Origin of the sequence: Daejeonella sp., from assembly GCF_036405355.1 — a bacterium.
Taxonomy (GTDB): Bacteria; Bacteroidota; Bacteroidia; order Sphingobacteriales; family Sphingobacteriaceae; genus Daejeonella.
Window position 1 is genome coordinate 1 of the sequence record NZ_DASWXT010000100.1, and the last position, 56092, is coordinate 56092.

At 39.2% G+C, this 56092-nt stretch carries 49 protein-coding genes; 29 read left to right on the plus strand and 20 right to left on the minus strand.

The features are described from left to right. A partial coding sequence (locus VGE44_RS12145) for a S4 domain-containing protein (RefSeq protein ID WP_331079395.1) occupies window positions 1-338 on the minus strand: 338 nt, incomplete at its 3' end. A 154-nt stretch (window positions 339-492) separates the two neighbouring features. Here VGE44_RS12145 and VGE44_RS12150 point away from each other — a divergent pair. The 3 genes from VGE44_RS12150 to lat all read left to right on the plus strand — a co-directional run bounded on the left by VGE44_RS12150 (window position 493) and on the right by lat (window position 3998). Continuing rightward, the gene (locus VGE44_RS12150; RefSeq protein ID WP_331079398.1) at window positions 493-1572 is read left to right on the plus strand and encodes a DUF6588 family protein; all 1080 of its coding nucleotides are present in this window, start codon (window positions 493-495) and stop codon (window positions 1570-1572) included. Window positions 1573-1587: 15 nt separating this feature from the next. Continuing rightward, on the plus strand, window positions 1588-2475 hold the full coding sequence (locus VGE44_RS12155; RefSeq protein ID WP_331079401.1) for a 1-aminocyclopropane-1-carboxylate deaminase/D-cysteine desulfhydrase: 888 nt from the start codon (window positions 1588-1590) through the stop codon (window positions 2473-2475). Window positions 2476-2666: 191 nt separating this feature from the next. After that, window positions 2667-3998, plus strand: coding sequence for an L-lysine 6-transaminase (gene lat, locus VGE44_RS12160; protein ID WP_331079403.1), 1332 nt, complete (start codon window positions 2667-2669; stop codon window positions 3996-3998). Between the two features lie 61 nt (window positions 3999-4059). Here lat and bshB1 read toward each other — a convergent pair whose 3' ends face one another. From bshB1 to VGE44_RS12175, 3 genes are read right to left on the minus strand one after another with little or no spacing between them, the layout of a single operon-like run. After that, a complete protein-coding gene (gene bshB1, locus VGE44_RS12165) occupies window positions 4060-4776 on the minus strand; it encodes a bacillithiol biosynthesis deacetylase BshB1 (RefSeq protein ID WP_331079405.1) in 717 nt (238 codons plus the stop codon). Further along, entirely contained in the window at window positions 4773-5279 is a 507-nt protein-coding gene (locus VGE44_RS12170) for a glutathione peroxidase (RefSeq protein ID WP_331079407.1), read from the minus strand. Before VGE44_RS12170 ends, bshB1 begins: the two co-directional genes overlap by 4 nt. Continuing rightward, window positions 5276-5896, minus strand: a complete 621-nt coding sequence (locus VGE44_RS12175; protein WP_331079409.1) for a DUF4294 domain-containing protein — start codon at window positions 5894-5896, stop codon at window positions 5276-5278. The genes VGE44_RS12170 and VGE44_RS12175 overlap by 4 nt, the downstream gene beginning before the upstream one ends. 115 nt (window positions 5897-6011) lie before the next feature. Here VGE44_RS12175 and VGE44_RS12180 point away from each other — a divergent pair, with 115 nt between their 5' ends. From VGE44_RS12180 to VGE44_RS12195, 4 genes are read left to right on the plus strand one after another with little or no spacing between them, the layout of a single operon-like run. After that, window positions 6012-8243 (plus strand): bifunctional (p)ppGpp synthetase/guanosine-3',5'-bis(diphosphate) 3'-pyrophosphohydrolase, encoded by a 2232-nt coding sequence (locus VGE44_RS12180; protein WP_331079410.1) that lies wholly within the window; start codon window positions 6012-6014, stop codon window positions 8241-8243. Between the two features lie 57 nt (window positions 8244-8300). Next, window positions 8301-8777 carry a transcriptional repressor gene (locus VGE44_RS12185; RefSeq protein WP_331079412.1) on the plus strand — a complete coding sequence of 159 codons (477 nt, stop codon included), beginning with the start codon at window positions 8301-8303 and terminating at the stop codon, window positions 8775-8777. A gap of 34 nt (window positions 8778-8811) precedes the next feature. Further along, window positions 8812-10086, plus strand: a complete 1275-nt coding sequence (locus VGE44_RS12190) for an adenylosuccinate synthase (RefSeq protein ID WP_331079414.1) — start codon at window positions 8812-8814, stop codon at window positions 10084-10086. Window positions 10087-10134: 48 nt separating this feature from the next. Beyond that, a complete protein-coding gene (locus tag VGE44_RS12195; RefSeq protein WP_331079416.1) occupies window positions 10135-11415 on the plus strand; it encodes an anthranilate synthase component I family protein in 1281 nt (426 codons plus the stop codon). 12 nt (window positions 11416-11427) lie between these two features. On the opposite strand, the gene VGE44_RS12200 is transcribed toward VGE44_RS12195, so the two are convergent. The 4 genes from VGE44_RS12200 to VGE44_RS12215 are packed head-to-tail and all read right to left on the minus strand — an operon-like array spanning window position 11428 to window position 14262. Continuing rightward, window positions 11428-12243, minus strand: a complete 816-nt coding sequence (locus tag VGE44_RS12200) for a M48 family metallopeptidase (RefSeq protein WP_331079418.1) — start codon at window positions 12241-12243, stop codon at window positions 11428-11430. A 22-nt stretch (window positions 12244-12265) separates the two neighbouring features. Beyond that, complete coding sequence (gene plsY / locus VGE44_RS12205) at window positions 12266-12913, minus strand: glycerol-3-phosphate 1-O-acyltransferase PlsY (protein WP_331079420.1); 648 nt, start codon at window positions 12911-12913, stop codon at window positions 12266-12268. 53 nt (window positions 12914-12966) lie between these two features. Continuing rightward, window positions 12967-13821, minus strand: a complete 855-nt coding sequence (nadC, locus tag VGE44_RS12210) for a carboxylating nicotinate-nucleotide diphosphorylase (RefSeq protein WP_331079422.1) — start codon at window positions 13819-13821, stop codon at window positions 12967-12969. Between the two features lie 33 nt (window positions 13822-13854). Then, entirely contained in the window at window positions 13855-14262 is a 408-nt protein-coding gene (locus VGE44_RS12215; protein ID WP_331079424.1) for a DUF4783 domain-containing protein, read from the minus strand. A 78-nt stretch (window positions 14263-14340) separates the two neighbouring features. Here VGE44_RS12215 and gpmI point away from each other — a divergent pair, with 78 nt between their 5' ends. Together gpmI and VGE44_RS12225 are read left to right on the plus strand one after the other, a co-directional pair. After that, window positions 14341-15864 (plus strand): 2,3-bisphosphoglycerate-independent phosphoglycerate mutase, encoded by a 1524-nt coding sequence (gene gpmI / locus VGE44_RS12220; RefSeq protein WP_331079426.1) that lies wholly within the window; start codon window positions 14341-14343, stop codon window positions 15862-15864. Window positions 15865-15926: 62 nt separating this feature from the next. Continuing rightward, window positions 15927-16391 (plus strand): hypothetical protein, encoded by a 465-nt coding sequence (locus VGE44_RS12225; protein WP_331079428.1) that lies wholly within the window; start codon window positions 15927-15929, stop codon window positions 16389-16391. 21 nt (window positions 16392-16412) lie between these two features. Here VGE44_RS12225 and VGE44_RS12230 read toward each other — a convergent pair whose 3' ends face one another. Both VGE44_RS12230 and VGE44_RS12235 read right to left on the minus strand, forming a co-directional pair. Then, window positions 16413-16775 (minus strand): hypothetical protein, encoded by a 363-nt coding sequence (locus tag VGE44_RS12230; RefSeq protein ID WP_331079430.1) that lies wholly within the window; start codon window positions 16773-16775, stop codon window positions 16413-16415. 92 nt (window positions 16776-16867) lie between these two features. Further along, window positions 16868-17482 carry a tetratricopeptide repeat protein gene (locus VGE44_RS12235; RefSeq protein WP_331079433.1) on the minus strand — a complete coding sequence of 205 codons (615 nt, stop codon included), beginning with the start codon at window positions 17480-17482 and terminating at the stop codon, window positions 16868-16870. A gap of 261 nt (window positions 17483-17743) precedes the next feature. Here VGE44_RS12235 and lon point away from each other — a divergent pair, with 261 nt between their 5' ends. Then, complete coding sequence (lon, locus tag VGE44_RS12240; RefSeq protein ID WP_331079435.1) at window positions 17744-20221, plus strand: endopeptidase La; 2478 nt, start codon at window positions 17744-17746, stop codon at window positions 20219-20221. Between the two features lie 98 nt (window positions 20222-20319). Beyond that, the gene (locus tag VGE44_RS12245) at window positions 20320-21291 is read left to right on the plus strand and encodes a lipid A deacylase LpxR family protein (RefSeq protein WP_331079437.1); all 972 of its coding nucleotides are present in this window, start codon (window positions 20320-20322) and stop codon (window positions 21289-21291) included. Window positions 21292-21753: 462 nt separating this feature from the next. On the opposite strand, the gene arfB is transcribed toward VGE44_RS12245, so the two are convergent. Further along, window positions 21754-22164 carry an alternative ribosome rescue aminoacyl-tRNA hydrolase ArfB gene (gene arfB, locus VGE44_RS12250; protein ID WP_331079439.1) on the minus strand — a complete coding sequence of 137 codons (411 nt, stop codon included), beginning with the start codon at window positions 22162-22164 and terminating at the stop codon, window positions 21754-21756. 102 nt (window positions 22165-22266) lie between these two features. On the opposite strand from arfB, the gene cmk reads away from it, so the two are divergent. The 12 genes from cmk (at window position 22267) to VGE44_RS12310 (ending at window position 37076) form a co-directional block, all read left to right on the plus strand. Beyond that, entirely contained in the window at window positions 22267-22956 is a 690-nt protein-coding gene (gene cmk / locus VGE44_RS12255; protein ID WP_331079493.1) for a (d)CMP kinase, read from the plus strand. A gap of 187 nt (window positions 22957-23143) precedes the next feature. Continuing rightward, entirely contained in the window at window positions 23144-25150 is a 2007-nt protein-coding gene (gene rpsA / locus VGE44_RS12260) for a 30S ribosomal protein S1 (protein WP_331079441.1), read from the plus strand. A 219-nt stretch (window positions 25151-25369) separates the two neighbouring features. Then, window positions 25370-25912, plus strand: coding sequence for a bifunctional pyr operon transcriptional regulator/uracil phosphoribosyltransferase PyrR (pyrR, locus tag VGE44_RS12265; protein ID WP_331079443.1), 543 nt, complete (start codon window positions 25370-25372; stop codon window positions 25910-25912). Further along, window positions 25912-26853, plus strand: coding sequence for an aspartate carbamoyltransferase catalytic subunit (locus VGE44_RS12270; protein WP_331079445.1), 942 nt, complete (start codon window positions 25912-25914; stop codon window positions 26851-26853). The genes pyrR and VGE44_RS12270 overlap by 1 nt, the downstream gene beginning before the upstream one ends. Before the next feature lie 156 nt (window positions 26854-27009). Further along, window positions 27010-30042: a tetratricopeptide repeat protein gene (locus tag VGE44_RS12275; RefSeq protein ID WP_331079447.1), complete on the plus strand. Its 3033-nt coding sequence runs from the start codon at window positions 27010-27012 to the stop codon at window positions 30040-30042. Beyond that, window positions 30042-31724, plus strand: coding sequence for a TonB-dependent receptor (locus tag VGE44_RS12280; RefSeq protein WP_331079449.1), 1683 nt, complete (start codon window positions 30042-30044; stop codon window positions 31722-31724). The genes VGE44_RS12275 and VGE44_RS12280 overlap by 1 nt, the downstream gene beginning before the upstream one ends. A 45-nt stretch (window positions 31725-31769) precedes the next feature. After that, window positions 31770-32840, plus strand: a complete 1071-nt coding sequence (locus tag VGE44_RS12285) for an SPOR domain-containing protein (RefSeq protein ID WP_331079451.1) — start codon at window positions 31770-31772, stop codon at window positions 32838-32840. A 2-nt stretch (window positions 32841-32842) separates the two neighbouring features. Continuing rightward, window positions 32843-33541 carry a MotA/TolQ/ExbB proton channel family protein gene (locus VGE44_RS12290; protein ID WP_331079453.1) on the plus strand — a complete coding sequence of 233 codons (699 nt, stop codon included), beginning with the start codon at window positions 32843-32845 and terminating at the stop codon, window positions 33539-33541. Beyond that, window positions 33538-33936, plus strand: a complete 399-nt coding sequence (locus tag VGE44_RS12295) for an ExbD/TolR family protein (protein ID WP_324485345.1) — start codon at window positions 33538-33540, stop codon at window positions 33934-33936. The genes VGE44_RS12290 and VGE44_RS12295 overlap by 4 nt, the downstream gene beginning before the upstream one ends. Next, window positions 33933-34754, plus strand: coding sequence for an energy transducer TonB (locus tag VGE44_RS12300; protein WP_331079457.1), 822 nt, complete (start codon window positions 33933-33935; stop codon window positions 34752-34754). The genes VGE44_RS12295 and VGE44_RS12300 overlap by 4 nt, the downstream gene beginning before the upstream one ends. Window positions 34755-34781: 27 nt before the next feature. After that, window positions 34782-36137 carry a folylpolyglutamate synthase/dihydrofolate synthase family protein gene (locus VGE44_RS12305; protein ID WP_331079459.1) on the plus strand — a complete coding sequence of 452 codons (1356 nt, stop codon included), beginning with the start codon at window positions 34782-34784 and terminating at the stop codon, window positions 36135-36137. A 99-nt stretch (window positions 36138-36236) separates the two neighbouring features. Further along, a complete protein-coding gene (locus VGE44_RS12310; RefSeq protein ID WP_331079461.1) occupies window positions 36237-37076 on the plus strand; it encodes an energy transducer TonB in 840 nt (279 codons plus the stop codon). 22 nt (window positions 37077-37098) lie between these two features. Here the strand turns inward: VGE44_RS12310 and VGE44_RS12315 are convergent, their stop codons facing one another. Continuing rightward, window positions 37099-37851 carry a glucose 1-dehydrogenase gene (locus VGE44_RS12315; protein WP_331079463.1) on the minus strand — a complete coding sequence of 251 codons (753 nt, stop codon included), beginning with the start codon at window positions 37849-37851 and terminating at the stop codon, window positions 37099-37101. 148 nt (window positions 37852-37999) lie between these two features. Continuing rightward, the gene (locus VGE44_RS12320; RefSeq protein ID WP_331079465.1) at window positions 38000-39418 is read right to left on the minus strand and encodes an APC family permease; all 1419 of its coding nucleotides are present in this window, start codon (window positions 39416-39418) and stop codon (window positions 38000-38002) included. A gap of 286 nt (window positions 39419-39704) precedes the next feature. Between VGE44_RS12320 and VGE44_RS12325 the strand changes: the two genes are divergently transcribed. The 3 genes from VGE44_RS12325 to VGE44_RS12335 all read left to right on the plus strand — a co-directional run bounded on the left by VGE44_RS12325 (window position 39705) and on the right by VGE44_RS12335 (window position 44288). Then, complete coding sequence (locus VGE44_RS12325) at window positions 39705-41939, plus strand: sodium-translocating pyrophosphatase (RefSeq protein WP_331079467.1); 2235 nt, start codon at window positions 39705-39707, stop codon at window positions 41937-41939. Between the two features lie 202 nt (window positions 41940-42141). After that, window positions 42142-43617: an amino acid permease gene (locus VGE44_RS12330; RefSeq protein WP_331079469.1), complete on the plus strand. Its 1476-nt coding sequence runs from the start codon at window positions 42142-42144 to the stop codon at window positions 43615-43617. A 95-nt stretch (window positions 43618-43712) separates the two neighbouring features. Beyond that, complete coding sequence (locus VGE44_RS12335) at window positions 43713-44288, plus strand: MarC family protein (RefSeq protein WP_331079471.1); 576 nt, start codon at window positions 43713-43715, stop codon at window positions 44286-44288. Between the two features lie 24 nt (window positions 44289-44312). On the opposite strand, the gene VGE44_RS12340 is transcribed toward VGE44_RS12335, so the two are convergent. Genes VGE44_RS12340 through guaA form a run of 3 tightly spaced genes read right to left on the minus strand, consistent with a single transcriptional unit; the run spans window position 44313 to window position 48209 of the window. Beyond that, entirely contained in the window at window positions 44313-45485 is a 1173-nt protein-coding gene (locus VGE44_RS12340) for an RsmB/NOP family class I SAM-dependent RNA methyltransferase (RefSeq protein WP_331079473.1), read from the minus strand. Further along, window positions 45482-46723, minus strand: coding sequence for an ABC transporter substrate-binding protein (locus tag VGE44_RS12345; RefSeq protein WP_331079475.1), 1242 nt, complete (start codon window positions 46721-46723; stop codon window positions 45482-45484). The genes VGE44_RS12340 and VGE44_RS12345 overlap by 4 nt, the downstream gene beginning before the upstream one ends. Then, complete coding sequence (guaA, locus tag VGE44_RS12350) at window positions 46680-48209, minus strand: glutamine-hydrolyzing GMP synthase (RefSeq protein ID WP_331079477.1); 1530 nt, start codon at window positions 48207-48209, stop codon at window positions 46680-46682. Before guaA ends, VGE44_RS12345 begins: the two co-directional genes overlap by 44 nt. Window positions 48210-48303: 94 nt before the next feature. On the opposite strand from guaA, the gene VGE44_RS12355 reads away from it, so the two are divergent. Continuing rightward, entirely contained in the window at window positions 48304-48786 is a 483-nt protein-coding gene (locus tag VGE44_RS12355) for a YdeI/OmpD-associated family protein (protein WP_331079479.1), read from the plus strand. 61 nt (window positions 48787-48847) lie between these two features. After that, a complete protein-coding gene (locus tag VGE44_RS12360) occupies window positions 48848-49438 on the plus strand; it encodes a C40 family peptidase (protein ID WP_331079481.1) in 591 nt (196 codons plus the stop codon). Window positions 49439-49453: 15 nt separating this feature from the next. Here VGE44_RS12360 and VGE44_RS12365 read toward each other — a convergent pair whose 3' ends face one another. The 3 genes from VGE44_RS12365 to VGE44_RS12375 all read right to left on the minus strand — a co-directional run bounded on the left by VGE44_RS12365 (window position 49454) and on the right by VGE44_RS12375 (window position 53447). Continuing rightward, window positions 49454-51292 (minus strand): UbiD family decarboxylase, encoded by a 1839-nt coding sequence (locus VGE44_RS12365; RefSeq protein WP_331079483.1) that lies wholly within the window; start codon window positions 51290-51292, stop codon window positions 49454-49456. A gap of 95 nt (window positions 51293-51387) precedes the next feature. Next, window positions 51388-51840: a dCMP deaminase family protein gene (locus VGE44_RS12370; RefSeq protein WP_331079485.1), complete on the minus strand. Its 453-nt coding sequence runs from the start codon at window positions 51838-51840 to the stop codon at window positions 51388-51390. After that, window positions 51840-53447, minus strand: coding sequence for an MFS transporter (locus tag VGE44_RS12375; protein WP_331079487.1), 1608 nt, complete (start codon window positions 53445-53447; stop codon window positions 51840-51842). Before VGE44_RS12375 ends, VGE44_RS12370 begins: the two co-directional genes overlap by 1 nt. A 144-nt stretch (window positions 53448-53591) precedes the next feature. Between VGE44_RS12375 and VGE44_RS12380 the strand changes: the two genes are divergently transcribed. Then, window positions 53592-54221 (plus strand): LysE family translocator, encoded by a 630-nt coding sequence (locus tag VGE44_RS12380; protein WP_331079489.1) that lies wholly within the window; start codon window positions 53592-53594, stop codon window positions 54219-54221. Between the two features lie 187 nt (window positions 54222-54408). On the opposite strand, the gene VGE44_RS12385 is transcribed toward VGE44_RS12380, so the two are convergent. Then, a partial coding sequence (locus tag VGE44_RS12385; protein ID WP_331079491.1) for an amidophosphoribosyltransferase occupies window positions 54409-56092 on the minus strand: 1684 nt, incomplete at its 5' end.

The following is a 56092-nucleotide window of genomic DNA, read 5'->3' on the forward strand; positions in this document are numbered from 1 at the left end:
ACCATTCCGGCAGCCTTATTCACCATAATGACATCATCATCTTCATAAATGATGTCTATCGGGATATTTTCAGGATAAACTTCTGTATCGCGGGGCGGATGCGGCAGCACCATTGAAATAACATCGAGAGGCTTCACCTTATAGCTAGCCTTGACGACTTTCTCATTTACTAAAACATTACCGGCGTCAATCGCATTCTGAATACGGTTGCGGGAGGTATTCTCGGTACGAATAATCAGGAATTTATCCAGTCTTAATAATGACTGACCTTTATCCACAACGATTCGCAGGTGTTCATACAGGTCCTGCTCCTCTAATTCCTGATTATCCTCTATCATGCTGCAAAATTAAATCTTTGGAGGGAAAACGCGGCATAAACCTTCATCCATATTCCCGGATATTTAATTTCCTGTTAAATCTTGAATTAACATCTATTTAAGACCAGTTTTAAACAAAAGACCTTAACTTTATATCGAATAGATAAATATCCTTATGAAAAATCATTTACACTTCCGCCTTATTGTTATAGGCTTATTCCTGGCCCTCCCAATCTTTGCATATTCTCAGAGTGATGTATCCGGCCTCATAAAATCGAGTCCTGCAGATGCTACCAAGCTCGCCCAGGCTTACTTAAAACCCCTTTTTAAAGGCTTGGGTGTAGGATTAAACTCCGGATGGAATAATACAGCACACTCAAAAAATCTGCTTAGGTTTGATCTTCGCTTCGGCATAACAGGTGCAGTAGTCCCGCAACCGGATGAGAGCTTTGACGTGACCAAAATTGGTTTATCTAATAATGTAAGACCTACGAATCCGGCACAGACAATGGCACCAACTCTTTCAGGTTCGAAAGATAATAGTACTCAATTAACCGTATATGATAATAATAATCAGGCATTAGAATCATTTACCTTACCTGGAGGTACAGGAATCGGATTAATTCCGGCTCCACAACTACAGGGTTCAATCGGACTATCCAGAGGCATTGAATTAAGCCTCAGAGCAATGCCAACTGTTAAGCTTGGCAGCGATTTCGGTTCTATCGGAATGATTGGAGGAGGCCTTAAAGTTGAACTGATCCCTTTAATTTCAGGAATGGCTGATAAAATTCTTCCATTAGACATTGCTCTGGCCGCAGGATACACACAATTCACTTATGAGGTGCCACTAAACGTACCGGCACCTGCCAATGCTATACCATCTTCAGCAACTCAACCCAGTAATTTCTCAAACCAAAGGGTTGAAGCTAAATTTTCAGGCATCAATACTGAATTAATTTTTTCAAAAAGAATCCTGCTCTTTACCCCATTTATAAGTGTGGGTCATAATTCTGCAAAGACCGATGCGGGGATGAAAGGTAATTACCCAATAATTGATGGAGTAACACTACTGGGACAGAAAACTTATACTGTGTTTACCGACCCAATAAATATTAAACAAACCGATATCAGTGGATTCAGAACAAATATTGGTTTTCAATTAAACCTTGCATTTTTCAGGATTTACGGTTCATACAGTATGGCCGAATACAACTCATTTAACGGTGGTATAGGATTTGGTTTAGGAAAATAGATTCAAAGAACCCAGATGACCGATCTTCCAATTAACAGTCCGGTTGAAGAAATATTTAATCCGCTCTTCAGCTCAAAGGGAGTTCAGTTATTCATAAAAAGGGATGACATGATCCATCCCTTTATCTCTGGAAACAAATGGCGTAAGCTTAAATATATACTTCTGGAGGCCAAAAAACTGCAGAAAAAGCATCTGGTTACCTTTGGCGGCGCTCATTCCAATCATCTGATTGCCACCGCCTGTGCAGCAGCAAAATTTGGCTTTAACAGTACAGGAATAGTACGTGGCGAAAATGTCGAAAATGAGACTCTCCTTTTATGCAGACTTTTCGGAATGCATCTGATCTTCGAAGATCGTGAAAGTTACCGCGATAAGCCTGCCTTGTTTAAAAGACAATTCGGTAATGACCCGGAGGAATTTTTTATTGATGAAGGCGGATCAGGACCTTTGGCCGCAACAGGCTGTTCAGAACTAATTGACGAACTTACTGAAACCTATGACCATCTCTTTTGCGCTGCAGGAACCGGCACTACCGCTGCCGGCATTCTTTCAGGTATAAACAGAAAATCTATAACAACAAAAATGCATGTCGTTCCTGTCCTCAAAGGAGCAGATTTCCTGAAACAAGTGATTGATAAGCTCAGTAATGGAGCTTCCTTTGAATTTCACTCACAATACCACTTTGGGGGATATGCAAAAACGAGTGATGAACTGTTGAACTTTATTAAAAATTTTACCAGTTCTACGGGAATACTAATCGACCCGGTCTATACCGGAAAGCTCGTCTTTGCAATCTATGATCTAATCTCAAAAGATTATTTTGCCAGGGGATCTCGGATACTTGCAGTACATACCGGAGGAATTACCGGGATACTGGGAATGGCAGACAGATTTAAATTCTGATTGTCCAATTTCAGGCAGAATCCTCTCCTATTTGCCTCAATTTTTTATGATCAAAACATTTCCTGAAAAAAACATTACTTGAAAAAATAGCTTTAAACGTTTTAAACCTGTTTTTCAAAAAAAACATTGCAAAACCCCTAAATTTGCTCATTTGAGCACATTTTAGTAATTTTGAGTATATCCTAACCATTATGTATAAACTATCAGTTTCGCCAGAAAAAGTTCAGGAAACACTCAGCAAACATATCCTTGCCGATGGTTACGACCTTACGTTCGACATGGAAAAAAGCAATGGTGTTTATATCTATGATGCCAAATATGATCGCACATTATTAGACTTTTTTACCTGTTTCGCATCAGTTCCTTTGGGCTACAATCATCCCAAAATGGTAAATGATGAAGAATTTAAAAAAAATCTGATGCTGGCTGCATTAACCAATCCTTCCAACTCAGATATCTATACAACCCAATACGCTCAGTTTGTTAAAACTTTCTCTAGGGTTGGTATTCCGGATTATCTGCCCCATGCTTTTTTTATCGCTGGTGGTGGACTTGCGATCGAAAATGCTCTTAAGGTGGCTATGGACTGGAAAGTTCAGAAAAATTTCCAGAAGGGTTATACCAGGGAACGCGGGTATAAGGTACTTCATTTTGAAAAGGCATTTCACGGCCGTACCGGTTATACGATGAGTTTAACCAATACCATTCCGGATAAAACTAAATGGTTTGCACATTTTGACTGGCCGCGGGTGAGTGTTCCAACAATTCATTTCCCCTTTACCGATGAGGGCTATGAAGATCTGAAAAAAAGAGAAGCACTTTCTTTGGCTCAGATCAGACAGGCTTTTATTGATAACAAAGATGATATTTGTGCCATTATCATTGAACCTATTCAATCAGAAGGTGGTGACAATCATGTTCGGCAGGAGTTTCTTGAGCAATTAAGACTGATTTCGGATGAAAACGATTGCTTTTTGATCTATGATGAAGTTCAAACAGGTGTAGGTCTCTCGGGTAAATTTTGGACTCATGAGCATTTTGGAGTAAAGGCACGTCCCGATATCCTTGCATTTGGTAAGAAAATGCAGGTTTGCGGAATTCTTGTTGGGAATAAAGTTGATGAAATTGAGAGCAATGTATTCAGAGTACCCTCCCGGATTAATTCAACCTGGGGTGGAAATCTGGTGGATATGGTCAGGTCAACGCGCATTCTTGAAATCATTGAAGAAGATAATTTACTGAGTAATGCTACCATTACAGGAAACTACCTTCAGGAACGACTGCGTAAGATCTCCGAAAAGCATGATAAAATCGCTAATGTCAGAGGCCGGGGTTTAATCACTGCATTTGATTTTCCGAATAAGGGTATGCGCGACAGGTTCATTACTGCAGGAATGAAAAAAAATGTAATGTTTCTAGGTTGCGGTGAAAAGTCAATAAGATTCAGGCCTGCATTGATTATTGAAGAGAAACATATTGATGAAGGATTAGAGATTCTGGAGAGTATTGTTCCTTCATTATAAGATACAAAAATGCCCGATGGAGACTTCCCACGGGCATTTTTTTTCAATTAAGAACAAGCTTTTATCTAAGATCGAATATATTATCAATTCCCAGAAGCTTTCTGCTTGTAAATCCCTCGGCAAACTCAGCACCAATAGCCTTACCTAATTCACGGGATCGGGCCTCGATCACTTTCAAAAAAGAAGGTGAAGATATATAGGTTTCCGTTTCATCACTATCCGGATCAAAAAACTGTGTTTTAAATGCATGGATACATTCCATTTTTGTGTCCCAGAAATCAGTCACATCCACCAAAATATCAGGCTGAATGTACCTGTCTTGTATGTACTGCAGCAATAAACGGGGTCTGAATGCATTCTGATCCTTCCCATCTATCTCTGTTTTTATTTTTGGAAGTCCGGCAAGAAAAAATGCATCATTAACCAAATCCCCTCCCTTTCCGTGATCAGGATGCCGGTCATGCAGGGCATTGCTGAATACAATTTCAGGAGTATATTTCCTGATCATCTGAATGATCTTTAGCTGATGTTCCTCATCATTTCGAAAAAACCCATCTCTCATTCCCAAGTTCTCTCTGATATGTAAGCCAAGAATCCGTGTTGATTCTGATGTTTCTGCATCACGGGTTTCAGCAGTACCGCGGGTCCCTAATTCGCCACGCGTTAAGTCGACAATGCCAACTTTTTTGCCGGCTGCTATATATTTCAGTATGGTTCCGGAACATCCGAGCTCTGCATCATCAGGATGTGCCGCAAAAACAAGCAGATCTAATTTCATAATTTCTCAGTAATCAGTAATTTGTTGATTCTCTTTTTAATTCTTGATGAATTGGGCTTAGTGAAAGGATAAAAAAAATCTACCGCTTCTCCTCTGGTATTAATAAGATATTTATGAAAATTCCATCTTGGTGAAGCACCAACATGTCCGTTAAGTTTCTTATCTGAAAGAAATTTATAAAGCGGATGAGCATACTCACCTCTAACCCGTATCTTGTCAAAAACCGGGAAGCTTACACCATAATTCTTTTCACAAAAATCACCCAGTGCAAAGCCCTCAAGAGGTTCCTGTCCACCAAAATCATTGGATGGGAAAGCCAGAATTTCAAAATCCTCACCCTCGTAATCCTTACGAAGAGTTTCAAGTTCCTTAAGCTGTGGTGTAAAGCCACATTCGGAAGCTATATTTACTACAAGCAATACCTTACCCTCATAGATACCTAAACTCATATGCTCACCATTCAGTTTTTGAACAGTGAACTGGTAAACCGACTTTTGATTCATAAATAGCTATATGAGTAATATCCTGAAGACTGAATGATGGCTTCAATATCCCTGTCTTCCTGAGGATCATAGGTATTTTTAAGGTTATTGCCAAAAATTCTTGCTATCGATTGGTAGAAAAAAGCAGTGATTCCACCTTTCATATCCTTTAACAGGTCATAGCTGCTGGTACCGGTTTCCCTGTCAATTAATTTGATCAGTATTCCACCCTGTGTAATGGTCAGATTTTTTACCTCGCGGTTAAACATATCTTTAATTTCTACTTCAAATGACTTAATCATTACCCTCTTTTCCTTCCTGCTCTTTACATTAGCAAGATTCATTTGCAATTCCTGATACTTACGCCGGGCATACATTGCATAAGGTAAAACCTTTAACACATTATACCTCAATCGGTTAAACTTAGCCTTTTCTTCAGGTGATCTGAAGAGACGGGTATCAATAACGGTAACTTCGGGTATAACGATCCAGGGGATCAATTCATTGTCCACATTTGTAATTGAAACTCTGATGGTATCTTTAGGCCCTTTTATGGTCGGGTCATTTTTATACTGGGCATATGTCATTTTTGACATCAAAACCACACAAATAATTACCGATAGCCTTAAAAATTTCATAAATTTATGATCTGCAAATTTACAGCTAAATTTTGTATATATTAATACATAAAGTTACGTAATGTAACCCGGCAAATACACTCAGAGCTTTGAAATATAGCTATTGCATGACAAAATGAAAGAAATTGTAATCGATCTGGAGGCTGAAAAGAAGGAAATACTCAAGCGGTACCGGGCTTTACTGCGTGCGTGTAAATCGACTATGCAAAAAGGCGATAAACACATGATCCGGCTTGCTTTTGACATGGCCCTTGAAAGCCATCAGAATATGCGCCGCAAATCAGGTGAGCCATACATATATCATCCTATTGCTGTTGCTCAAATTGCAGCCGAAGAAATTGGTCTTGGAACCACATCCATTGTTTGCGCGCTCCTGCATGATGTTGTAGAAGATACAGATATTACCCTGGATGATATTGAACGTGAGTTCGGAAAGAAAGTAGCCAAAATTATCGATGGATTAACCAAAATATCCGGTGTTTTTGACTACAACAGTTCTCTGCAGGCAGAAAACTTCAGAAAAATGCTCCTTACGCTGGCTGATGACGTCAGGGTAATTCTGATCAAACTCGCTGATCGCCTGCATAATATGCGGACCATGGAATTCATGCCAAGGGATAAGCAGTTAAAAATCTCTTCAGAAACAGTTTATCTCTACGCACCCCTGGCACACCGCTTAGGCCTTTATACCCTGAAATCAGAACTTGAAGATCTTTCCATGAAATACATGGAGCCTGTAACTTACAAGTTCATCGCCCAGCAGCTAAATGAGAAGAAAGCCGAAAGGGAAAACTTTATCAGAGATTTTATTAGCCCGATTAAGGAAATATTAAATGAGCAGGGGCTAGATGCGGATGTGTATGGAAGACCAAAATCAATTCATTCCATCTGGACAAAAATGCGCAAGAAGAATATTCCATTTGACGAAGTATATGATCTCTTTGCGATACGAATAATCCTGAACAGCAAACCAGAAAATGAAAAGTCTGATTGCTGGAAAGCCTATTCCATAGTTACCGACTTATATCACCCAAATCCTGACAGACTTCGCGACTGGATCTCCTCACCAAGAGCTAATGGCTACGAATCACTGCATACAACTGTTATGGGTCCCCGGGGGCAATGGGTTGAGGTTCAGATCCGTACAACACGAATGAATGAGATTGCTGAGAAGGGGTTTGCAGCACATTGGAAATACAAAGAAGAACCTAATAATGATAGCGGACTCGACCAATGGATTCATAAAGTCAGGGAACTACTGAGCAATCCGGAGGCAAACGCTCTGGACTTTCTGGATGATTTTAAAATGAACCTCTTTTCGGATGAAATTTTCATTTTTACCCCAAAAGGTTCATTAATTCAGTTGCCGGTGAATGCTACAGCTCTTGATTTTGCATTTGAGATCCATACGGATATCGGTGCAAGCTGTATTGGTGCAAAAGTGAACCACAAACTGGTACCTCTCTCTTATAAATTACAAAATGGTGATCAGGTTGAGATTATAACTTCCAGCAAACAGTCGCCAAAAGAAGACTGGTTAAACTTTGTTGTTACTGCAAAGGCTAAATCAAAGATTAAATCCTCCTTGAAAGAGGAAAAACGTAAAATCGCTGAAAATGGTAAAGAAATCCTGGAGCGAAAACTTAAATCATTAAAAGTCACTTACAATTCTGACAATCTATATAAGCTTTCTTACTTTTTTAAGCTTCCATCAACCCTGGATCTCTTTTATAATGTTGCTCAGGGCAAAATTGATGTTAAACAACTTAAAGAATTCGTTGCTTCTGAGAAAATTGTCGAAAATAAGCCTGAAAAAATAGAATTTGTCCCAAATGAACAATTTAACAAGAAAGTAAAGGGAGACGACAGCGATACTTTATTGATTGGTGAAGACCTTCAGAAACTGGATTACAAACTTTCTGCTTGTTGTAACCCGATTCCCGGGGATGATGTTTTTGGCTTTGTAACTGTGGGTGATGGAATCAAGATCCACCGTACCAACTGTCCTAATGCTGCCAAATTAATGGCAAACTACGGATACAGAATTGTCAAAGCCAAATGGAATTCGCAAAAGGAACTTGCATTTTTAACCGGACTTCATATAACCGGCATTGATGATGTCGGACTTATCAATAAGATCACAACCGTAATATCCAGTGATTTCAAAGTCAATATGAGATCGATTACAGTGGATACCGAAGATGGTATTTTTGAAGGCTCTATTATGGTATATGTAAACAACACAAAACACCTTGATAACCTCATTCTAAAACTTAAGGAAGTGGCTGGAGTAAGTTCTGTGACCCGATTTGACTCTCATGACGAAGATATGGTGAAGGCCTCCTGAATTAAATGCTGAATATTCTTATTTTTTGGATAAATTTGGGCGTCATTTAATCGCACTATGCCCGGAAAAGATACAATTGCACTTGTCATAAAAATTTTTGAGGCTTATCTGGAGAACAAAAGCCTTCGAAAGACTCCTGAGCGCTATGCAATCCTGGAGGAAATCTATTCGCGTAACGATCATTTTGATGTGGAGTCTTTGTACATCCACATGAAAAATAAGAAGTACCGTGTAAGTCGTGCCACTGTGTATAATACACTTGAGCTTTTAGTATCCTGCGATCTGGTTACCAAGCATCAGTTTGGTAAGAACATGGCTCAATTCGAAAAATCCTACGGCTACAAGCAGCATGATCATATTATTTGCATTGATTGCGGAAAAGTTGTAGAGTTTTGTGATCCAAGAATACAGCAGATTCAAAGCATGATGGGTGATATTCTTAAATTTGATATCAAACATCATTCATTAAATTTATATGGGAATTGTACTCGCCTGAAAGAAGGACATTGCGATTCATTTGTTAATAAAAGTTAATCTAAACATACCTAATACCCCCCTATTTTAAATCATGACTGTTGACGTATTGCTAGGCCTCCAATGGGGCGACGAAGGAAAAGGAAAAATTGTTGATGTCTTAAGTCCGGAATATGACTTGATCGCCCGTTTTCAGGGTGGGCCAAATGCCGGTCATACTTTGGAGTTTGACAATCAGAAATATGTACTGAATACTATTCCTTCAGGAATATTCAACGATAAAGCGATGAATCTCATTGGTAACGGTGTGGTTATCGACCCTATTATCTTAAAAAGAGAACTTGACAACCTCAAAAAAAATGGTTTTGATCCGGTTGCAAGAAAAAAAATGGTTATTGCCCGTAAAGCCCATCTGATTCTGCCAACACATCAGCTTTTAGATGCCGCATCAGAAAGCAATATGGGGGAAAGCAAAATAGGTTCAACTTTAAAAGGCATCGGGCCAACCTATATGGATAAAACCGGCAGAAATGGTTTACGTGTGGGTGATACTATGCTGACTGATTTCCGCGAACGTTATATGCGTCTGGTGAACAAACACCGCTCGATTTTATCACATTATGGCGAGATCCCTGATTATTCAGAAAAAGAAGCTGCATTCTTTGAGGCAGTTGAATTATTAAAATCAATCCCACAGGTTGATAGTGAGCATTTTGTGAATCAATACCTGAGGGATGGTAAAAAAGTACTGGCAGAAGGTGCGCAGGGTACCATGCTCGATATAGACTTTGGCTCCTATCCTTTTGTCACTTCATCCAATACTACCACCGCCGGTGCATGTACCGGCCTTGGAGTGGCCCCTAAAAATATTGGTCATGTGATTGGTATCTTTAAAGCATACTGCACACGGGTAGGAAGCGGCCCTTTTCCAACTGAACTTGAGAATGAAACAGGTGAAGAACTCCGGAAAATTGGACATGAATTTGGTGCTACCACAGGTCGTCCACGCCGTTGCGGGTGGATAGATCTTCCGGCATTAAAATATGCGATCATGTTAAATGGAGTTTCTGAGATGGTGATGACCAAAGCTGATGTATTAAGCGGATTTGAGACCATTTATGCCTGTACTCATTACAAATACAATGGAGAAGTGGTCGATTATATGCCATATGACATTAACGCAATCAAGGCAGAACCTATATTTGAAGCTATTCCGGGATGGAAAGAAGATTTAACAGGCATCCGTGAAATTGATCAGATTCCTGAAAAATTAAAAAACTATATAACCTACCTTGAAAAGCATCTGGGAGTACCTATTAAATATCTTTCAGTGGGTCCGGATCGCGTTCAAACCCTGACTCTTTGTTAATTCAGGATTCGGGGCATCTTCGTGGTATTTAATTGATTTAAAGTATCTATGTTAAAGGTTTTTCATACTGATGATCCGGAAACTTTTAAATCAAAAGCTTTGTTTTGGGCAAATTCATTTGATACAGCCTGTTATTTCGACTCAAATAATTTTTCAGATCCCTATTCGGCATTCGGGGCATATATTGCTGCGGGAAAGGCCACTGAATTAAATGATTCCGGAAAGAATCCATTTGTTGCCCTCGAAGAATTTTTGACTAAAACCAATGGCTATATTCCGGGTTATTTTTCCTATGACCTCAAGAATGAGACAGAAGATCTTCTATCCGAAAATCCGGATCACCTTTGCTTTCCGAAAATTCATTTTTTTCTTCCAAAGCACAGCATCCAGATCAAAAATAATGAGGTCAGTATCATCAGTGATTTTGCAGATGAGGTTTGGAACATTATTCATCAAACTTCTTTAAAACAGTCTGAAGAACCGGTATCGATACCGGCCATACTCAGCAGGTTTGAGCGAAACGAATACATTCAAACCGTTCAGAAAATACAGAAGCATATTCAGAGAGGAGATATTTATGAGATCAACTTTTGCCAGGAATTTTATGCAGAGAATGCGGAAATTGATCCATTAGAAGTTTTTATTGCTCTTAACAAACTATCGCCAACCCCATTTGCCAATTACTTTAAAATAAACGAGCAATATATTATTTCGGCTACACCTGAGCGCTTTTTGAGCCGCAGAGGAAACAAACTTATCAGTCAGCCTATCAAAGGGACATCTTCCCGTAATACTGATGCTAACAGAGATAAAAGGCAGAAAGAAGAACTGCTTAAAAATGAAAAAGAACGTGCAGAAAACGTCATGATTGTGGATCTGGTCAGAAATGACCTTACAAAAAGTGCTAAGCCAGGAACAGTAAGAGTGGAGGAACTATTCGGTATATATAGCTTTAAACAGGTGCATCAGATGATTTCGACAGTGGTTTGTGAAGCAGATGAAAAACTCTCGAATCCAGGGATTATTGCAAATACTTTTCCGATGGGCTCAATGACAGGTGCGCCAAAAATAAGAGCGATGCAGCTGGCAGAAAAATATGAACGGAGTAAACGTGGGGTTTATTCAGGTGCTGTAGGTTATTTCGCCCCTGATGGTGATTTTGATTTCAATGTGGTGATCCGGACAATCCTTTATAATGCAAAGCAGAAGTATCTCTCATTCCATGTTGGGAGTGCCATAACTCTGGATTCAGATCCGGAGAAAGAATATGAAGAATGTCTGTTAAAAGGAAAGGCAATCAGGGATGTTTTGAAACCCATTAATCCCTGATTGCCATTTTTTTTATTTCAATTTGGCACCGGTATAATACTGGCGTGCCTCAGGTAAAAGTTTTCTGATAGCAGCAATCCTGGTTTCATCACTTGGGTGTGAACTCAAAAATTCAGGTTGAGCACCACTGCTGCTTTTAGCAGCTGCCATACGCTCCCAGAATGTTACAGCATTATCTGGATTATATCCTGCCATTGCCATAAAAATGAGCCCTAAACGATCCGCTTCACTTTCCTGATTACGTGAATACTTCAACAATGCAAGCTGACCACCTATACCATATAACTGACCAATTACCTGTTGTGTACCTTGAGATGCTCCACCAACTGCAGCTCCGAGAATACCACCACCTGCCTGGGCAAGGGTCATCTGTGAGTATCTTTCAGCTGCATGCTGTGCAATAGCGTGTGCTATTTCATGACCCATAACTGTCGCAAGTCCTGCTTCATTCTGAGTTACAGGCAAAATACCTGAATAGATTGCTACTTTTCCACCAGGCATACACCATGCGTTAATATCCTTGCTTTCTACCAGAGTAAATTGATACTTGTAATTGTACTTATCCCCGAAACCATTAGCCTGCATGTAACGGTTTATTGCTGAGGCAAGTTTGTTCCCAACTGTACTTACCCGCTGAGCATCCGTACCCCTCGAGATCACTTTGGTAGAAGGATCAGAAAGAAATTGATTGTAGGCACTTGCAGCTTCATTTTGCAAAGCTGCATCATCCACCAGACTTAACTGGCTTCTGCCTGTAAGCGGCACCTGTGAGCAGGAAAACAGGAAGATTCCAATCGCTAATGCGATTAAAAAGTTTAATTTTTTCATAGTTAAGAATTAAATAACGTGATTAATGAGCTTTTCTTTTAAACAGATCTACTCTGGTTTCTTTTCCTTTTAGCAGTCGCTCAATATTCTTTTGATGTGTAACTAAAATCAGTACACAAATACACATTCCATAAAGCAGGACAGAACGTATTGGAGATTGAAATATGAAAATTATACTGAGGGGAAATGAAAACCCTGCCATTATGGAACTCAGTGATACATATTTGAAAATAAGCAAAAATACAACAAAGGTAAGAACGCAAAGCATCGCTGCCTCTGAGTGTACTGCCAATATCATACCAAATAATGTGGCAACACCTTTCCCTCCCCTAAAACCCGCAAAAACAGGGAATAAGTGTCCTAAAACTGCAGTTACTCCAAGAGCAAGCTGGTAATTCACAAATTGTACTGAATTTTGGGGACCGGTAACTGAAAGTCCGATGAGGTATGCAAGATTGGTTGCAGTATAACCTTTAAAAATATCGAGGAACATCACAGCAAGGCCGGCCTTTTTACCCAGGACCCTGAAGGTATTAGTCGCTCCGGCATTCCCACTGCCATATTCACGAACATCTATTCCATAAAAAGCCTGACCAATCCATACGGCTGTAGGAATTGATCCGAAAAGATATGCAAGAATCAAGGCTGAGAGCGAGTAAATCGATATCATTCTTTACAATATTACAAATTCAATCAGGTCTATAAATGAAAAAATAAATTTAATCAGGGCTTGACCGCTTTGAGGCTCATGTCCAGACTTTTAACAGAATGGGTTAATGCCCCCATAGAAACATAATCAACCCCGCAATTGGCATACTCTAAAACATTATCCTCCGTGATACCACCCGAGGCCTCAGTAATGTAAGATCCGTTCACCAGATTTACAGCTTCTTTAAGTAATGAGAAACTAAAATTATCAAGTAAGATTCTATCGATTTGACCAAACTGCATTACTTTTTTCAACTCATTCAGATTTCTCACCTCCACTTCAACAGGTATGTTGATTTCATTTTCTTTTAAATAATCCTGAGCAGATTTTATCGCATTACTTATACCACCAGCATAATCAACATGATTATCCTTAATCAGAATCATATCATATAAGCCGAATCTGTGATTGACCCCTCCACCTATCCTGACGGCCATTTTTTCAAGATAACGAAGTCCCGGGGTAGTTTTACGGGTATCCAGCACTTTAGTCCCGGTGCCTTCAAGGATTTTTACAATCCGATTGGTAGTGCTGGCTATACCACTCATTCTTTGCATAGTATTTAAAACCAAACGTTCGGCTTTCAGGATTGAATGAACACTCCCGCTCACATAAAATGCAATATCCCCAGGTTTTACAGTCTCACCATCCTGAATGAGAATATCAATCAGAAGTGTAGCATCAACCGCCTTAAATATTTCTATGGAAACATCAATACCTGCTATAATACCATTGTCTTTGATCAACAGCTTCGCTTTACCAGTCTGGCCTTTAGGGATAGTTGAAAGTGAAGTATGATCACCATCACCAATATCCTCTGCCAGAGCATTCGAAATGAATGGCTCTAAAATTGATTTGTCTAAATTCATTGTAATTGGTCAGGCAAAAATAGAAATACTTAATTACAATTCTTTATCGTTTTCTATAGTAATGGTTTTGATCAAAAATTTATTGCCATCATTTGCCATTGAAATGGACACCCTTAATTTGTCATCTTTCGATTGTAAATAAAGTACCCCGAATTTATAATTTGAACTGGAACTAAGCCTGTGAATAACTTTTACCGAAACTGGTACATGCTTGGAAAAAAAATCTCGAAGAATTAGCTCGGCCTGTGCTTTAGAGTACTCGCCTTCTTCAGAAAGTATGTCCAATTCAATTACACTTGCAAAGTACCCTGCAATCTCTTTACTATTTGAATCCTTAAAATAGCCTGAAAGGGTATCAAAAATATCCCTTTGCTGCATCTTAGCAGGCACAAATGAAAAAAAACAAGAAATAATACCGAAGATTAGAATTTTGGTTCCCATTTTTTTTAAATAATAGCACTAAAAGTATGCCATAAAACAAAAAAGCGAATTTATTTATTTTGGGCTTATATTTGTATTGTGAAAAATAAAAAAGCAATCCTTCTGATCCTCGATGGCTGGGGCTATGGAAATCATGATAAATCTGATGCAGTAAGTGTAGCTAATACACCATTCTTCGACCATTTAATTAAAACCTACCCAAACTCTAAATTGCAGGCTTCGGGAGAAGCGGTTGGCCTTCCCGCCGGACAAATGGGCAATTCGGAAGTTGGTCATATGAATCTGGGTGCTGGCAGGGTTATTTATCAGGAATTAGGACGTATAAATAAAGCTGTTAAAGAGAATGAGCTTAATGAGAACCCGGTTCTGAAGGCAGCATTCAACTATGCATTAAATTCTAACAAAAATGTACACTTCATCGGACTTTTATCCAATGGAGGAGTTCATTCTCATATTGATCATTTGAAAGGTTTATGCGATGCTGCGAAAGCCAATCAGGTAAAAAATGTATTTATTCATGCCTTTATGGATGGGCGGGATACTGACCCGGCTTCAGGTTTACAGTTTATACAGGAATTGAATGCTCATCTTGAGCATTCTGCGGGTACCATTGCATCTGCAATTGGAAGGTATTACGCTATGGACAGAGACAATCGCTGGGAACGGGTTAAGCTAGCCTATGATCTTATGGTTCACGGTACCGGTAAACCAAGCATGAATATTTCAGAAAGTATACAGCAGTCATATGACGCCGGTATTAGTGATGAATTTATAGATCCAATTGTAAAAATAGACAATGATGGTATACCTGTTGGCAAAATTGAACAGGGTGATGTAGTAATCTGTTTCAATTTCAGGACAGACCGAGGAAGGGAAATTACAAGTGCTCTGAGCCAGCAATCTTTTCCTGAATACAACATGCAGGCCCTGGATCTATACTATGTAACTATGACCACATATGATGAAACATTTAAAAATGTTCATGTCATATTTACTAAAGATGATCTTAACCAAACCCTTGGAGCCGTCCTGGAACAAAATCATAAAAATCAGATCCGAATTGCAGAAACAGAAAAATATCCGCATGTAACCTTCTTCTTTTCTGGCGGCAGAGAACGGGAATTTAGCAATGAGAAAAGAATTCTTATTCCTTCCCCAAAAGTTGCAACGTATGATCTTCAACCTGAGATGAGTGCAGCACAGATTGCAGACTCAATTTGTCCTGAACTTGAAAGTGGTTGGCCGGATTTCGTTTGTCTTAATTTTGCTAATCCTGATATGGTTGGACATACGGGTATATTCAGCGCAGTAGTGAAAGCAGTTGAAACAGTTGACCGCTGCCTGGAGCAGGTTGTTAAATGCGGAATAAAAAACGGTTATTCCTTCATTATTCTCGCAGATCATGGCAATGCAGACTATATGATCAATGAAGATGGCTCTCCAAATACCGCACATACCACAAACCTTGTTCCTTGTATTTTGATTGATGAGGACTATAAACATATCAAAGATGGGAAATTGGGGGATATAGCGCCTACAATACTGAAATTAATGAATATTCAATCACCGGAAATAATGAGCGGTGAAGTACTGGTTTATTAATGTACCGCAAACTAGCTATTCTACTCCTTATTTTCATTTCTTCCTGCTCAAACCAGGAAGAAATGAAAACGAAAACAACATTTTTTGACATAAAAGGATTTTTTGAATCTGAGGTTAAACGTCTGACAAACAAAAAATCAACTGTGAATAAAAGTGTCAGACAAAATGACCAGTCAGAAATTAAAAAGAATCTTTCTGTAGACTGGGTGAATGAACTTGCTCTTTTCATTGCTTCAGATATAAATAAGCCGGCCTGGAAGGATAGTTATAAGATTAGCGGAGATAGTGTTCGTTTCAACTATTTGGCAATTGATACGAATCTGCGCACCAGATCTGTCGAAATAAAAAAAGACCAACAGGGACGGGCTGTTTTTTTCAAAATAAAAAACATAACCCGCAGTAAACTTTATGAATCCTCAGAAGAACTGATTTATATCCCTGATTCAATTTACACGATAAATAAAAATCAAAGCGTGAGATTACTTGGTAAGAACACTTATAAGATCAGTGGAACTGTATTGAAATAAAAATCAGCAGTTTAAATAAAATCAGGACTCCTGCTCCCTGCTATCCTGAAAAGCTGATAACCTCCTGTAGATGAATCCATAATAAACCGTCAATACAAGGAGCCCACTAATAAAAAATATTACTGCAAAGGGACGTAATGTATCATCATAAAAAAACTCACCGATCATCCATATGGTATTAGCCATGATCCAGAAACAAACAGCAAGGTTATGATATAATTCAGATACAATTTTTCGGAATTTATAAGTGATGAAAAAAGCCAGGAATAGTGTTGGAAAGATCATTATTATTCCCGGAACCTGAAGATCCAAAACCCAACAGGTATCTTTAAGTAACCAGCAGGCTATATGAAGGTTTTCGAACTTTCTTATTGATTTAAGCATCTGAAAATATTCTGTTTCCGAATATCCTTAATTTTTCAGTAAAAAAAGAAAACCCGGACAAGGCCGGGTTTTTCTTTATGTTCTGATAAATATTATTTCAGATTCTGAAGGTAAATCTTTGCGTCTTCTAACTGAGTAATAATATCTCTGCGGTCGGGGGTGATTGTCAATACTTTTTCAAAATCTGAAATGCAGGACCTGAAAGAACCCGTTGCTTTGTTCTTGTCGTACAAGCCGGGAATTTTTTGTCCCTTAAGCACACCGTAATCCCGGTAAGCCACTGCCCTGTTCTGATATAGTTTAACATCATCAGCATTCAGGTCTATTGCTTTAGAAAAATCCTTGATAGAAGACAGAAGTAATTTCTCTCTATCAGCATTTGCAATTCCCTTTGTATCATTAGCCATGATATTACTAGCTTTCCCTCTGTAATAATATGCGCTGTTATCTGACGGCTTCAAAGCAATTACTTTGTTAAACGTATTCACTGACTCTTTATATCGTGCAGAATGATAATAAGAGTACCCTAACATATACAGGGTATTAACATCAGTAGAGTCTTTAGCAAGCGCTTTTTCAAGATTTGAAACTGCTGCTTTAAAATCCCCGTCAATTAAAGCCTTTTGGCCCATTTTGTGGTAAGCGGTCTGAGCGAAAGCAATATTCGCCGACAAAAGAATAATTAGTAAACCTGAAAATGATCTCATTTTAATTGGTGACAGTTTAAATTCGAAGGAATAACGATCCTTTACATTTATTATTTTAAATGTACGAATTTAGTTTCTTGATAGAAAAAAACTATGCCAATTAAATAAAATATGTCAGAAAATTTGTCCGTATATTTCTTTTTATCTGCCGATTTTAATGAATACCGGGATTTGGCACATACCTTGCACTTTTAGTTTTCAGGCTGATTTAATCGGCTTCTGATAAAATTCAACTGTCATAATGACGTTATTAAGATATAGATGAGTAACTACGATAACTTTGATTTCAACCGCACATTGCCTTTAATTAGTGAAGATACCGAGTTCTTTCCACTGATGTCACAGGAGGATGAGGAGGAAATGAACAATGAAGAGACACCCGACATTTTGTCGATTCTGCCTTTACGTAATACAGTATTATTTCCGGGGGTTGTAATTCCAATTACGGTTGGAAGGGATAAATCTATCAAACTAATTAAGGATGCTTATCGCGGCGAAAGAATAATTGGTGTAGTATCTCAAAAAGATGTGGGCATTGAGGATCCTGAATTCGAACAATTAAATCAGGTTGGCACTGTTGCACTTATCATCAAAATGCTTCAGATGCCTGATGGAAACACTACTGTGATCATTCAGGGTAAACAGCGCTTTCGTCTAAATGAAGAAGTGCAAAGTGATCCATACATCAAGGCTAGTATCCAAAAGTTTGAAGAAGTCCGCCCTAAGGCCGACAAAGAATTCAAGGCTCTAATGGCATCTATAAAAGAGATGGCCATGCAGATTATCCAACTTTCTCCAAATATTCCAAGTGAGGCTGGTATCGCTATAAAAAACATTGAAAGTTCATCATTCCTGATCAACTTCATTTCTTCCAATATGAACGCTGAGGTTTCTGCAAAACAGCAGATGCTGGAAGTTGCTAACCTTCATGAACGTGCAAAAATGGTACTGGAGCATTTAACCCAGGAACTGCAGATGCAGGAACTGAAGAACCAGATCCAATCGAAAGTACGTGTTGACCTCGACAAGCAGCAGCGCGATTATTTTCTGAATCAGCAGTTAAAAACCATTCAGGAAGAATTGGGTGGAAATTCCCCCGATCTGGAGATTGAAAATCTAAGAGACCGTGCTGCATTAAAAAAATGGAGTAAAGAAGCGGCAACCCATTTCAATAAAGAGGTTGAAAAACTGGCCAGAATGAATCCTGCGGCAGCGGATTACTCAATACAAATTAATTATCTGGAACTTCTCCTGGACCTTCCATGGAATGATTTCACAAAGGATAATTTTGATCTTAAACGGGCTTCTAAAATTCTTGAAAAAGATCATTATGGACTTGATAAAGTTAAGCAGCGGATTATTGAATACCTCGCTGTTCTTAAATTAAAACACAATATGAAGGCTCCAATCCTTTGTCTTGTAGGCCCTCCGGGAGTGGGTAAAACCTCTCTTGGTAAATCGATTGCAAAGGCTTTGGGTAGAAAATATGTCCGCATGGCTCTTGGTGGGATAAGGGATGAAGCCGAAATAAGAGGTCATCGTAAAACATACATTGGTGCGATGCCTGGCCGTATTATTCAATCCATAAAAAAAGCAGGCAGTTCAAACCCTGTATTCGTACTTGATGAAATTGATAAAGTCGGAAATGATTTTCGTGGAGATCCATCATCAGCACTTCTTGAAGTACTTGATCCTGAGCAGAATAATGCATTCTATGACCATTATGTAGAAGTAGATTATGACCTGTCGAGTGTAATGTTCATCGCAACGGCAAATTCACTGAGTTCCATTCAACCGGCATTATTAGACCGGATGGAGATAATTGAGGTGAACGGGTATACCATTGAAGAAAAAATTGAGATTGCCAAACAACATCTCTTACCAAAACAGCGTGAACAACACGGTATAAAAGCGAAAGATATTAGCCTTAAAAATCAGGTTCTGGAAAAAGTAATCGAAGATTATACAAGAGAATCCGGAGTACGTGGCCTTGAAAAGAAAATAGGTTCATTAGTACGTGGAATTGCAACAAAAATTGCAATGGACCTTGAATATAACCCTGCAATCAGCAAAACTGATGTGGAAACTATTCTTGGTCCCCCAATCTATGACAAAGACTTGTATGAAGGCAATGAAGTTGCCGGTGTGGTGACTGGTCTGGCCTGGACCCAGGTGGGTGGTGATATTTTGTTTATCGAAGTAAGTCTGAGTCCCGGAAAAGGCAAATTATCACTCACAGGAAATCTGGGAGAGGTAATGAAAGAATCGGCTACCATTGCAATGGCATACCTTCGGGCAAATGCTCGAAAATTCAATATTGATCATCGGGTATTTGATCAATGGGATGTCCATATACATGTTCCGGCGGGTGCTACCCCAAAAGATGGACCATCAGCTGGAATTACAATGCTGACGGCATTGACATCTGCATTCACCCAACATAAGGTTAAACCTCATCTGGCTATGACCGGCGAAATCACACTTCGGGGCAAGGTATTACCTGTTGGTGGTATCAAGGAAAAGATCCTTGCTGCTAAAAGAGCCAATATCAAGGAAATAATTCTCTCAAAATCAAACAGAAAAGATATTCTGGAGATCAAAGAAGATTATATCAGGGATATGCAATTTCATTATGTCAGTGAAATGAAAGAAGTTATTGACCTGGCTTTATTTAAGGATAGAGTAAAGGATGCAATCGACCTGACTATAAAAGAAAAATCCGAAAATCACACCAAATAAATAATCTTTGCATAAATAATAGGATTCAAACTGTAATTGCAGTTTGAATCCTGCATATCCGTAGCTTTTGTTGAAATTGTGCCGGATCCAGAGAGAACATGATAATAAAACACAAATTCTTTATAATTACTATCTTATTTGCTTTCAATGCAGCAATTTCAAGCGCACAAGAAAGTTCCTATAAAAGTGAATTTGGTTTTAGAAGTGAGAATGATTCCTATCTGGCACAGGGGCAGGACAGGTATTACACCAATGGGCTTTTTCTAAAGTTCAGAACCGCACTGGATCAGTCAGTATTAAAAAACCCAAAGCTGAATAAAGTCATTTGGGAGCTTGAAGCCGGACAAAAAATGTATAATCCTCAAACAGGCAGCATTCTGGATCCCGATTTCATTGACCGGCCTTTTGCAGCTTACCTTTATGGTGGTGGGGCTGTGAACTTTCTTTTTAATTCAGAAAATAATCTCAAACTAAGTATTCAGCTTGGAACAATTGGCCCCTCAGCAAAAGGAAAAGAGGCTCAGGAACTATTACACAATACATTTGGCTTTTATGAAATTAATGGCTGGCAATGGCAGGTTAACAATGAATTCGGGATCAATTCAACCATGGAATTTAATAAGCTGATCAATAGGTTAAGATCCGGAAAAACTGATTTCAGCCTTAACTCCTATCTGAATGCCGGAAATACTTTTGCCGGAATAGGTGCCGGAATACTTTTCCGTACAGGTACAATAAATCCACTTCATAGTTCAGCAAGCACACAAAGTACCATTTCAAATAATTCCAGAACAAAATTCGGAAAGGAGTTTTTTTTCTACGCAAAACCCATGCTTCATTATATTGCTTATGATGCAACAATTCAGGGCGGTATGTTTATAAATGATAAAGGGCCTGCAGTGTTTGATATTAAACCTGTGGTGTTCAGCCAGCAGGCAGGTGCTGTATTTTCAATGAACAGATGGACTGCCGATTTCTCTTTTATTTTCAAATCAAGGGAAATTAAAAGTAATGCAAAACCCCATCAATACGGTTCTCTGGCACTATTTTACAGACTGAATAAAGAATAATTTAACCAGAGTTCGTTAAAAGGAAGAATAAAAAATCTGGCAAGAATTGGCCAGATAAGGACCTTGAGCCATAATAATTTGATTTTGAAAAGCAATACCTGTGTGATATCGGACAGTTCAGCCCTTTCCTCCGGGGGTAGTTCCGGCAGGAAATTGCATTCTATTTCAAATTGACAACAGCCGGAAGCTACCTCCTCCGGCAAGGTTTATTTTACCCATTTCTGTTTTCCATTGGGACAGGCAGCCCTGCAAAAAGACTATTTGCCATTGGAAATAAACCAGAGTGGCATCTGTAGCTTTTTTGCAATATTTAATTTCATGATATACTAAATCTGCTGCAAAAGCAGCAGCAAAACACGAGAAGCCACGACCGAAGAAGCACAGACCATGCTCTCTTAAACAAGAGAAAAATTATACAATCTAGAATAGCCCAGCAAGAATTTATATCGAACTAACGTTAATTTAATCTTTTAAAAAGTCTCTTCTGCTGATTTTTTTCAAAGCATTAAGGTGTTTAGCCTTGAGCCGGCTTTCAATAGCCGACCGTTTTGGTTTTGTGGCCTTTCTAACAGCTGGCTGATATAAGGCATTTTTGATTAACTGCTGAAGTTTTACCAAACTTTTCTGCTTATTGAGTAACTGACTTCTCTCCTCCTCAGTAATAATCTGCAATATTCCTTCAGAATTTATCCTGTTGGCAAGCTTATGAAATAAAATTTGCTTTTGCTCATCGGTAAATAGTAAAGATGCGCTGATATCAAGATTGAGCTCCACTTTTGAGGAAACTTTATTCACATTCTGACCGCCCTTGCCTCCACTTCTTGATGTTTTGAAACGGATCTCCTTTAAAAGATCCTTTACCGGAAATTCCATACTCAAAATTATGTATTCCAGAATCATAAACAGCATACTCTCGAAATGGATTTCATAAATTATATCATCCGGAAATCGAAAGCAAATTCTATTTTTGCAGGGATGAGCAAAAACATAGTAATAGCCATAGATGGTTATTCATCCTGCGGAAAGAGTACAATAGCAAAAGCACTGGCTAAAAAACTGCATTTCATCTACATAGATACAGGTGCTATGTACCGTGCAGTAACCCTTTATTTCCTTCGGAATAAAATTGACCTGAATGACCCACTTGCTGTAGAAAGTGCTCTGGATAATATCCATATTAACTTTGAATACCGTGATGAAAAAACTTTTGTCTTTTTAAATGAGGAAGATATTTCTGAGGAAATAAGACAAATGCCTGTATCTGAAAAAGTGAGCCAGGTTAGTGCAATCAAAGCTGTACGTACGGCAATGGTCAGACAGCAGCAAAGAATGGGTAAATCCAAAAATATAATAATGGATGGCCGTGATATAGGCACAGTAGTTTTTCCGGATGCCACACTGAAATTTTTCATGACTGCTGACCCACAGATTCGTGCCGAACGACGATTTAAAGAACTGATTACTAAGGGAGAAAAAGTAAGTTTAGAAGAAATATATGCAAATCTTGCCCTCCGCGATCATCAGGATACCACAAGGGAGGAAAGCCCATTAATACAAGCCGCAGATGCAATTGTGCTTGACAATTCAAATATTGACCAGGAAATGCAGCTGGAATTTGCTTTATCCTATATAAGACCATTGTTAAGCAGTAAAAACACAGAATAATAGTTCTCATTCATTTGAAGCCTGATTTCGAGGGCAATTATTAATGAGTCCTGCCATCCTTAAGGTTTAAATATCCAATATCCTCAGCCTTAATAAAAATAAAGCATAGAAATGTTTTTTATTAAAAATCTTATTTTCTACCTTTGCAGTCCGATTTAATAATCGGAAAAAGGAGATAAATTAATTAATGGCCAAAAAACTAGAAGCCGAAAAGGAGTTGACTGCTAAACAAGCGGAACTCCAGGGCGAAGAAACCACTACGGTTAAACAAAAGGAAACCATTGAATCAGAAGCTGATTCAGTGTCGATCGAAGAGATCAAATCAAAAACACTCATCACCCCTTCCGGCGATTTTGACTGGGACGCTGATGACAAAGGTTTTGGAAATTATAGTGCTGCAGACCGTGAAAAGTTTGAAGAAATGTATGCCGGAACTTTCAACTCGATCAACAAAGGCGAGATCATCTCGGGAATTGTTGTATCAATCAACAACAAAGATGTGGTATTAAACATTGGATTTAAGTCTGATGGTTTAGTGTCATTATCTGAATTCCGTGATACACCTGATTTGAAAATCGGTGACACAGTTGATGTATTTGTAGAATCACAGGAAGATGCTAACGGACAGTTGGTATTATCCCGTAAACGTGCAAAAACACAACGTTCATGGGAAACAATCAATGAAGCTTTGGATCAGGACAAGATCATCACTGGTTTTGTTAAGAGCCGTACTAAAGGTGGATTAATTGTGGACATTATGGGTGTTGAAGCCTTCCTTCCGGGATCGCAGATTGACATCAAACCTATCCGTGATTATGATATTTACGTAGGAAAAACAATGGAATTTAAGGTTGTTAAAATCAATCATGAATTCAAAAACGTTGTAGTATCCCACAAAGTGCTGATTGAAGATGATTTAGAAAATCAAAAAACTGAGATCGTTGCGAAACTGGAAAAAGGACAAGTACTTGAGGGTACAGTTAAAAACATTACCGATTTCGGTGTGTTTATTGACCTTGGTGGAGTAGACGGTTTATTACACATAACTGATATTTCATGGGGCCGCATAGAGCATCCACGTGAGGTATTAAACCTTGATCAGAAAATCAATGTTGTTGTTTTAGACTTTGATGACGAGAAAAAACGTATTGCATTAGGATTAAAACAATTAACTCCACATCCTTGGGAAGCATTAGATACCGCATTAGAGATCGGATCTAAAGTTAAAGGAAGAATCGTAACTGTTGCAGATTACGGTGCATTCCTTGAAATCACTCCGGGTGTAGAAGGTTTGATACACGTTTCAGAAATGTCATGGTCTCAAAATCTTCGGAACCCACAGGAATTCCTGAAAGTTGGTGACGAGGTCGAAGCTCAGGTATTGACATTAGATCGTAACGAGCGTAAAATGAGCCTTGGTATCAAACAACTTACTCCTGATCCATGGAAAAACATCGGTGAACGCTACCCTATCGGAAGCAAACACAAAGCTGTTGTTAAGAATATGACCAATTTTGGGGTATTTGTTGAAATCGAAGAAGGTATCGACGGATTGATTCATATTTCTGATCTTTCATGGTCTAAGAAAGTTAATCACCCTAATGAATTCACTAAAGTAGGTGAAGAATTGGATGTGGTTGTTTTAGAACTTGATGAGGCTAACCGCAAACTGAGCTTAGGCCACAAACAGTTAGAAGAAAATCCTTGGGAAACTTTTGAAACTGTATTCACACTGGATTCTATCCACGAAGGTACTGTGTTAAAAGTAACTGATAAAGGTGCAATCATCGCTTTGCCATATGGTGTTGAAGGATTTGCTCCTACAAAACACATGGTTAAAGAAGATGGCAGTTCAGTTAAAGCTGAGGAAACTGCAGAATTCAGAATCATTGAATTTAACAAAGACTCCAAGCGCATTGTAGTTTCTCATGCCCGTATCTGGGAAGAGGCTAAAGCTGAAGAGCGCAAAGAAGAGTTCAACGCTAAAAAGAAAGAAGCTAAAGCAACTACTACTGCCGTTAAAAAGGTAAAAGAGTCAGTTGAAAAATCAACTTTAGGTGATCTGGGTGTATTGGCACAATTAAAAGAGAAGATGGAAGGTGCAGAGAGCAAAGCCAAGAAAGCTAAGAAAACTGAAGAAGATGCGGCTTCAGGTACTGAAATCGCAGAAGCTTCTGAAGAAAAAGCAGAATAAGCTAAATTCTATAAATTAAAAGCCCCGATTTAAATCGGGGCTTTTTTGTTTAATCAATTTTCCCACCTGATAGCTATCGGGTCTCCACTCTCAATTCCCTATTCATTATTCCATCTCCACACACTTTATTCCTTACAACTAAAACTTACCCATAAACTTTTAGCTTATTCCTTTCTGCTTTTATCTTTTTTCCCTATTTTTGCTCAAATTAAACCACTGATGCAAAAACTAACCTTGCTTGACGGTCCGAAATTCCAGATCACTATACAGCGCCTTTGCCATCAGTTAATTGAAAATCACAATCTTTTTGAAAATTCTGTCATACTCGGTATTCAACCGCGTGGAATTTTTCTTGCGAAGCGTATTGTTGAGGAATTAAAAATCAGACTTCCTAAAGTTAGGATTGAAAGTGGAAACCTTGACATCACATTTTTCAGGGATGATTTCCGTCGCAAAGATGGATTATTGATACCCAGCAGCACAGAAATTGATTTTATTATTGAAGGTAAAAAGGTAATCCTGGTCGATGATGTATTATGGACTGGCAGAACCATAAGGGCAGCGATGGACGCGTTACAATCCTTTGGAAGACCGGAAAAAGTAGAACTTCTTACTCTTGTCGACAGACGTTTTTCAAGACACCTGCCAATTGAAGCCGATTATATCGGAATTAAGGTTGACACCATTGCCTCACAGAAAGTTATCGTAAGCTGGAAAGAAACTGATCATGAGGACAAAGTTATCTTACTATCAGAAAAATAATGGCAGAAGTAATTCAAACGTTAAGCACTAAACACCTGCTGGGGATAAAAGATCTCACCTCAAGAGATATTGAATTGATATTTGAAACGGCCGATACATTTAAGGATGTACTGAACAGACCCATAAAAAAGGTTCCTTCTCTGCGTGATATTACCATCGCCAATATTTTCTTTGAAAACTCTACCCGAACACGCCTTTCATTTGAGCTTGCTCAGAAGAGGCTTTCGGCCGATATAGTAAATTTCGCTGCTTCCTCCTCCTCTGTCAGTAAAGGAGAGACCCTGATCGACACCGTGAACAATATTCTGTCAATGAAGGTTGATATGGTTGTTATGAGACACCCTTACCCTGGTGCTGGGGTGTTTTTAAGCAAGCATGTTGATGCACAGATCGTGAATGCCGGGGATGGTGCGCATGAGCATCCAACTCAAGCACTTCTGGACGCCTTTTCAATTAGAGAGCGATATGGTGAGGTAAGGGGAAAGAAAATAGCAATAATTGGTGATGTGCTTCATTCAAGAGTTGCATTGTCAAATATTCTGTGCCTTCAAAAATTAGGTGCTGAAGTAATGGTATGCGGCCCGAGCACTCTGATCCCAAGATATATTGGAACCCTGGGTGTAAAGGTTGAACATGATCTTATGAAAGCCCTGAACTGGTGCGATGTCGCCAACATGCTTCGTATACAACTCGAACGGCAGGATATAAAATACTTCCCATCTCTCAGGGAATACTCGATGATGTATGGTTTGAATAAACAAATCCTTAACTCACTGGATAAGGAAATTACCGTAATGCATCCCGGACCGATTAACCGCGGAGTGGAAATCACCAGCGATGTTGCTGACAGTAAACAGTCAATCATACTCGACCAGGTAGAAAATGGGGTAGCTATCCGAATGGCTGTATTATATCTGCTGGCAAACCAGCGAAACAAATAATTCTATTGTTTTTAATCTGATCTTGAAGATTTTTTGGTCTATAATAACATCAGTTATTATTTTTCGTTATAACTCTGTTTTCAACACATGTTAATTACTAATGTGAATAGCCTAAAGGCCTTTCGAGTAAATTAGCGATAATTATTTTGGTTACTTATGCTCAGACAATACGCAATCGTCACTCTCCTCCTTACATTATTAGCTGCTCCTCTCCTTGCTCAAAATACCGCCTGGATTGAAATAAATCAGTTTTACAAAGGTGGGATAGAATTATTGGACCAGGGGAAATACGCCGCAGCATCGCAACAGTTCAGCCGTGTCGGCCAATTTGAACAAACAAGCTCTGCCAGGCCAGAATCCAATCCGGACTTAAGTCTGCTGAAAGAAAATGCTCAGTTCTATATTGCCTTATGCGCACTTGAATTAGACAATAGCGACGCAGAATCGCTGTTTATTGACTTTATAGATAAATACCCCGCTAGTAATTATACAAAGCTTGCTTATTATCATCTAGGGAGATCTTATTTTGCAAAGAAGAACTATCCTAAAGTAATTGAATGGTTAACAAAACTGGAAGGAAACAATATTTCAGGAAAAGAATCTTCTGAGTACAGGTATAAACTGGCTTACTCCTATTTTGAGATCAAAGACAATGATAAAGCAAAACCAATATTTGCGGAACTGAGAAACGAGAAAAGCACCTATAATGAGCTTTCTATTTATTATTATGCTTACATCAGCTACCTGCAAAAAGATTACAAAACTGCTTTAACTGAGTTTGAAAGATTAAAGGGTTCAAAGCCTTATGAAAGCAGCTATCCCTACTATATTTCGGCGATGTATTTTCTGGATCAGCGTTATGACGATGTGCTTAATTATGCCATTCCCATATTAAAATCTACGAAACAACTTTACGAAACAGAAATTTTTCGGATAGTAGGTGCATCATTTTTTGCGAAGTCTGATTACACCAATGCAGGTGCCTATTACAGAAGCTTTCAAAAGAACGATCAGGGCAAAACCCAGAATAATCAGGATAATTATCAGATTGGTTATACCTGGTTTAAACTAAAAGACTATAAGAATGCGATTATTGAGCTGGAAAAACTCGAAACAACAGATCAATATTTCCAGAGTGGAATGATTGCTCTGGGTGAATCTTTTCTAAAGACCGGTAATAAACAGGGTGCCAGAAGTGCCTTTTTTAAAGCTTCAAGATTAAGCTTTGATAAAAAATTACAGGAAGAAGGCCTGTTTAATTATGCAAAACTATCCTATGAGCTTGATTTTCATCAGGTTGCACTAGATGCTACTCAGCAATTTATTAAAACATACTCCTATTCAGATAAACTGGATGAGGCTAAAATTCTTCTTGGCGAAATCCTGCTCACCACCAAAAATTACAAAGATGCAATCGATATTCTTGAGAGCATTCCGAACAGGAACAAGGAGGCCAATTCTGTTTATCAGAAAGTTACTTATTTCCGTGGACTTGAATATTATAACGAACGGGCCTTTCAAAACGGGATTTCCATGTTTATGCGCTCAAATACCAATGTGGTTGATAATGAGATTCACGCACTTTCAACTTACTGGCTTGCAGAAGCAATGTATGAAGTCAGGAAATTTGGAGAGTCTGTTGATAATTTTGAAAAGTTCATGAATCTTCCGGCAGCAAAAAAGACGGATGTGTACAATTTTGCTCATTACGCGCTGGCATACGCCGCATTTGAACATGAAAGTTATAGAAAAGCTGCTACTTACTTCAAGCGCTTTCTTCAGGGGAATGAAAAAGATATCAATACGATCAATGATGCTGTGCTCCGACTGGCAGACTCCTATTTTGTATTAAAGGATTACGGTGATGCTTTGGGTTATTATGACCGGATCATTTCCTACAAAACTTCGAGCGAGGATTATGCGATGTTTCAGCGGGGCATGATTCAGGGCCTGCAAGGCCAGAATGACCTAAAAATTGCTACTCATCAATCATTATTGCAGCAATTTCCAAAATCCAATTATTCGGATGATGCCGGATTTGAAATTGCATATACCTATTTTATCAAAGGCGATTACGAAATTGCCAAAACTGATCTTAGTGCCCTAATAGAAAAATACCCGCGAAGCAGTTATGTTCCAAGAGCATTATTCACAATAGGCCTGGTGGAGTTGAATCAGGATCAGGAGGAATCTGCCTTGGTTACCTTTAAACGTGTTATTAGTGAATACTCAACCACTGATGAAGCGAAACTGGCACTTGAGTCGATTAAGAACATTTATCTGCAAAGATCAGATGCAGCAGGATTTCTGGATTACGCAAACAGCACAAGTATTGGAAACCTGAGTTCTTATGAACAGGACAACATTACCTTCCAGGCAGCAAACAACCGCTTTCTAAACGGCGATTATCAGGGTACTTTTGAGTCGGTTAATGCCTACTTTGATAAATTCCCGAAAGCTGTACATGATAAACACGCTAAATTCATTAGGGCTGAAAGTCTGGTACGGCTGAAACGCCCGGATGAAGCTATTCCTGATTATGAATATATCCTGAACGACTGGACAAGCGATTATACCGAAAGGGCATTGATGAGCATTGCCAAAATTTACATCGCACAGAAAAAGTATAATGAAGCTATTGTGCATCTTAAAAAACTTGAATTAACTTCAGAATACAAGTCAAATTACAATTTCGCAGTTAACCACCTGATGGAAGCCTATGCGAGCATGAATTTGCCTGATGAAACTCTTAAATACGTCAAATTCATACGAGAATCTGAAAAATCATCGGAAGAAGATATTTTCAGAGCAGGTTTATACGCCGGCAAAGCGAATCTGGCAATCGGTGATACTATTCAGGCTATAAAAGAGATAGAAGCCATTGTAGATAGTACCCAAACTGTTACAGGTGCTGAGGCGAAATATATCATGGCAGAACTCCAGTATAAGAAACGCGAATACAAAAAATCACTGGCTACTGCATTTGATCTGACAAATAAAATGCCATCCCATGACTATTGGGTTGCAAAGACCTATATCCTGATTGCTGATAATTATGTAGCAATGAAGGATATTTTTCAGGCAAAAAGCACCCTGCAAAGTATCATTGAAAATTATGAGAATAAGGAAGATGATATTCTGACCCTGGCTACAGAAAAGTTGGATTTACTGAATAAACGCACTAAATAATGAATACAAATACATTTAAATATACTCTGTTATTAAGCCTATTTAGTTTATCGGTACTGAGCAGTGCGCAGGATAAAAAAGATCAGACTCCCCCGGCTCAGCAGCCGCCTGCCGGTGGAACCCTTATTGAAGAAATTGAGGTTGTCAGGCCGTATAAACCTGTCCTTGCTGATGCTGTTAAAATCAGAAGGAATCCGGATATGAATACAGTGGCGGCATTTAAACCGGTGCTTACCTATAATATCATCGATAAAAAACTTGATTTAAATACCAATATTAAAGAGTTACAGGCACAGAAAATGGCAGATGAGCCAGTAGTTGTTTTGGTTAATAACTATGCAAAAGTTGGTGCGGGAAATTTCAATACTGCCTTGGGTGAGGTCTATATCAATACAGGCAGGGATGAAGCCTTGCAAGGCGGAGCATTTTTTAAACACCTTTCACAGAAAGGCAATCTAAGTATGCAGCAATTCTCGAAACAGGAATTCGGCTTGTTTGGAAGATCAATAGCTGATGACTATTCACTTAGTGGAAGATTGATCTACGACAGAAATGCAACTAACTTTTATGGTTTTGACCCGGCTTCTTCGATCCCTGCCGATATGAGTAAACAACGCTTCAGTACAATTGGTGCAGAAGCTGAGATAGCAAACAACTATTCTGAATCTTCAACGGTCAATTACTCTGCCAATATCAATGCCTACCAATTCAGTAATATTGATGATGCACGCGAAAATTCAGTTTTGCTACGAGCCTCCCTGAATAAATCTGTAAAACAATCTAACCTTGGTGTAAACGCTTCAGTAGATATGACCTCTACAAAAGACCTTGCATATAAGGTAGGAAACAATATTCTTCGAGCCAATCCCTACATAAAACTTAAGGCAAGTGGCTTTAACCTGGATCTTGGAGTAAATATTGTACAGGAATTCGGGACCCAATCGAGGCTCAATATTTTCCCTGCAGTCTCTGCTGAACTTCCAATAATTGAGGGATATGCTACCATATTTGCAGGTATTAACGGTGATGTTTTAAAGACAAGTTTGAGAGAGCTTGCCTTTGAAAATCCTTATTTGAATAAGAATATTGCGATAAAAAATTCTCTGGAGAAAATGAATGTGTATGGCGGTGTAAAAGGAAATGCCAGTGCTGAATTCGGTTATAAAATAATGGCCTGGTACAAAACAATGGAGGATCTTCAATTATTTGTAAATAGTCCGGCGCTCATAAATAGATTCGAAACCATTTACGATAACGGTCAAAGTAAAATTCTAGGCCTTGAAGGTGAAATAAATGTAAAAGCATCAGAATTTCTGAATATGACTGCCAGGGCTCAACTATTTGATTATACTCTTGCTGCAGAGCAGGAAGCATGGTTTAAGCCAAAACTCCGCCTGATGTCAAACGCGAGATTTCAGATAAACCGGAAAGTGATCATTGATGCTGAGGCTTTATTTCAGGAGGAAGTTTATGGCAGAATAAATGGCGCAAGCCCGGGAACATTTACATCCAAAAGTATAAATGGATTTATTGACCTGAGTGCGGGTGCAGAATATAAGGTGAATCAAAAATTCGGAGTTTATATACGGGCCAATAATCTTACCGGCCAATCCTATCAAAGATTTCTGTATTATCCAAAACTGGGCATGAATATTCTTGGAGGATTAAATTATGCGTTCTGATGCATTTTTTGGCTAATGAAAATTAAAAATTAACTTTACCCATCAATGGAGATCGGACTTTACATCGCAGAATTGTTAGGTGAGCAGGATGAAGTAAGCGTCGCTGGTTTAGGTACTTTTTTTAAAGAGAGAGTTGCCGGTTCATTTGATAAGCATAGTAATTTATTTTATCCGCCATCCCATCATTTATCTTTCAAAAAAGATGTTTTCAGCTTTTCAGGTTTGAGTGAATATATCAGCAGGAAGAGAAATCTTAGTATTTCTTCATCTGAAGAACTGATCAAAAAATTCACCGAAACTATCCTTAATGTATTAAATGGGTCTGATGCAGTTGAAATTAATCATCTTGGAAGCCTTTACAAAATAAACGACCAACTGACTTTTAAGCCTTCAGATAGTTTTGGTATTGCTGATAAATTTTATGGTTTAAAACCAATTCCTGAGCATAATATAACCGTTGTATCCCTACCAAAAAAAGATTTAGAAGCAGAGCCTGCTGAAAGTAAATTCCAGGTTGAAAGTGAAGAACCTGAACAGGAACTATTTGAAGAAGCACCTAAAGCCCGGCTTATACCGATTCTTGTGATTAGCATCCTCGCAATTATTGCGTCCCTTCTTGCCTTATTCTATTTTGACAAGAGTTTCAATCATTTTGTAAAGGATATACTATCACCTAAAGTTAAACCTGCGGCGGTAATTGAACCCATTATCGATACAACTGCTGCTTCAGTAGCATCAACTGATAGTATTTCTGACCCGCTTGATAGCATCAGGACCAAAAAGGAAGAGATACAGGAAGAAACCAATGCAAACTTGGATTCGAAACCGGTAGATCCATCACTTGAGGAAAAAGTTCCGGCAGCTAAGCAGGACATTAGCTACGAAATAATAGTAGCTGCATTCTCTAGAAAAATTGATGCTGAAACGTATATCAAGGAGATGAATTCAAAAGGTATTAAAGCAAAGATAGTAGAGAATTTACCCGGAAAGATGCTCAAGATTAGCCTTGGGACATTTACTGAGGAAGAGGCGGCTACCCTTGAGCTTAATCGTATTCAAAAAGAGATAAATAAAGATGCCTGGATAGCCAGGGTTAAACCGTTAATAAATCAATAAGAATGTTACTACTGCAAATTGACACTTTAAATCCCGTAGCTGATACCGCAGCTTCTACCATTCAAACAATGCCAACCGGTGAAGAATTGAGATTCATTGAGCTCCTGTTTAAAGGCGGCTGGGTAATGTTGCCGCTCGCACTTCTGGCCTTCATGGGTCTGGTCATTTTTGTGGAACGTTATTTAACCATCCGTAAGGCCTCAAAAGATGAAATGAATCTTATGCTACAGGTTAAGCAGAGTGTTAAATCTGCCAAACTTGATTCTGCACTGGCCATTTGCAGAAACAGCAACACCCCCTTAGGAAGAATGCTTGAGAAGGGTTTGCTGCGTATCGGAAGGCCGATTAAAGATATTGAAGGTGCCATCGAAAATGTTGGTAAACTCGAGGTATCGAAACTGGAAAAAAATATAAGCATACTTGGTATCATTGCCGGAATTGCACCAATGCTCGGTTTCGTTGGTACAATTATTGGTGTAATTACCATCTTTCATGAGGTCTCTGTAAAGGGAATAATTGAGATTGGAACCATTTCAGGTGGTCTTTATGTTAAAATGATCACATCGGCCACCGGACTGATTATCGGTATTATTGCCTACGTGCTGTATCATATATTGAATATTATGGTAGACCGGATTATCCTGAAAATGGAGACTGATGCCATTGAATTTATTGACTTGTTGGAGGAACCTGGCAAATGAATTTAAGAAAAAGACAAAGAGGGAACGTTGAGGTTCACACATCAGCATTGAACGACATCATGTTCTTCCTGTTGCTGTTCTTTCTGCTGGCTTCTGCTGTAGCCAATCCCAATGTGGTTAAGTTATTTTTACCAAGATCCAGTTCCGGGCAATCCATTCCACAGAAAACGATCAATGTTTCAATAACTAAGGACCTTGAATATTATGTTGAAAAAAAACAGGTTGATGCAGCAAATCTGCTGCAAAGCATAGAAGTCTATCAAAAGGCAGCTCCTGACTTAACCATCATATTATACGCCGATCGTACAATAGCCATTGAAAATGTGATCGAATTGACGGATATTGCAAATAAACTGAAGGTAAAACTTGTTTTAGCTACAGAAACAAAAAAATGATAGAATACCGCCGACAGGAAGAAAATAATTACCCGAAAGCATATGCCATTTCTACCGGTATAATGCTTGCTTTTTTGGTGATTAGCTATTTTATTGTTGCCAGTCGTGTTGAGCCGGATACTGGTACTGGAGGAATAATAGTGAATTATGGGACTTCCGAATTCGGCATGGGGGATGATTACATGAGCGTTGAAGAGCCCTCTACCTCTCCTGATGCTAACAGTACTTCACCTGATAAGGTTATCATGGAGAATACCACTTCAAACGAATCTAATTCAGAAGTTTCAGACAAAACAATTGCTACCCAGGATAATGAAGATGCCCCTGAGGTGATAACAAAGGAAAAGAGTAGTGCTAAGGCTCCCGCTATCACTACTCCTGCGAAAGAAAATAAACCTGTAGTTAATCAAAATGCCCTATACAAAGGCAAAAAAAATGACGGATTGGGTAAAGGCGATGGAACTGGCACAGTTGCAGGAAATCAGGGAAGTACTAACGGCGATCCATTGTCGCCCGATTATGGTGAAGGAGGCTCAGGCAATGGCCCTTACAGCCTTGATCTTAAGAGCCGGAGATTCACTAATCTGACACCACCCAAAGATAGCGGACAGAAATATGGCCGGGTAGCTGTACGGATTTTTGTAGATAAAAATGGGGTTGTTGTAAACGCAATTCCCGGAGTTAAAGGTACCACCTTATCTGATAAGGAAATCTGGGAGAAATGCCGCCAGGCGGTCATTGGATCTTCATTAAATAAGCTTGAATCAGCACCTGAGGTGCAAATTGGGGTGGTAATGTTCAATTTCAAGGTAAAATAAGTCTATTATATAGGCTGATCAATGCATATGCCTGAAAATACCTCTGATAATCCCAAGCCCGAAGAATCCTTTGATTCTTACGCAGACGTGATTTCCTATTTATATTCCCGTCTCCCAATGTTTTCGCGTCTGGGTGCTGATGCAATAAAGGCAGATCTGATCAATACCGAAAAATTTTGCAGCCATCTTTCTGAACCACAGAATAAATTTAAATCAATACATATTGGTGGAACCAATGGAAAAGGCTCTTCATCACATATGCTCGCGGCAATCCTTCAAACAGCCGGTTATACAACCGGTTTATACACCTCTCCGCACCTTAAAGACTTCAGGGAACGGATCCGTATCAATGGCGAAATGATCTCAGAACGGGAAGTTCTGGGATTTGTAAATGAAAATTATGATTTTATAGAAAATCTTGAGCCATCCTTTTTTGAAGTTACTGTTGCGATGGCATTCCACCATTTTGCTGTCAATGAAGTAGATATTGCAATTATTGAGGTAGGATTAGGCGGAAGACTGGACTCAACCAACGTAATCCATCCTGAGCTTTCCCTGATCAGTAATATCGCTTTCGACCACATGAATATCCTGGGTAATACCCTGCCTCTGATTGCCGGAGAGAAAGCCGGGATCATAAAAAAGGGAGTACCTGTAATCATCAGTCAGAAACAGGATGAAGTAGCAGATGTTTTTATCAAAAAGGCAGCAGAGCAGCAATCGAAAATCATATTTGCAAGTGAAGAATGGTTAATAAAAAAGAGTAAATCTCAACCAAATTCACCTGAATTTTTAAAAGTAGATATCAGTCAGAAAAAAAATACAATTCCAGCCTGTTTCAGCTTTCCTGCCATTGAATTAGACCTGACAGGAACCTACCAGTTAAAAAATCTTGGGGGTGTTTTAAGCGCTGTAAAGCAATTAAGGGAATTGGGTTATAGAATATCCGATCAGGATATTATTGAAGCCCTTAGGCAGGTAAAGGCTTTAACAGGACTAATGGGACGCTGGCAGATGTTGCAGGAAGCTCCTTTAGTTATCTGTGATACCGGACACAATGAAGACGGGATCAGAGAAGTGTTGAAAAACATTGAAGAGAGCTCTTTTGACAGCCTTCATATAGTTATCGGAATGCTTCGTGATAAGGACAGTTCCGGAATTTTGAAAATGCTTCCTGAAAAGGCCAGATATTACTTTTGTCAACCCGATTTACCCAGGGCAAAGCCGGCAATTGAGCTGAGGGATGAGGCCAGCGCTTATAATTTGCATGGTGAATATTATTCTTCTGTAGGTGATGCTCTTGAGGCAGCAAAAAAATCTGCCGGAAAGAATGATCTGATCTTTGTTGGCGGCAGTACGTTTGTGGTCGCAGAGGTAGTTTAACCATTCGCATAAATCCCTAGGAATCCAGCTCCAATAAATAAGGTCCTGATTATGGATTCTTCAATATTTTATCATCAATAAGATATAAACTCAAAGCTGATGATAAGTTTCACTCAAAATTTATACAAGAACCAGTGGCTGGATCTTGTATTCAAAGATCGCAATAAGGCCTATGGTGCTTATGAATTGAGAAAGAACAATGCCGCAACTACGGTTAAAGCTTTCATTTATGCTGCCGGATTCTTCTCTATTCTGGTAATTACGCCATGGCTCATTCATGTGTTATCCAAAACTAATTCGGTCGCAGGGTATAATGAACAGATAAAGATCATAGAAGTAAACCTTCTTTCCAGAATTAAAGAGGTAAAACCTGCGACAAAGCCAATAACAAAAGCTCCATCTAAACCTATTCAGCATAAAAGTATTCAGTATGCAAAAATGAATGTAGTTCCTGAAAATCAGGCAGAATCTGATATTCCTACAAAAGAGCAGTTGAATGAGGCTGTTATCAGTACAACAAGTAGTAATGGAGAAGAGAGTTTAAATTTAAACACAATTGACATTCAGGAAACTAGTCCTGCCATAATAGGAAACCCAGCTTCAGCAGCTGAAAACATGGAACTCCATACCTTGGACGGCATTGAAAACTATCCTGAATTTCCAGGTGGTCATTCAGCATTTATCAAATTTCTGAGCAGGAACTTAAAATACCCTGGAATTGCAGTTGAAAAAGGAATTGAGGGAAAAGTTCTGATAAGTTTCATTATTGAAAAAAACGGCAGGCTTTCAAACATTAAAATCCTTCGTGGCATTGGATATGGATGTGATGAAGAAGCAATCAGAGTTCTTGAAAAATCTCCGGAATGGAAACCAGGAATTCAAAACAAGCAAAAAGTGAGGGTAGCCTATACACTACCCATTAATTTCAGCTTGCCTTAACTCAATATTTTTCGTAATCGATTTACTGTGCCAGATAACCACCATCAATTGGATAGTATGCCCCCGTAACGAAGGAAGACTTATCGGACCCTAACCAAAGAATAAGCTCTGCGATTTCTTCTGATTCTCCCAATCTGCCAATTGGGTGCATCCCTTTTATCACATTAAGAGTGGTTTCATCCAAGGCATTCATAACCATAGGTGTTTTAATATAACCCGGCCCAACTGAATTAACACGAATTTTCTGATCTGCATATTCAAGGGCAGCGGCCTTTGTTAAACCAACAACACCATGCTTGGCTGCTACATAGGCCGGTGAAAATTTGGTACCTGCAGCACCAAGAATTGATGCAATATTGACTACACTACCTCCACCCGACTTCAGCATAGCTGGAATCTGATATTTCAGCCCGTAAAAAACTCCGGACAGATTTGTATCAATCACCTTTTGCCAGCCATCAATGGGATAATCAGCAACAGTACTTAGTGGCCCGCCAATGCCAGCATTGTTAACTGCAATATGTAATGCACCGTACTTAACAACTGTCTGTTCAACCAGATTATGGTTGTCTTCCGCCTTGCTGGTATCTGCCTTTATAAAAAATGCCTGCCCCCCTGCTTTACTGATCTCCGCAACAACTGCATTACCATGTTCTTCATTTATATCAGAAACAACCACTTTGGCACCTTCTCTGGCATACAAAATTGCTGTTGCCCTTCCTATACCCGATCCTGATCCGGTAATAATTGCAACTTTATCTTTCAAACTTCCCATAGTAAATGATTTTTAGAATGATACAAATATCCGAAAAATCAAAAATCAGGAACATGACCAAAATCATCTGATTTAAGAATATTGATCACATATGCCCGGTAAACAGGTGCTATTATCCTGAAATCAGATATTTTAAGCCAGCAGATATTTATGCCCCTTTCTTATCAAAAGCTTTCCACATATAATAAACAGGAACACCGGTTAATACTACGATCAGACCGGGCCATGTAAAATTAGGCTTGTAAATAATTAGCAGAGTACAAAAACAGATTCCCATAACAATGTAGACAGCGGGAAGGAGGGGATATCCAAACGCTTTATATGGCCTCTCAGCATCCGGACGTTTTGCCCTTAAAATATAAATGCCAATAATAGTCAGAACATAAAATATGACCACTACAAAAGAGATCATATCCAGTAGATCCCCATACCTGCCGCTCAGACAAAGTGCTGATGCAACCAGACATTGCAGCCACAAACCGAATTCAGGTACGGCATGTTTATTTAGTGATGCAGTCTTCTTAAAAAACAGACCATCGTTGGCCATGGTATGGTAAACTCTGGCCCCGGCAAGAATTAATCCGTTATTACATCCAAACGTGGACACCATGATCATCAATGCAATAATTACAGTACCTATATTACCAAATATTACACTTGAAGCTGCAACAGCAACCCTGTCCTTATCAGCTGTAGCGATCTCCTGTAATGGCAAAACCGCCATATAAACCAAATTCGCAAGAACGTAAATAACAGTAACAATCAGGGTACCCAAAAATAAGCTGAGTCCGATATTCCGCTTTGGATTTTTCACCTCACCGGCAATAAAGGTGATATTATTCCAGGCATCACTGCTGAAAATAGAGCCCACCATGGCTGCAGCAACAGCACCTAAAGCAGCCACAAGGGTATACGATTCAAATGTTCCGTCAACATTCAATTTTTGCATACTCCAGGCATTCGCCCAATTAGCTTCCCAAATATCAGGCTTGAGCATGATGAAACCGAAAATGATCAAACCAAATAAACTCACAAGTTTCGTCAGTGTAAAGGAAGTCTGAATAATTTTACCTCCCTTAACCCCTTTAGTATTTATATAAGTCAGCAAAATTATAATCCCGATTGCCAATACTTGTGCTGGAGAGACTGTAATAGAGCCAAGATTAAATAAAACGATATCTTCACTTACAGCAGGCCATAGATAGGCAGTGAATTTTGAAAAGGCAACCCCAACGGCAGCGATAGTACCGGTTTGAATCACTGCAAAAAAACTCCATCCATACAAAAAGCCAACCAGCGGATTATAAGCTTCCTTCAGATAAACATATTGTCCTCCTGCTTTAGGAAACATAGAACTTAACTCCCCATAGCTTACAGCGGCAATCAAGGTCATCAAACCGGTGATCAGCCATACGACAATAAGCCATCCCGCAGAACCCACATTTCGTGTTATATCAGCAGTTACAATAAAAATACCTGATCCGATCATACTTCCTGCAACCAATAAGGTTGCATCCAGCAGACCAAGCTCACGCTTCATTTCATTTTGCTCTAATGCTTCATTCATACGAATTAGAATTTTGATTTAAGAATAAACTTACACTAAAAAAATACCTCATAATCAATTAATTTAGCTCAAATGAAAATATTCTAAAAAAACACAAAAAAAAACCATAATAATTATAAATAAATAATACACATAACTACCTCATAATCAGCACCTGTATAAATAATGAATGATAAATCCTGCTGAATATCATAACATTATGAATTTCTGTATTTGATTAATAGAATAAGCCTGCTATTTTTGCCGTTCGTAAAAGAAAAAATATCAATAATAAATAGAGATTTCTATGGAGTTTTTACAAAACAATTTAATTTATTTAATACCTGCAATGGGTGTTTTCGGTATTATAGTAATGGCCATTAAATCGGCATGGGTTACTAAGCAGGATGCCGGAGATGAAAACATGCAAAGACTTTCAGGATATATTGCAGATGGTGCCATGGCCTTTCTGAAAGCCGAATGGAAAGTGTTAGGATATTTCTCTGCAATTGCAGCCATCTTATTAGCTTATTCAGGCACCCTGGTTGAAACATCAAGTTGGGTTATCTCTATTTCATTCATCATAGGTGCATTTACATCTGCTCTTGCAGGATACATCGGAATGAATATTGCAACTAAAGCAAACGTTCGAACCACACAAGCAGCCAGAACTAGTCTGGCAAGCGCTTTAAAGGTTTCATTTACAGGTGGAAGTGTAATGGGTATTGGTGTTGCCGGACTTGCTGTACTTGGATTAGGAAGTTTATTCATTGTATTTTATCAGATATATGTAATTAACACCGGAGCAAGTGTTAACGGCAAGGAAATGGAAAAAGCACTTGAGGTTTTAGCCGGCTTTTCGCTGGGTGCTGAGTCAATTGCACTTTTCGCCCGTGTTGGTGGTGGTATATATACCAAAGCTGCTGATGTTGGTGCTGACCTTGTAGGTAAAGTTGAAGCAGGTATTCCTGAAGATGACGTACGTAACCCGGCTACCATTGCCGATAACGTAGGTGATAACGTAGGTGACGTAGCAGGTATGGGTGCCGATCTTTTCGGATCTTATGTTGCCACTATTCTTGCAACAATGATCCTGGGCCGTGAAATTACCTCAGTTGATAATTTTGGTGGAATTGCTCCTATCCTATTACCTATGCTCATTGCCGGTCTCGGACTTATTTTATCAATTGTAGCAACTGCGTTTGTGAAAATCAGCAAAGAAACCGACAGTGTTCAAAATGCGCTCAATATGGGTAACTGGTCATCAATCGTCTTAACTGCGATTGTTTCCTTTTTTGCAGTGAACTGGATGCTTCCTGAGAATATGATTATCCGTGGTTTCGAATTCAGTAAAATGGATGTTTTTTACGCAATCATTGTAGGATTGGTCGTAGGAACCTTGATGAGCTTAATCACTGAGTATTATACTGCAATGGGTAAGCGCCCTGTATTGAGTATCATTCGTCAGTCGTCAACTGGTCATGCTACTAACATTATTGCAGGACTATCTGTAGGAATGGAATCAACAGTATTGCCAATTCTGGTACTTGCCGGAGGTATTTATGGCTCTTTCTACTTTGCAGGTTTCTATGGTGTTGCAATTGCAGCAGCAGGAATGATGGCTACTACAGCAATGCAATTATCAATTGATGCATTCGGACCGATTGCTGATAATGCGGGTGGTATTGCTGAGATGAGCGGTCTGCCACCGGAAGTTAGAGAGCGCACCGATAATCTGGATGCTGTTGGTAATACAACTGCAGCTACAGGTAAAGGTTTTGCAATTGCATCAGCCGCACTGACCTCACTTGCTCTATTTGCCGCATTCGTTGGGGTTGCAGGTATCGATCATATTGATATATACAAAGCAGACGTTCTTGCAGGTTTATTTGTTGGAGGTATGATTCCATTTATCTTCTCAGCACTTTGTATCTCAGCTGTGGGTAGAGCCGCTATGGATATGGTAAACGAAGTTAGAAGACAGTTCCGTGAGATTCCGGGAATTATGGAGTACAAAGCAAAGCCAGAATATGAAAAATGCGTGGCCATATCCACTAAAGCATCAATTCGTGAGATGATGCTTCCGGGAGCTATTGCTTTGATTGTTCCAATCATCATTGGTTTTACTTTCGGACCAGAAGTGTTAGGTGGATTACTGGCAGGTGTTACTGTTTCAGGTGTTCTGATGGGTATGTTCCAATCGAATGCAGGTGGTGCATGGGATAACGCAAAGAAATCATTCGAAGCAGGTGTTGAAATTAATGGTGAGATGTATTACAAAAAATCGGAACCGCATAAAGCCTCTGTTACCGGTGATACAGTTGGAGATCCTTTCAAGGATACATCCGGTCCCTCAATGAACATTCTGATTAAACTGATGTCAATTGTTTCACTGATCATTGCCCCGCATATTTCAGCCGGCACTTCACATCAGGTTAAGGTTGAGGTCAGAAAAGAAATGAAGATCATCAATATTGTTGACCAGTCAGGTAATACTGTTACGGACACTTTAATTAACAAAACTGATACAATCAGCAGATAATTAAAAAAACAAAAAAAAGCAGAAGGAGTTTTATTAAATTTCTTCTGCTTTTTTGGTTTAATAAGATTGGTTAAACCTGTATATAAATGATTCTGAGTACATTCAGCCATTCATATACAGGTTTCATAATTCCGATTAAATTAATTACGTTTGAAATCCCTAAAACCACAAGCCATATAAAATATAAACTAAACCAATTCATATGTTCCACAAAAAATCCATTGAACAGTTAATGTTCGAATCCAATGAAACGGGTGCAGGCACATTAAAACGTTCACTAAGTAGTGTTAACCTGATTGCGCTTGGAATTGGCGCAATTATTGGTGCCGGCCTATTTTCATTAACAGGAATAGCTGCGGCAGAGAATGCAGGACCGGCAGTAACCATTTCATTTGCTCTTGCAGCATTTGCCTGTGCATTTGCGGGTTTATGCTATGCTGAGTTTGCTTCTATGATACCAGTTGCAGGTAGCGCTTATACCTATTCTTACGCAACAATGGGTGAATTTATGGCCTGGATCATTGGATGGGACCTTGTTCTGGAATATGCCTTAGGTGCTGCTACCGTTGCCGTAAGCTGGTCGAGATACCTGCTTGAATTGCTGCATAAATACAATATCAATCTACCACATGAATTCATCGTATCACCATGGGAAACAATGAAACTCGGAGATGGAACTGTTATTGAAGGAGGACTGATCAATCTTCCGGCAATTTTTATTGTATGCGTATTATCACTGGTTTTAATCAGAGGAACTCAGGAATCAGCAACAATGAACAATGTGCTTGTTATTCTTAAAGTTGCAGTGGTATTAATGTTCATTACTTTAGGCTGGAGTCATATCAATCCTGAAAATTATGTCCCTTATATCCCTGAAAACACAGGTAAATTTGAAAATTTCGGATGGACGGGTATTTCAACCGGGGCAGCCGTAGTATTTTTCGCCTTTATTGGATTCGACGCAGTTTCAACAGCAGCACAGGAGGCAAAAAATCCGCAAAAAGGAATGCCTATTGGAATTCTGGGTTCACTAATTGTTTGTACTATACTCTATGTCCTGTTTGCCCATGTTATGACAGGACTTGTCAATTACAAAGACTTCGCAGGTGATGCAAAACCAGCTGCTACAGCTTTTGCAATGACAGGATACACTTTCCTGCAGGATGCGTTAATTATTGCGATTCTGGCCGGTTATACCTCCGTTATATTGGTAATGCTGATGGGGCAATCCAGGGTATTTTATACTATGGCTAAAGACGGCCTGCTGCCAAAGTTCTTTGCTGCAGTTCATCCTAAATTCCGGACTCCATGGAAGACTAATTTATTCTTCCTTGTTTTTGTGAGTCTTTTTGCAGGTCTTGTTCCGGTTTCTGACCTTGGACATATGGTAAGTATAGGTACATTATTCGCCTTCACACTGGTATGTATAGGAATTATGGTATTGCGTAAATCATTACCCGATGCAGTTCGCCCCTTCAAAACTCCATTTGTACCCTTTGTACCGGTAATGGGTATCCTTGTATGTCTTTATCTGATGTATTCTTTACCTACAGAAAGCTGGATCCGCTTATTTATTTGGATGGGGTTGGGTGTAATCATTTATTTCATATATGGCAAAAAACACAGTAAAGTTCGTGAGTTAAGGGATGGAAAAATTGTTGAAAAAGACAAAGAATAATCAAATCAACTGAATAGTAAAAAGGTTTCGGAATTTTCTGAAACCTTTTTGCTTTATACCTATTTTTAAATAACCAGTACCAGCAAATTACAGCGATGGAAAATTTCAACTACAAGCAGATTCTCTCAGTAACTATGATCTTATTTGCGATCATAGATATTCTCGGCTCCATTCCGGTTGTGATCTCACTAAGAAATAAGGTTGGCCATATTCAGTCGGAAAAGGCTTCTATTGTGGCTCTACTGATTATGATATTATTCCTTTTTGTCGGAGATGAAATGCTGAAAATTATTGGCCTTGATATTTCTTCATTTGCTATAGCAGGTTCTGTGGTCATTTTTATTATTGCGATGGAAATGATTTTAGGAATCAATTTTTTCAGGGAAGATGAAGATGTACCTGAAAGTGCATCAATCGTCCCTCTGGCATTTCCATTGATTGCAGGTTCAGGAACACTGACAACTCTCCTATCACTAAAATCTGAATATGCAACTCAAAATATAATCGTGGGTATAATTCTGAATATTTGTTTTGTTTACATCGTTCTGAAAAACACGATTTATCTCGAAAAACTTCTTGGTAAAACCGGATTGAATATCATGCGTAAAGCATTCGGGATAATTCTTTTGGCTATTGCGATCAAGCTTTTCAGAAATAATACCGGTCTTTAAGCTGTTTTAATTTTAAGATCTGATTTAATTTTTGATTAATCGTGCAACAAACATTGTATCTGCTTTGTTCTCGTAACCTTTAATTAGCTCAAAGCCCTCAAGCTGCATCCCATGATTTTTTTGAAGCCAGATAATTATTTCTTCATTCTCCTCTCTGAAAACTGAACAAGTAATATAAATCAGCGGCTTCCCCTGCTTCAGGTACCTGATTACATTAGCGGCGATAGTCATTTGAAGATTCTGAAAACCCCGGATCTTATACTCCTCAAACTGACTGATCATTTCAGGAGTTCTGCCCCAGGTTCCTGAGCCTGTGCATGGTGCATCCAGAATGATTCCGTCAAATTCATAATGATGAATTTCAGGGTCTGCATTCTTTGTCAGATCGATCAGTTTCTTTTGATAGGTCCTGAGCCCTGCAGCAATAAAACGCTCATCCAGATTATCTAAAACACTCTCACGAATATCAGAAACCAGAAGTTTAATATCGGGCTGCTCTGAAAACAATAATAAAGACTTGCCTCCCGAAGCTGCACAGGCATCCCACCAATGCTCATACCGGTTAGGTTTGAAATAAACTGCTGTTTTTTGAGAAGACAAATCCTGTACTTCATATGGCTTCACCGGAAAGCTATTATCAGGAAACAGGGTATTCAGATTCGTTCCATTTGGCAGAGCTACCGTGTGCTCAGCAATCAAACTGAAGTCAACATTACTCTCCTCAAGTGTTTTTAGCACCCAGGAAACAGCCTTTGGATGTATTCTGATAAAGAGATCGGGTTGAACAAAAAATGAACGCAGAAAGGCCTCCTTATCAATTCCATCAGACAAATGTTCTGTAAATGGAAATACTTCTTCCATAGCCAATCCTTCATTTAATGAAGCATAGTTTATCTTCTCATCAGATGAGAGATATATCTTCTCATTCAAATCGGGACGAAAATGATGCAGAAAAGGGTTATCAACTGATGTGCAAAGAAACTCCGCAAGAAATAAACGCTGTTCTACCGACTTGTCAGCTACAGCCCTTCCAAGTCTGAAATAATTGTATAATAACCTCGAAGCTGAACGACGATCATTGGAGCCCATTTGTTTATTCCTTTTAAAGAATTCAGGAAGAAATTTGGCAAGAGGTTTATCTGCCGGAAATTTCTCAAAAACCCGCATAAAAGTCCTTAATTGCTGCTCTGCTCTCATTTTACAGGCTGTAATTCAAAATTCTGATATCTTAAAAGCATTAAACCAGTATTCCTGTAACCATATTTAGGGTCTTTCACAAAATGAAACTCATTATGGAGTCCTGTATAAATCTCCTTAACCAGATAATCTGCATACTGCTTGTCATACTTTTCGATCAAGGAACCAAAATAATATGCAGTATCAAATCCTTTAAAGGAATATTCTGATGGTTCCAATCCAAATTCATCACGGTATCTGGCAACAAAGTTTTTCACATTCTGAGCCTTATAATTCACTAAATAGGACGCAGTAATACGGGTATTCAATGCCTGCATCTTCTCAGGGCTAAGATACCTGGCCTTTATCCAGTTCGGATGTCCAAAAAGCTCAATCCTATATTTCTGATTTCTTAATTTATATAGTTTGTCAATGGCAGGCAGTAAAAATACCCTCTCGGATGAAGTAATTATAATCAGGTTGTTTTTAGTGGTGCTCAGATACCCTTCAATTCCAATCGCATTAGGGCGTTCTATTATACGAAATTGAGAACCAGATAATTCGATAAGTGATCTCTTGATGTAATTCGAAAACCGCGCGTCCTCAGTTCTTTGGGTATTGATCAAAATGAGCTGAACCAGTTCAGGTTTATACTGGCTGCTGATAAATTCGGCAATTTTCCTTCCATGCTGATCAATCGAATTATTAATGCTTACGAGATCAGGGTCATTAAATTCTGAAGGCATTGATGCCGCAAGGGGCGAAACCTGAAGGGCTTTACCCAGTTCCGAAAATTCCGAAAATGTCTTGATGCCATCCGGGAATACGGGCCCAACGATCAGATCCTGGTTTTTGACAGATCCGGACATCGCAAGGTTTACTATTTGAGTCTCCTGATTCCGGGTATCAAATACCTGCAGATTGTAATTATGTCCTCCGGCGCTGAGCGAATCAAGTCCGAGCTTAAAACCCTGATAAAAATCTATTGCCAGATCAGCCTTACTCAGGTCACTTTTACGGGATGTTTTAAGATTAAGCGTATTCAGCTGAAAAGGCAGCAGAAGTACAATTGAGTGATCAATATTCTTTTTGACTGGCTCTTCAACCTTTGGCGTAATTATTTCGACCGGTACAGGTTTTTCAGCCGGTTTTGTGGGAATAACTTTTTTTGAGCATGCTGAAAGAAAAATCAGCATGCATATTACGATAAGATAACTATTCCCACTCAATCGTTGCGGGTGGTTTGGAACTAATATCATACACAACTCTGTTAATTCCTTTTACGTTATTAATTATTTCATTCGAAATTTTAGCCAGAAGATCATAAGGTAAATGGCTCCAATCGGCAGTCATACCATCCACAGAACTTACTGCCCTCAAACAGATTACATGCTCGTATGTACGCTCATCACCCATCACACCAACTGATTGTACCGGCAAAAAGATTGCACCAGCCTGCCACACCTTATCATACCAGCCAGAAGATTTTAAATTGCTGATATAAATGGCATCAGCTTCCTGAAGAATTTCCACTTTTTCTGGGGTGATATCATCAAGAATACGAATCGCAAGACCCGGTCCGGGGAAAGGATGCCTGCCCAAAAGAGTTGCGTCCATTCCTAAGGTTTTACCTACTCTCCTCACTTCATCTTTAAATAAGGTATTTAATGGTTCAACTACCTTAAGCTTCATGAAATCAGGTAAACCGCCTACATTATGATGGGACTTAATGGTTGCGGAAGGCCCCTTTACAGACACCGATTCAATCACATCAGGATAAATTGTACCCTGTCCGAGCCATTTTACATCCTGCACTTCATGAGCAGCATCATCAAATACCTCAATGAAAACACGACCAATGGTCTTTCTTTTAGCTTCAGGGTCTTTGATGCCGGCGAGCTGGCTCAGGAATCGATCCCCGGCTCTTACACCGCGTACATTCAGACCCATATGCTGATATGAATCCAGTACCTGATCAAATTCATCTTTACGTAACAAACCATTATCAACAAATATGCAATGCAGATTTTTTCCAATCGCCTGATGAAGTAAAACGGCGGCAACAGATGAATCAACTCCACCGGAAAGGCCTAAAATCACTTTATCATCACCTATTTTCTCTTTTAATGAAGCAATTGTAGTTTCTATGAATGCATCCGGGGTCCAGTCCTGGCTACAACCACAAATATCTACCAGAAAATTTTCAAGAAGCTGCTTCCCGTCGGTACTATGAGTTACTTCCGGGTGGAATTGAATCCCGTAAACATTGGTATTTTTGATATGATAAGCCGCTACCTTAACTGAATCAGTGCTCGCGATAATTTCAAAATTATCAGGAATCGAAGCAATGGTATCGGCATGAGACATCCAGGTTTGAGAACCCTTGGAAATATTTTTAAACAGCGGATGAGTATGATCGATATAATCGAGACATGCTCTTCCATATTCACGTGTTGAGGAGGCCTTTACTTCACCACCCGATGTTTGTGCTATATATTGAGCACCATAACATACTCCAAGAATCGGAAATTTTTCCTGCAAATTCTGATAATTGATCTGCGGCGCATCAGCCTGCCTTACAGAATACGGACTACCCGAAAGAATAACACCCTTAACTGAAGTGTCAAATTCCGGAAGATGATTGAATGGGTGTATCTCGCAGTATACGTTTAGCTCTCTGACTCTCCGGGCAATAAGCTGTGTGTATTGCGACCCGAAGTCAAGAATGATGATTTTTTCTTGCATGGGCAAAGATAACTTTTTTGTACAGAGGCTGAAAGTATTATCTAAGCTTTTAGTTCATTTATGTCCAATGTAATTAAATTGATAAATTAGCTGCATGATTAGGCCACCATCCCCTGTTGTTTCTTTTTTTGCTCATTTAGAACATGTTGACGGACCTATGGTACACCATGTCATTATCATTCCTGACGAGGTTTCCGAACAGTTTATCAGTGGCAAGGGCCCAGTTCGCATTTTATGCAGAATCGGTGATAAACCTGAGTTCCCCTGTGCACTGGTTCCCCGGCATGGCCGTTATGTGGTAATTGCAAGCCTGAAACTGATCAGAGAGAATAATCTTTTAATTGGTCCGGCGTTTAATATGTCAATACGTTCTGACCCTGGCAATGGGCTGGATCTTCCAGAAGAATTCAGTGAAGTTCTGGCTCAGGACGAATTCGCTTACCAGGCATTTTTAGCGCTCAAAGATGGTGGAAAGCGGGGTTATATCTACTATATCAGACAAGCGAAATCGATCGAAACCCGTATCAAAAGGAGTTTTGAGATTGCGGAGAAGCTGAAAGAAAGATTTAGTGGATAGAAAATCGGGAAAAGGAAACAGAGAATGGACAGGTTTTTGCTTGGATTAATTCATGAAGTTAATGATTTTAAACGTTTTACTATTTTTATTGTTATCCGCTTGTGATATTCCATCAGGAAATCACTACGTTCCGTCTTCTAAAATTAAGGCAGTACCAACCAGTGATATAGCTGTAAATAAACCAGAAGAAATAATTGAATCTGATACGGACACACTGGCTTCAGAAGTTATTCATACTAAAAGAACCAGAGCAGATGAGCTGGTTGGTTTTGCAGAAACATTGCAGGGCATTCCATACAAATATGGCTCAACCGATCCACATATAGGTTTTGACTGTTCCGGTTTTATAAGCTATGTTTTTAATCATTTTGGGATATCAGTACCAAGATCATCCAGGGAATTTACTCATATAGAAAAAGAAATAAATCTAAAAGAAGCAAAACGGGGGGATATTATTTTATTCACAGGTACAGACAGCACCAAACGCGTTGTTGGCCATATGGGAATCATTACTTCTGATAAAGGGGAGAGCCATGAATTTATTCATTCCACCTCAGGAAAGGCCTATAGCGTTACCAAAACACCATTAAACCGGTATTATCAGGGCCGTTTTGTGAAAGTAATCCGGATTTTCAAGGACAATGAGATCTGAGTTCAGAATATTGTTCTAAATAATTCCATAAAGCGAACCACCCTTTTCTCCAAGTTTGTTTACTCTTTCTTCCACCTTTTTGTCCTTAATAAGTTCAGGAGCATGGTGCTTTTTAAGCCTGGCATCGATAATCATCGGTCCTTTACAACCCCAGTGTTTATGCTCAGTGAAGGAATTAATTCCATAAATATCATGTGAAGGATTACTTCTTGTAAAGCTAACCCATACAAAGTTATTTATAGTGTGTGCTACGAATCCGGCATCATCACATAAAATAAATAAAGGCAGGCCGTCCAGATCTTTGGATGATAGCGCTGCATTCAAAATCTCAATTTCATGCTCGGTCTGCTGATAGCTCTCAAAGCCAGGTGATTCAATAGCCAGTACCCCGGGCATTACCATCTTATAGTTGGTGAAAGGTTGCGGAAGGGAAAAAGACTGAGGCAATTCCGTCCAAATATTGCGCTTTTTATCCCCAGCAGCCGCAATGGCAACTTTCGACCCGGAGTTTATATCAGTCCCGCTATAATCAAGTGTATCAATCGTGGTTCTGGTGTAAAAATGCAGGTCACGGCTGAGGTCAATCCGTTCCAGGATATGCTTAAAAAATCCCTGAATATTGCTGGTTTTGAGCGAAGGATCATCCTCTTTACTGCAAATGAACAGGTATTTTGCAAGGCTTAGCTGACTTTTGCCCAATATATGATTTGCGATAGTCAGGATCTCCTGAGGCTTCTTTTCTTTCAGATATGGTGTATAACGCTCACTGCCGATTGCAAATAGTAATGGATGCACTCCTGCTGCATCAACTGCATTTACTTCATGCAGGCCCGGAATTTCCTTTGGAATAGCAGATCCGGTAATCTCATGAATCAGTGCCCCAAAGCTTGTATCTTCCTGGGGAGGCCTTCCAACAACAGTAAAGGACCAGATGGCATTTTTACGATGATATACATTTCTTACCTTCATCAAAGGAAAAAGATGCTTCAGACTGTAATAACCCAGATGATCCCCAAAAGGGCCTTCAGGTTTATTCTGACCTGGCTCTACTGTACCTGTAATCACAAAATCTGCATCAGAGGAAATACAGAATCCCTCCTCATCATAAAAATATCTGAATCTTCTGTTTCCAAGGGCACCGGCAAAGGTCATCTCCGACAAACCTTCTGGTAATGGCATCACAGCAGCCAGAGGATGGGCTGGAGGCCCGCCAATGAATATACTTACCTTCAGTGCCTTGCCACTCGCATTTGCCTTAGTTTGATGTACTCCAATACCACGGTGCAACTGATAATGCAAGCCGATTTCCTGATCCTGGATATACTCGTTTCCTCCTAGCTGAATCCGATACATGCCAAGGTTTGAATTCATAATCCCCGGCTTATCAATATCCTCTGTATAAACCTGTGGCATAGTTACGAACGGTCCGCCATCCATCGGCCAGTTAACTATCTGCGGCAATGCCGAGATCGTTGTTTTACCGAATTTAACAGGAGAAAACATTTCTTTATTCCATGGCAATGCCGAAAATGCGGTCAGGCCAGCTCCGGCATATTTTAATGGGTTTTTAACTGCTTTTAAAGGATCAGATTTGAGATCAACCAGCGTTTTTATCGCTTCAAGTGTATCCCTGAACATAAATTTTGACCTCTCCAGCGTACCGAACAAATTGGATACAGCCGGGAACTTAGTTCCTTTGATATTTTCGAACAGGATTGCCGGCCCTTCATTTTCGAACACCCGCAGATGAATTGCTGCAGCCTCAAGAAAAGGGTCAACCTCTTCCTTAATTCTGATCAGATGACCATGTTTTTCAAGATCTGAAACGCACTCTGCTAGACTTTTATAACCCATGGATAAAATTCACTGGAATAAGGCTGCAATTTAAGAAATTGCAGCCTCAGAAGTATAAGGGATCTCAGGGATATTGTTAAAGAATTGCAATCTTCTCAGAACTTGAGGCACTCTACACCAAACCGGTTCAAAAAATCAACTCCCTCATCTGTTGGAAGGCCTTTATATTCAGCATAAGATGCTTTATACCAAACCTTTTTAATTCCGGAGGAAAATATGATCCTGGCGCAGGCAATACATGGAGAAAGGGTAAGATAAAGAGTTGAACCTTCGAGTGTGGAACCGTTCTTTACAGCATAAAGAATTGCATTCTCTTCGGCATGAAGTGCAAGGGAACAACTATTCTTTGAATCGCGCGGACAACCAGTTTCAGGCCATTCTTCGTCACAATTATGAGTACCTGCAGGTGGTCCGTTATACCCTATTGAGATAATCCGTGTATCCTTGGTTAAAACAGCACCAACCTGGGCCTTCACGCAATGTGAGCGTTGGGCCAGGTCGCTTGCCAGATCCATAAAAATCAAGTCGAAGCTTGGTTTAACTTTCATTAATGTGATGCTTCTGCCTCCAGATCATTTACATCAATACCTTGCTTTTTCAATTCAGAGCTTACTTTAATTGCAAAATAAACCAGATAGACAAAGCAAAGGAATGGAACGATATATGAGAAATGTATACCACTGGTATCAGCCAGAATTCCCTGTACAGGTGGAATGATTGCTCCACCCAATATCATCATGATCAGGAAGGCTGAACCCTGAGAAGTATATTTACCCAAACCAGTAATGGCAAGCGCAAAAATACATGGCCACATAATCGAGCAGCAAAGTCCGCCACTTAAAAACGCATAAATAGCAACCTGACCTTCGGTCATTAATCCGATGATCATTGCAATAGATCCCAAAACACTAAATGTAAGCAGGGTCTTTGCTGGTTTATCCTGACTGTAAAAGAATCCGGCGATCAGAATCACAATGCATACCCCGTAAATAAGGAACTGCTCAATAGAAGCCCCGTTTAAATGATTTGCAATAAGAATAATTGCAAAGGCAACAAAAGGAACAATAATGGTGAGTATGGTCTTTGTACGCTTCTCCAGTTTAAATATACTTACCGCACCTGCCCAGCGACCAATCATCATACTTCCCCAATAGAGTGAAATAAATGGCGCAATTTCAGATCCTGTCAGTCCACCGAATTCAGGAAGTTCCAGTAAAGCTCCCATATTACTCTGAATTGTTACTTCCACCCCTACATAGGTAAAAATAGCGATCATCCCTAAAATAAGCTGTGGATAACCCATTGCTCCCCAGCCAGTTTTATCTTTCCCGGCAGATCTGAGTGCTAAAAGCAAAGTAGCTACCATTATGAAAAGTGAGAGATAAACAAATATATTCATTCCCACACCTGTTGCAGCGGCGATTGGATCAGCTGCTAAAATCAATAAGAAGGCAACAAAAATAACGAACAACGGCATATTGGTCTTTCCGCTTGATTCAACCTTTTCATCGCTGGTGACCTTAGGTAATTTTGCCATCCAGAAATAAAGTGCAACTGCTAAAAACAAGCCTGCCAGAATGTAGTACAGCATATTGATCGACTCGATTTCAACTTCCTTTGGTGCAGCACTTGTAGCTGTTCCGAAGAGAATAATACTGACAGCAATCGGACCTAATATCCCACCGAGATTATTAACACCTCCGGCCAGATTCAAACGATTGGCACCAGTAACCGGACTACCAAGAGCAACCACAAAAGGGTTTGCTGCAGTTTGCTGAAGTGAAAAGCCAATTGCAACCACAAAAAAGGCGGCCAGAATGAAAGCAAAAGAACCAGAACCTACAGCAGGAATCATCAACAATGCTCCACCGGCTGATACAACAAGCCCGATAGCAATACTGTTCTTATATCCCAGATAATTCAGAATATCAACTTTAATGATCTTGGATGCATAAAATAAAATAAGGGATCCAATAAAATAACCTCCATAGAAAGTAAAGTCAATTAATTGGGACTCAAATTGCGTCAAACTAAAATGTGTCTTACAAAAAGGAATAAAAATCCCATTACTGGCAGCCAGAAAGCCCCAAAAGAAAAACACTGTAATCAGTGTATATAAAGCCGAGGAATAATTTTTTTGTGAATTGTTATCCATAACTGGTTTCTAATGTTAAATAATTATCTAACATAAATTAAATTTCTCATATCTCTAAGTTTTAAATGTTTTTATCATTCTTACTATATATTTCTTTGTTTTTAGGTTAATTTGCGAAAAAACTTTTAGGAATATACATTCGGAATGATAGAATCAATCGTTTCAGGAATAGGATTGGGATTTGTGCTTTCGTTTCTAACCGGACCTGTATTTTTTGCTCTGATAAAAACCAGTATTGAAAAAGGGTTTGCTGCAGGTGTTTCACTTGCTGGTGGTGTGGTTCTGAGCGATGTTTTTTATGTTGGCATCAGTTTGTACGGCACATCATTCATCGCACTTGAAAACACCTACCGACTTCAAATAGGAATTGCCGGCAGTACTATCCTGTTCGTAATTGGGCTCTATTATCTTTTCAAGAAAGTTAAGGTGAATTATGAGCAGACCAGCTCAAAGAGAAAAAATACCGGTTATTTTATCAAAGGATTTTTGATGTGCATATTCAACCCGGCTATCCTGCTTTACTGGCTGAGCGTAACCAGCAGCGTTATATCGATTTCGGGAGAAATTAAATCTTCTGAAATTGTCCCATTCTTTGGGTCAATTCTGATCACTCAATTTAGCCTGGATGTGTTAAAGGCGTATTATGCTAATAAACTGAGGTACAGGATTAAGGAAAAGAATATTGCCCAACTAAATCGTATTGCAGGAGTCCTGATACTGATCTTTGCAGCAAGATTGATCTATAACTTATTGACGGGGCACTCCTTAGTTTAATTGATAGTTGACAATTGATAATTGAATTAGAATTGAGTAGTCAGTATTGAGACAAAATTCGGGTTCAGCTAAAATTCCATTTTAAAGAAGGTTGTGAACGTAAGAATCTTAATTTCAATTGAAAGAAATAGTTCTACTGAAGTAGTTTTATCAATTCTCAACTTTCAATTCTCAATTCTCAACTTCTTTAGTACGCCCGTTGATTCTTCCCTTCCATCCAGTTCATAAAGGCCTTATTTACAACCTTATTCCCTCCGGGTGTAGGGTAATTACCAGAGAAGTACCAATCCCCAAGATGGCCTGGAATTGCTTTATGAAGATTGTCGAGTGTTTGGTAGATTACCTTTATTTCTGTTTTGATTTCCTTTGGAGTGATGATCTTTGCAATCCTGTCAGAAATTTCCTGATCAGTAAACTGGCTGTAAATTTCCTGAACAAAATTTTCAGTCTGCATATTCCCAAGTTTCTCAGATTCTTTACAGTTCTGATAAACCCTGTTAATAATATCTTCCCGGCCGGTTTCCCTTAACAGTGAAATGGAAGCCTCAAATGCAACGAACTCACCCATCCTAGACATATCAATTCCATAACAATCAGGATACCTGATCTGAGGTGCTGAAGAAACAACAATAATTCGTTTTGGCCCTAGTCTATCCAGTATTTTAAGAATACTTTGCTTTAATGTGGTTCCTCTGACAATAGAATCATCTAATACAACCAAATTATCAGCCCCTTTGTTGATCAGACCATAGGTAGTGTCATAAACATGTGCTACCATATCCTGCCGGTCGGCATCCTGGGTTATAAAGGTGCGAAGCTTCACATCTTTTATTGCAATTTTCTCAATTCTGGCCGACATGTTCAGCACTTCTTCCAGTTCGGTATCCGAAATTTTATCAGCCCGATTTAAAAGAATATCCTTTTGATAATCCCTAAGGTATTTATGAACCCCTTCAACCATCCCATAAAAAGCAACTTCAGCAGTATTAGGTATGTAAGAAAAAACTGTATTCTTGAGATCATAGTTTATCTCATTAAATATCTGCGGACAAAGGAACAGTCCAAGTTGTTTTCTTTCACGATAAATATCAGCATCACTTCCTCTTGAAAAATAGATACGCTCGAAGGAACATGATTTCTGCACTTCCGGTTCACGGAATTGCTCTTCAGTTACCTTTCCGTTCTTTTTAATAATGAGGGCATGGCCGGGCTTAATCTCTTTTACCTGTTCTAGAGGAATATTAAATGCCGTTTGTATAGCGGGGCGTTCAGAAGTAACGATTACGATTTCATCATCATGATAATAAAAGGCTGGTCTAATACCAACCGGATCGCGCATCACAAAAGCGTCTCCGTGTCCCAGAATACCACTAATAGTATAACCCCCATCCCAGGTCTTTGCAGAGCGACGTAATATTGATGCTACATCAATATGCTCAGCGATCTGGTGACTTATTTGTTCGTTAGAAAAACCTTCGTTTTTATACTTATCAAACAACTCCTGATTTTCTGTATCGAGAAAGTGTCCGATCTTTTCGAGTACAGTAACAGTATCAGTTCTTTCCTTAGGATGCTGCCCAAGTTCAAATAACTGCTCAAGCAATTCATCAACGTTGGTCATATTGAAATTGCCGCTTACAACAAGGTTTCTGGTCATCCAGTTATTCTGACGTAAAAAAGGATGGCAGCTTTCAATACTATTTTTTCCATGGGTGCCATAGCGTAAATGTCCCATCAATACCTCACCGGTAAAACTCACATTTTCCTTCAGCCAGTCAGTATCCTGTAATAATTCGGGTGATTCATTGTGAACATCCGCGAATTTTTTTTGAACATATTCAAATATCTCTGCTACTGCATTTGCACCCATG

Excerpts from the sequence above, each read along its gene's own strand:
- VGE44_RS12150 (WP_331079398.1), top strand. The coding sequence starts at position 493 with ATGAAAAATCATTTACACTTCCGCCTTATTGTTATAGGCTTATTCCTG.
- VGE44_RS12155 (WP_331079401.1), top strand. The coding sequence starts at position 1,588 with ATGACCGATCTTCCAATTAACAGTCCGGTTGAAGAAATATTTAATCCG.
- lat (WP_331079403.1), top strand. The coding sequence starts at position 2,667 with ATGTATAAACTATCAGTTTCGCCAGAAAAAGTTCAGGAAACACTCAGC.
- bshB1 (WP_331079405.1), bottom strand. The coding sequence starts at position 4,776 with ATGAAATTAGATCTGCTTGTTTTTGCGGCACATCCTGATGATGCAGAG.
- VGE44_RS12170 (WP_331079407.1), bottom strand. The coding sequence starts at position 5,279 with ATGAATCAAAAGTCGGTTTACCAGTTCACTGTTCAAAAACTGAATGGT.
- VGE44_RS12175 (WP_331079409.1), bottom strand. The coding sequence starts at position 5,896 with ATGAAATTTTTAAGGCTATCGGTAATTATTTGTGTGGTTTTGATGTCA.
- VGE44_RS12180 (WP_331079410.1), top strand. The coding sequence starts at position 6,012 with ATGAAAGAAATTGTAATCGATCTGGAGGCTGAAAAGAAGGAAATACTC.
- VGE44_RS12185 (WP_331079412.1), top strand. The coding sequence starts at position 8,301 with ATGCCCGGAAAAGATACAATTGCACTTGTCATAAAAATTTTTGAGGCT.
- VGE44_RS12190 (WP_331079414.1), top strand. The coding sequence starts at position 8,812 with ATGACTGTTGACGTATTGCTAGGCCTCCAATGGGGCGACGAAGGAAAA.
- VGE44_RS12195 (WP_331079416.1), top strand. The coding sequence starts at position 10,135 with ATGTTAAAGGTTTTTCATACTGATGATCCGGAAACTTTTAAATCAAAA.
- VGE44_RS12200 (WP_331079418.1), bottom strand. The coding sequence starts at position 12,243 with ATGAAAAAATTAAACTTTTTAATCGCATTAGCGATTGGAATCTTCCTG.
- plsY (WP_331079420.1), bottom strand. The coding sequence starts at position 12,913 with ATGATATCGATTTACTCGCTCTCAGCCTTGATTCTTGCATATCTTTTC.
- nadC (WP_331079422.1), bottom strand. The coding sequence starts at position 13,821 with ATGAATTTAGACAAATCAATTTTAGAGCCATTCATTTCGAATGCTCTG.
- VGE44_RS12215 (WP_331079424.1), bottom strand. The coding sequence starts at position 14,262 with ATGGGAACCAAAATTCTAATCTTCGGTATTATTTCTTGTTTTTTTTCA.
- VGE44_RS12225 (WP_331079428.1), top strand. The coding sequence starts at position 15,927 with ATGAAAACGAAAACAACATTTTTTGACATAAAAGGATTTTTTGAATCT.
- VGE44_RS12230 (WP_331079430.1), bottom strand. The coding sequence starts at position 16,775 with ATGCTTAAATCAATAAGAAAGTTCGAAAACCTTCATATAGCCTGCTGG.
- VGE44_RS12235 (WP_331079433.1), bottom strand. The coding sequence starts at position 17,482 with ATGAGATCATTTTCAGGTTTACTAATTATTCTTTTGTCGGCGAATATT.
- lon (WP_331079435.1), top strand. The coding sequence starts at position 17,744 with ATGAGTAACTACGATAACTTTGATTTCAACCGCACATTGCCTTTAATT.
- VGE44_RS12245 (WP_331079437.1), top strand. The coding sequence starts at position 20,320 with ATGATAATAAAACACAAATTCTTTATAATTACTATCTTATTTGCTTTC.
- arfB (WP_331079439.1), bottom strand. The coding sequence starts at position 22,164 with ATGGAATTTCCGGTAAAGGATCTTTTAAAGGAGATCCGTTTCAAAACA.
- cmk (WP_331079493.1), top strand. The coding sequence starts at position 22,267 with ATGAGCAAAAACATAGTAATAGCCATAGATGGTTATTCATCCTGCGGA.
- rpsA (WP_331079441.1), top strand. The coding sequence starts at position 23,144 with ATGGCCAAAAAACTAGAAGCCGAAAAGGAGTTGACTGCTAAACAAGCG.
- pyrR (WP_331079443.1), top strand. The coding sequence starts at position 25,370 with ATGCAAAAACTAACCTTGCTTGACGGTCCGAAATTCCAGATCACTATA.
- VGE44_RS12270 (WP_331079445.1), top strand. The coding sequence starts at position 25,912 with ATGGCAGAAGTAATTCAAACGTTAAGCACTAAACACCTGCTGGGGATA.
- VGE44_RS12275 (WP_331079447.1), top strand. The coding sequence starts at position 27,010 with ATGCTCAGACAATACGCAATCGTCACTCTCCTCCTTACATTATTAGCT.
- VGE44_RS12280 (WP_331079449.1), top strand. The coding sequence starts at position 30,042 with ATGAATACAAATACATTTAAATATACTCTGTTATTAAGCCTATTTAGT.
- VGE44_RS12285 (WP_331079451.1), top strand. The coding sequence starts at position 31,770 with ATGGAGATCGGACTTTACATCGCAGAATTGTTAGGTGAGCAGGATGAA.
- VGE44_RS12290 (WP_331079453.1), top strand. The coding sequence starts at position 32,843 with ATGTTACTACTGCAAATTGACACTTTAAATCCCGTAGCTGATACCGCA.
- VGE44_RS12295 (WP_324485345.1), top strand. The coding sequence starts at position 33,538 with ATGAATTTAAGAAAAAGACAAAGAGGGAACGTTGAGGTTCACACATCA.
- VGE44_RS12300 (WP_331079457.1), top strand. The coding sequence starts at position 33,933 with ATGATAGAATACCGCCGACAGGAAGAAAATAATTACCCGAAAGCATAT.
- VGE44_RS12305 (WP_331079459.1), top strand. The coding sequence starts at position 34,782 with ATGCCTGAAAATACCTCTGATAATCCCAAGCCCGAAGAATCCTTTGAT.
- VGE44_RS12310 (WP_331079461.1), top strand. The coding sequence starts at position 36,237 with ATGATAAGTTTCACTCAAAATTTATACAAGAACCAGTGGCTGGATCTT.
- VGE44_RS12315 (WP_331079463.1), bottom strand. The coding sequence starts at position 37,851 with ATGGGAAGTTTGAAAGATAAAGTTGCAATTATTACCGGATCAGGATCG.
- VGE44_RS12320 (WP_331079465.1), bottom strand. The coding sequence starts at position 39,418 with ATGAATGAAGCATTAGAGCAAAATGAAATGAAGCGTGAGCTTGGTCTG.
- VGE44_RS12325 (WP_331079467.1), top strand. The coding sequence starts at position 39,705 with ATGGAGTTTTTACAAAACAATTTAATTTATTTAATACCTGCAATGGGT.
- VGE44_RS12330 (WP_331079469.1), top strand. The coding sequence starts at position 42,142 with ATGTTCCACAAAAAATCCATTGAACAGTTAATGTTCGAATCCAATGAA.
- VGE44_RS12335 (WP_331079471.1), top strand. The coding sequence starts at position 43,713 with ATGGAAAATTTCAACTACAAGCAGATTCTCTCAGTAACTATGATCTTA.
- VGE44_RS12340 (WP_331079473.1), bottom strand. The coding sequence starts at position 45,485 with ATGAGAGCAGAGCAGCAATTAAGGACTTTTATGCGGGTTTTTGAGAAA.
- VGE44_RS12345 (WP_331079475.1), bottom strand. The coding sequence starts at position 46,723 with ATGATATTAGTTCCAAACCACCCGCAACGATTGAGTGGGAATAGTTAT.
- guaA (WP_331079477.1), bottom strand. The coding sequence starts at position 48,209 with ATGCAAGAAAAAATCATCATTCTTGACTTCGGGTCGCAATACACACAG.
- VGE44_RS12355 (WP_331079479.1), top strand. The coding sequence starts at position 48,304 with ATGATTAGGCCACCATCCCCTGTTGTTTCTTTTTTTGCTCATTTAGAA.
- VGE44_RS12360 (WP_331079481.1), top strand. The coding sequence starts at position 48,848 with ATGATTTTAAACGTTTTACTATTTTTATTGTTATCCGCTTGTGATATT.
- VGE44_RS12365 (WP_331079483.1), bottom strand. The coding sequence starts at position 51,292 with ATGGGTTATAAAAGTCTAGCAGAGTGCGTTTCAGATCTTGAAAAACAT.
- VGE44_RS12370 (WP_331079485.1), bottom strand. The coding sequence starts at position 51,840 with ATGAAAGTTAAACCAAGCTTCGACTTGATTTTTATGGATCTGGCAAGC.
- VGE44_RS12375 (WP_331079487.1), bottom strand. The coding sequence starts at position 53,447 with ATGGATAACAATTCACAAAAAAATTATTCCTCGGCTTTATATACACTG.
- VGE44_RS12380 (WP_331079489.1), top strand. The coding sequence starts at position 53,592 with ATGATAGAATCAATCGTTTCAGGAATAGGATTGGGATTTGTGCTTTCG.